Here is a 51,198-nt window from a genome sequence, read left to right on the forward strand (position 1 = left end):
GCCGGAGTAATAAGCAATCACATTGCGACCGGTAAGGTCGGCCAGTGCTTTGAGATACTTCCTGCGAACACGATCCATCGTCGTGTTCGCGAGCATGGCATGCTCTTGCTGCTCTGCATTAAGCTCGTTCAGTAACTCGTGCCAATCTGCCATTCGCCCCACCTTGGTTCAATGTGGGGGCACCTACGCCAGTCGAGTCATAAACCGGCAGCACAACACGAGCAGTCGGAAAGTCATTTGACGACGGCAACGGCATCGGCGTGACCAGACCGGCAGAAATCAGCTCGTTAAGCTTGTCTGCCAACGAAGATGTGTGCGTCGGTTGAGTGGTCATTGGAATCCCCCTGAGTGAGCGGAACCTAGTGAAGCCTGACAATTTGTCAACGACAGGTTAAATCAACGCTTTGTGGCCTCGATAAGTTCGATCGATACGGGCTCTGCGCATCGTCGCACACTTCGACCGAAGTGACATTGATGACCGTCAAAGCCGCCGCGTATCCCAATAGAGGAACGATGGGAGGCTTTTCATGCTCGACCTGTCGAACGTTACAGACGGCGCCGTCAGTAAGCCATTCATAGACAGCGCCCAGGGCGAGTTCGAAGTCAGCAAAGCCTTGGACGCTGCGGCGGGAAAGCCCCCAAAGGGGCGGCGCGGTTGCACCACAGGAAGATACTAGAGACGAACTCTCAAAATCGCGGTAAGAAAGTGAGGAACTCGTCAAAAGTGTAATAGTATTCTGAGAATACCCGATCTTCCTGAAAAGGTGCTGCGGCAATATCTGTCGCTTTTAACGACATCAAGCCACTTCTAAGCATCTCTTGGTAACTTGCTGCCGTCATGCCTGATTTTTCAGCCATTTCTGACGCGATTGTGGAAATCACGGCGAAACCGGGGCGCGAAACGTCGATATCTGCTGCCACAACCATGTGCCCGACCTCATTCTCGTAGACGTGGTCGAAACTGGCCAGCAGGCCCGCGAGTATGTCGCTCCGCCACCTAGCGTAGTTTGTGGTGATGCCATAAACGCCGTCATCAGTGAGCAAGTTTGCAATCTTCGAGAAGAAGTAAGGGGTGCGTACGCCCGTCGCGCCCACCCATGTTGGATAGACCAAATTATCAAGAACAAGATCAAAGCTGTTGATTGGGAGCACAGCCGCGGCGAGCCTCGCATCTCCAGTAACCACTGTAACTCTGTGGTCTGAAACAGTATCCCCAATTCTCTGTGTCACATCCTCGCGAGCCAGCAGTCGCGGCAATTCTTTAGACCAGTCAACGACCACAACGCTTTCGATGGACGGCAAGGAGAGAAGCGCTCTGACATAGGTGCCTGATCCCAGCCCCAAGACCAAAGCCCGCTTAGGCTCAGGATGAGCACTCAATGCAACACCCAGTTGTAGGTAGTGTTTAGGCTCGGTTGGAAGCTGCCCCATCCCTTGGCCGTTCACATAGGCCTCGCCCGTGCCGTTGCTCTCCCATGTGACCGCAGCGATGCCAGAGCTACCCTCCTGGATAAAAGCAGTAGGGGCACGGGCGACGCTAGGCCCATAAAGTAAGTGCTCAAGCGGCAATAGGATGAACGCAAGGAGAACGCCTGCTGCCATTCCGTACCAGACTGGCAGTCGCTGACGATCCGCTGTGGAGGCCAGCCAGGCAGCGGTTGCCAAAGTGACTAGGACCAGCAGGACTAATGAATTCCGCGCGCCGATAGTCTCGCTACCGACGAAATGGAAAAGCGCCGCCCCTAGAAATGCCCCCAAGCTGTTAAGGATATACATCCGACCGGTGTGGCGGGCTATGTTTTCTGTTCTGACCGCGGAACACAGAAGTGGGAAAATGCCGCCCAGAAAGAAGAAGGTTGGGAAGCACAAAACCATATAGTAAGCCCATGTGGCACCCAGTCTCTCCAGGTCCGGCACCAAGATGCGGGAAGAGACCATTGCCTGTGCAAGTATGCAAGAGACAACTAAGAAAGCCGCTGCGGCGCCGAGCATTCCGGCCACCGCAACCGGAGGGTTTCGCAGAACCCAAGCGCGCCCTGGGAGCAGAATGCTTCCCAAGCTAAGGGCGAAAAGGACCGTACCGATTACGAACGCAAAGTTGTACGGAGCGCCTGGCAACAGGTCGAACGCCTGACGAATGAACACCACCTCAACCATCGCGGTGAAGAACCCTGTCAGGAAGGTCAACCAAAGTGAGGCCGGGATTGCCAGATCGCTCGGCGCAATCTCTGCGACCGCATCCTCGATATCCGGTGCCGTCGGCACCCAATAGTCCAGCAAGATGGCAACGATGCCAATCGCTACGTTAAGAGACGCGGCAACAGCAAGTGCGTCTGGGATAGCGAGGTTGTTTAGTAGGAGATAGGGGACCGCGAAGGTCCCCGTAACGGCACCAAGAATGTTCAGGCCGTACACCATCCCCAGCGCCTGCCCACTGAGCCGCTGCCGTGCAAAGAAACCTGCGAACATCAAAGGGAGCGTACCCCCCATCAAAATGCAAGGTGGCAGAAAGAAAAGCGCACAGCCAACGATTGTTAGGATGCGAATTCCCCCGACGTCACCCATCCCAGGGCGAAAAACCTCGACAAGGGTTTGAGATAGGCTCCCAATGACGGAGAAGCTTACTAGGGCAAAAAGGCCAATCCCAATCTCGACCAGTCCGTATACCGTCAGATGCCGACGGCGGACGCGAGAGAAAAAGTAAGCGCCAAGGCCCAGCCCAAGAAGGAACACGGCAATCACGATCGAAGCAGACGTGTTATCGCCGCCAAAATTGTAGCGCGCGAGGCGGTCCCAAACGACCTGATAGACCAAGCTGCAAAAACCGGAAACTGTAACTGCAATAAGAAAAGCGGCGCGAAACACCATATGCACTTTACTCCGAATGTACGGTGTTAATGCCGGGATTGCTCAGGACTGTCTAGGTGTCAGTGACCGGGTCATCGAGAGCCAACGCAGAGCGTTGCATGGCTACATAGCAGTGATGGTCGAAGTGTCATTGTTCCGATTTGAGGCCGACCCAACTAGCTGGGCATAGCGAATTACGGACGCATTGTAGGAATCTATCAGCCAATCCCACTCGGAACCGAAGTCCACAGCCATCACCACCAAGCGGCTAGAATTGTTGGACACTTTGATGGCCGTAACGGGCGACCCAGCTTCTGCGATAATCTGGGCACCCGAGATAAGGCCGGTGCAGTTGTTGAATTCCATCCCAACGGTGTGCGACCCAACGTTGATGACCTCCATGTACCATCCGGTGAAGTACATCCCGCGCATGTTGGAGAACAGCACCTCAGACGAACCCAAGTTCCCCTCCGCCTGGCAGTCGGTAAACTGCCACCCACGGTTGGTAGAAAGGGTGGTAGTCGAGGCATTTATCCCCCCAGCCGCGCTCGTGCCATTCCCGCACCCTTCCACTCTTACGCGAGTGAAATTGACGTGATTCAGATCGGTGACAGCAGGATTCTTGAAAATGCCGGCGGCATTGCTGCGATACTTGGCGCAACTATCGATCTCGACATCGATAATATCGATGTTCCAGTTGTCGGCATCGAATAGAATGCCGTGGTTCGGGCAAAAAGCGACCACCATCTGACTGAGGATGGGGGATGACCTGTGGTTGTTGCCCAAGCGAACTCCAACGAAGTCGCTTGGCGATGTTGTGTTGAGGCCGTCGATGGTAAATCGGCTAAAACCACAGATGGTTCTATCGTAGGGATATGCGCCGTCCGTCCACGCGTCCAAGGCATCGATGCCATATAGCGGCGCCGTCGTGTACCATTTTAGGCGCGTTGCCTGCTTGCCGGCGCCCTCAAGAAACACCAGTCGGCGAGCAATGATGGTGCGCGTCATGTAAATGCTGCCCGCCGGCAGGCGAACAAGCCCGCCACCCGCCTCTTCAGCCACATGCATGGCAACGGCAATCGGCTCTGAATTGTCGCTGCTGTTCCCCACGACCAAGCCGAAGTGTTGGGCCAAATATTCACCCTGCACCGCCTTGCAGCGCAGCCATGCACCGGCAGACCCGTTCTTGGCAGCACCGGATTTGACGATCACCTCACCTTCAAGATCGTCTGGGACGACATTGAATGTCACCGCACTAGCGGCTGTCAGGTTGAATGCCGTTCCCGCCAGAGCATTGGCGCGGGAAGAAGCGACCTTAAAGGTGCTGCTGCTCGCCCTGATGGCGTAGTAGAAGGTGTTGGCCGAAAGACCATCGATCGCAGATGTCGGCACAATAGCATCACCAGTCTTGAGCCGGTGCCCTGCACTAGTGATGACATCGGTGCCGGCATCTACGCTGGTGCTTGCCACAGATCGCCGCGCCACCTGAGCGGAAACATCGCTGGAGTGCCACTGAAACATGCCCTGTCGGCCAATTTCGCCCAGATACGCGAACTGGTAGCGGCTGGTGTCCAATGCCTTTAGCGCCGACCGTGTGGCGACGTTCGGTGCCATCTGGTTCGCCAAGGTGGTGGCGATCTTGGGCTCGGTCACCTCTCCGTCACTGAGACCCGTGCTCTGGTCCTGCCAGATAGTGCCATTCCAGACCCGGAACTTGCCGTCAGTGGTGTTGAAATACATCTGGCCGACGACAGGCGTGCCTGCGGCAGCCGAAGCCGCCGTATCGTCCGGATACGGCCCGAGATAGAGCTCAAGCATCGCCGCCAGGGCGTCGGCAGCATCCGATGCGCTCTGTGCCGCACTTGCCGCGGCCCCGGCATCGAACAGCAATTGATAATCGCCGTCGTCATTGATGAAGAATACGACCGACCCCTTCCACTCGCCGGCTGCGAGGGGATTACCAGCGGCATTCAGGACAGCCCGCGGCGTTTCTCCAGCAATCGACAGCGTCATCGGGCCTGTGTTTTCGGTGCTGACAGCGGCGAAGAACAGCAACACCGTTGCAGGGTTTACGCCAGAGGCAGCATCACCGGTCTGCGCATCGGCGGGGCCGGCCAGCGTGACGGACGCAAAGGTGTCAGGGAAGCCCCTACCCCAAACCCAGATGCCGCCCGAGCGGAAGTAGTCGCCATTCTTCGTCGGGTCAGGATCGTTGAGAACGCGGCCACCATAGTTTTCGCTGGCCGGCGTCACCGCATCGAGAGCAGCCTTGGTCTGCTTCACAACGGCAGGCGCATTGGAAGAGCCCATGATCTGCTCAAGAAGCTGGATGATCTCAGCTTTTGGCGGTTTACGTCCGGGGGCATAAACACTGGCGGGCGTCAGAACGGCCATCGATGGCTCCATGTAAAATCGGCCCGGCGTTGAAAGCCAGGCTCTTCAGTTCTTCGATTTTCGGTTTTCAGGTGACGGTCAGTGCGCCAGTGGCCACTGGGCTTGCTGCAACGCCCGAGCCGTTTATGGCAACGATCCAGCCGTACCGGGTGCCGGCGGAAATGCCGGTGATGATGCGATTGTCGGCAGCGTTGGGAGCGCCGTATTCCGTGGCTGCCAGCGTGGCGCCGGTCATGGTGTTGCTAGTGTTCCAATAGAGGCGCGCCCCGACGTAGTTGACGCTGTTGGGAGCGGTCCAATTGAACGTGATCTGCCCCGCTCCGCCGCTCGCCGAGACGCCAGTAACAACACCTGGGGGCGTCGGATCAGCGACGGCAGTGAGGATCTGATAGTCCGTCCACTCGGAGCGCGCCCCAGCGGACCATGTCCGCGCTCGGAACTTGTACTGCACACCGTCGGCGAGAACGTTTGTCCTGACACTGATCTGCCCCGCGTCTCCAGTGACAGATTGCGCCGTGCCGCCTGCAGTCGGCTCCCATTGAACCTGGTATTGGAACGTTTCGCTCTGCAGGGTGAATGTGGCCTCACCAAATGCGGCAGAGGCACCGCCTCCAACATCTTCCGTCTGGATTGTGACGGCAAAATCCTCAGGCTGCGGAACGCCTTCCGGCTCAACTGGAGTGACATTGGCACCCGGAATGCCCTCTTCGGTCACCGCGTTGAACTCGTAGAGATCGAAGGGCACGACGATCCCCTCGAACTCCATCGTCAAGCCTCGCAGCGACATCTTGGGCTGGCCGATGATCTCGACAATCGCCTCATCCATCTTCGGCGGCACGTGGACCCTGACGAAGCGCCGATAGGGAACCAACTTCGCCGGTTCGTAGTGCGCCTTGACGGTTACCCGTGGGGCGTTAGCGCGGATGTATGCCAATTTCTGGATGCGGGCACAGTGGTTGTGCCGCTGGACCGCCTGGTTTCCTACGGTCTTGGTGCGCTCATCATCGGTAGGATAGGGCACTCCATAGATAGCCGCATCAGCGGTATTGAAGCCCTTTTCAGGGTCAGTGTACCGGCCACGCACAGCGAGAACGGTCGTGCCCTTGCGCTTGTTTGGGTCATAGTTGACGCTGATGATGTCGTTCTCAGTGAGACGAATGTCGGGCAGCACCATCGCGCCAGGATGCACCCCGACTTTGCCCTCTGGGGTCTCGTAGAGCACCAGCTCGGCGGCCTGATCCATGATGCGACCGACAGCGACAGGATCATTGTCGGCGCGGAACCAAAAGCCACCCTGATAGCGTGGTTCGGTACCGCCGCTGCGGTTCGTCACCGTCTCGTCGCAGACATCGGCCGCCACAATCCAATCAGGCAAATGAATGTCGTCGAGGGTGAGTTTGCCGCCAACGGGATGGGTCAAATGCCATAGCCGATGAAGAGCCAGATTGTCGGTATACCCATAGCTATCAGTGCGCGGATCATAAATCCTGTCATTGCCATCGATGATCGCCGTGTGAACCGGCATGCCGTTGGGATAGACCGACTGTAGATCCTCAGCCGCCACGGACCGAACGATCATCGCTACCGTGGCCAGTCCGTCGCCCCGATGATCGTCTGTCCAGATACCAGGGAACGCGGCGACAATGCTGTCGTATGCCGAGGAGTCGTCATCGCCTACTCTAGTGCCGATTGCCACCTGGCTATCGAAATGAGCAGGCGACGTCACATAGCCGCCGACGCCGAGCCCGACAGACTCGTCATGGAGGAAATGGACGACAAAGCCCTGAATGTGGTGCGCCGCCAAAACCGTGACGTGGTAAGCCACGCCGCCGGTCTCCTCAAGAAACACATAGTCCCCGCCCTTCTTCACCCTACCGAGAACATAGGTGAGAGGAGGAACGGACTGTTTGAGATTGTACTTTCCGTCCTCTGGCTTAGGAGCATCCGGCTTCGCCGGCGTGAACACGGATGATGCCAGAAGCGCAACGCCGCCGAGCAATAGGTATGACGCACCAAGGGCCAGTGCCGGGGAGATTGCGGCAATGGTGGCAATCGGAATGCCGATAGCGCCGAGCCCCTGAATAAGGGACGGCAGAAGGAATGCGGCGATAGTCTCCGGCATCCTATACCCTCCACATCGTCAAGCCTTTGGCCATCATCGGTTGCCACTGCACGCCGTCAGCGTTGCCCAGCCACACAGCCCAGCGCGCGCCGTTCCAAATGGCGGCCCATTGCCGCTCTGCGTTTGACTTCGAGCCAACAACCGCCACGCACCCGAACTCGGGCTCATGGATGCGTTTCAAACCCACTGAGATCGCACACGCATCTAGGACTGCGACCAAATCGCCACGTTCGGCCACGAGGGCGCGGCAGGAGGCTTCATCACCGTACTGGCCGCGCCATGAGGCCGCCGGATCGTCATGGCCATTGGCTAGGCACCAGTCGGCCACCATGAGCGAGCAGTCGGTAGCACCCCAGCGGAAGCCGTTAACCTGTCCCTGAATGCTCGTCTGCCGAACGAAGTCTTCGAACGCGGCCATGCGCTCGACGATTCCGGCCTCATGGAAATGCCGGCGAAGAACTTGCACCACATGCCTGGTCGCGACGGGTCTTTCCTCGGCCGCCTTCCAAAGCGTCCGGATTTCTTGCCAGTGATTTGAGCTCGTCATGCGAAGCGCGGCCAGCGGATCGTTTTGTCAGAAAGGCCAGGGATGCGCTCGCAGAACCGATCAAACTGGCCCAGTGCCCACGCTGCGGGATTGAGGAAACGGGACCGCGCACGCTGGTCGACGTCTGAAAGCACGGCGCCACTGGTCAACTTCCGAAGGCTGAATCGATTGGTGATCTCAAGCGTGATGCTGGAAGTGATGCTGGTTTCTGACGCCACGTCGGCCATCGGCATATTGTCGATGGTACCGGTGAACTTGATTTCGGGGACGCCGATCGGCTGATCCCATTGGTCCAGCTCCTGCAAAAGAAACTGCACCTTGCCGTCGATGACATTGTTGTTTTCGAGTTCTTCGAACGCGAGCCCTGAAGCGTCAGTCGACACGCTCGAAATGCCGAGGAGCAAAGTTGCAGCCTCGCCGTTCATGGCGTGCTCTATTTCGTCCAGCCCTTCCGTCAGCATGGCGCCCTGCCAGAAGTCGCCATTTTCATCGACGAAGGGACCGGCGCCATCATGAAGGCGCACGACGCTGTCATCCGGAAAGGTCATCCGGATTAGGATTTTCAGCGATTTTATGGCCATCATGCCCCCTCAAGAGCTAAGTCATTCCACACATCGACAGCCTCAATGAAGCTGACTGAAGGGCGCGGCATGCCGGCAGCGGGAAACTCGATGTTCATTTCGTTGTCTGTCGCGAGGCGGCAAAGGAGGGTCGGCCGGTCGGCTTCAAGCCAAGCATCGGCAGGGATGGCCTGTCGAATGGCCGGGAAGACCGGAACGCGGTACGTGTTTTCGCTCATTTGCTCGATCAGCGAGCCAGTCTCGTACATGGCGTGCTGGTAACTGAAGCGAACGCCCTCAATGACCGTGCCAGCCAAAAGGCGAAGCGTTACCACGGTTGAACTCAACGGGGCATAAGCAGCCATTTCTAGCCTGACGGCGCCTTCGTAATATTCGGTGTCGTCACCGAACGGCGTGTCATCATCATGCGGATAAAGGCCGGGCGTAAAGTCGGTAAAGCCGGTCGCGGCCCACACGCGGGTTGAACAGACTGGAACGGCGATCAATCCGGATTGCCCACCAAGATCGGTGCGAATGCGATTCCACGCTCGGGCCTGCTCGAACTGCTTCCCCCGGCGGAAAGCGATGTTGTTGAGGCTGCCCGTCCAAAACCCCCGATCGGTGCGAGTGAACCTTGCAACGCCGCCAAGCGACCGACCGCCGCTCCGAGTGAAGGGCGTCGGATCAAAGGGTGACGACATTGGTGTCAGGAGCTCGGCGGGCCAGTGGATGATATCGGTCATGATAGCCTGTAATCCCCGCCGCCGCGCTGCTGCTGATATTTCGCCAGCGCCGCGGGCGCCGTCTTGTTGGCCTGGCTCACCGATGCCCCGACGATGCCAGGAGCCGACTGCGCCACAACCTTTCCGGCGGTATCGGTGACATAGGCACCAAACTTCTCGTCATCCGTGACGATGTGAACCTGAAGCGCTTGTGGCTGGGCAGACGGCAGAGACGGCATGCGAATATCGACCGGCACATTGCCGCCGGCAGGCAGCGGAATGACCGCTTCCTGACCATGGACAATGCCCTGCGGCTCACCCCTGCGACCGCCAGTGTTGGCAGTGCCGCTAGCGAAACCACGGCCGCCGAAGAGGCCGCCAAGGAAGCCAAGGGGATTGAAGCCTCCCGATTTCATCCCGCCGCCGATGAGGTCGAGGCCCATCTTGAAGAAGTTGCGGCCGAGATCCTTTACGACTGAATTCAGCAACTCCCCGGCGTCTTTTCCTTCGAGGAAGCCGTCGATGATGGTGTCGAGAGCATCCCTGCCTGCCTTTGCCAATTCCTCGGCAGACTGCTTCGCCATGTTCTGCGCTTCAGCCAGGCGACCAGCGTCGGCCGTCGCAGTTGCATAGGCATCCGCCAGTTGCTCGATCTGGGCACGCTGCTCTGCTCCGATGGTGATGCCAGCGCGGGTTGCCGCGTTCTCCAGCTCCTGGATGGCCTTCAATCGTTCTTTTGCGAAACCATAATCGTTCAGCAGCGGATTGAGCGCGGCCGTCAAAGCCGTCTCCTGCTTCAGCATCTCGATGCGCCGCTGGAACTGCTCGACAGACTCGCCGTATTTCTCGCCGGCCGACTTGCCGCCTCCGCTGCCGCCAGATGAAGGCGGGCGCCTTGGGCCACCCGGAGCACCATCGTTCGACAGGTCGGGGCCCAACTCCTTATTGAATTGACGCCATGTCGGGCTGCTCCCGAGGTCGGTCGTCGTATTCGCCGCAGCATCGCGGGCCGCAATCGCCGCATCTCGCATGGCGAAGAAGGTATCGATGACACTCAGTACGCCCGCCTTCAGCTCGGCGAACTCAGGATTGACCTTAGCGAGTTCGTCGACAGCGGCGTGAGCCGCTTCAACGCTGCCCCTGCCCTTCAGGATCTGCGCGAAGAGATCCTGCACGGCGGCATCGACTTCGCCGAACCGCCCTTTGGTGTTGGTCGCAAGGTTGGCGAGCGCCTGCTCGGCGTCCGTGAGCGCGAGCTCGTATTCTTCGGCCGTCCGAACCGCCCCGCCCATCTCTTGGTTGAGACTGACAAGGGCATCGGCCGGGGAATCCCCCAGCTGCGCCATGAATTCCAGGATCTTGGCGATGTACTCGATTTCGCGCTGACCATCCTTGATGGTGCGGGCCAGTTCGTCGCCGAGAGCGCCAAAGACCTTATCGAACCACGCCTCATCCGGAGCATTCTTGATCGCGTCCGAAACCGAGATAAGCGCTTCAGCCAGTGCAGTACTTGAGCCAACCGCGTTGTCGGCCTCACCGACGAAGACCATGACGGAATCGCTCAGCAGCACGAACGCATCGCTCACCGTCGCTGGCATGGCTTCGGCTTCCAGGCGAAGCTGCTCGAGCTGACTGGTCACACCGAACATCACGTCAGTGGTGATCTTGCCTTCTGAACCCAGTTTGCGGAGCTCAGTGACCGATACACCCATGCTGTCGGCGAGAGCCTTCGACAAGCGTCCGCCCGACTGGATGATGGTGTTGAGATTATCGCCCGACAGCTTCCCTTCGGCCATGGCTTTCGACCAGGCATCCATTACAGACTTCGCGCGATCGCCGCGGACCGCCGAAATCACCAAAGCGTTGTTCAGGCTCTCGACCAGGTCAAGCTGCTGCTCGGTGCTGTACCCAAGCGCGTTGAGCGCTTGAGCATTGCCGAGATACGATTCCGCCGTCTGGTTCAGTCCGGAATAGGTGCGCCGCGCCATTTCAGAAAGCCGCTCGAGCACTGCGGCGCCGCGATCTAGGCCGCCAGCGGCGTTCGTAACGCGGGAATTGAGATCAGTCCAAGCCGACGTCATGGCGACGATCGATGTCGTCGTGAGCGCGATGCCCAGCACGCCAAACGCGCGGCCCACAGTGCCGAGCGAGCCGACAATGCCGCGCTCGACCTTGCTGACGCTGTTGCCCAGGCTGTCGAAACGGGCCTGCATGGCACGAACGCGCTGATCGGTTTGCTGGTTTGCCTTGACCAGCGCGCGCTCATACTTCGCCGTCGACGCCTCCAAAGAGACGATCAGGCGCTCGATATCAGTTGCCATGGTGCCTCAGTGCAGATCGACGCCTAGGGGACGAAGGTTTGGACGCCCTGAGGACGGAATGCCCCGTCCCAAAGGTAGGTCTGCGTGCTAACCTGCTCGGTGACCGCATCCATCTGCTGCATGCGTTCCCAGATGTAGTCTTTTTCGCTCTCGGTGAGCTTGTTGCCGTGCTTGGGGGTGTTGGCTCGGATGTAGCCAAACCAGGAAGCCCAGAACTTCCACATCGACGTCTGGTCCACCTGCTCGGCGGTCCAGCCCATTGCAGACCCGGCGGCGTAGATGCGCGACATCCGAAACTTATTGTTCGGCAGATCGTCTAGTCGCTCGTCTTCCCCGTCGCCGGCTGCTGCTCCCCCGGAGCCTCTTCAGGAGCCCCCATGATCGCGGTTTCGAGGATACCGCGGGCGAACGAGGCGTTCAGCACGAGATCCTGAGGACGGCTCTCGACATAGGTGCGGACCAGCTTCAGGGCCTTCTGTGGCTCAACGCCGCCGCCGATCAGCCCCAGCCGAATGGTTGTGGCGACGTCCTCCAAACGCCACTGACTCGCAGCCAGGCGCGAGAGGATGACGAAAGGGCCGGCGTTGCACGCATCCTGCAGCGCAGACAGTTCGCCCCAGTTCAGGGCGAACTCATAGGTGCCGTCGGCCCAGTCGAGGGGCGGCGTCTTGCCAGAACGCGACATTAGGTCGTAGCCGCAGAGGTGCGGACCATCTCGCCATCGCTCTGCATAGAGATGTTGACGGTGACGCGGCCGGTGTTACTCGGAGCGCCGAACTGCGCACTTTCGAGGTGCATGAAGCCCGTCCACGTCCAGGTCGTGGTCGGGAATTCGAGCTCGATCTTCACCGGTACCGGATCGGCGCTTTCGGCGGCATCAGCCCAAGCTTCGACTGCGGCCTGAGCGAGAACGCCCTCGCCTTCGATCGACATGCTGAGACTGGTCGCATCGCGCCCGAGCCAGTCAATGGCCGTCGGATCGTTGCAGTCGGGAATATTGACCTCTTCCAGGCCCTTGCTGATGGTCAGCGACTTAGAAGTGAGGCCGCAGGGCGCGGTATAGACGATGGGGTCAGCGGTATTGCCGAGCAATACGCGCATCAGGCCACCCTTGGTAGTGACTGGCTTGGCCATGGTGGCCTCCTATGATGTCAGTTGGTTTCGACCACGGCCGTGAACTGCACCACGGCATGGTTGGTGATACCGTCGCTTTCGCGAAGGATGCGGGTAAGCTCATGCCGGATGGACACGAGAGCGTTGACCGAAAGCTCGAGCTCGACGTCGTGCAAAGCCTTGCGGATTTCTCCGGCGATCTGGCTGGCCTGAACAGAGCTGTAGGCAAGGCCTGAGCCCCAAGACCAACCGTCGATCTGGAATGTGATCTCCAAGCCTGAGATGCAGTCCGCGTCGTCGCTGGAGGCCGTCACCGGCCCCAGGCTGATGTACGGGCTGGTGACGTCAGGCACGAGCTGCCCAGCAACCTGCTTCTCGGGGACACGATCATAGATCTTCGTCCCAACGATCGCGGTAAGCGCTGCCACCTGCCGGAGCTTGTTCAGCGCCGCCAGCCGCAGTTCATAGATCGGCTCCATGTCAGCTCCCAGCGGCGATGCGCTTTGCGGCCTTGTTGACGGCGCGCGTCACTCGGCCCTTGGCTCGCTTCCGTGTGGCGCGATAGGCCGGATAGAAGAATGGCGTGGCGACTGTGCCCGGATGGTCTGATCCAGAAAACCGACCCTTGTTCAGATGCGGCGCGGTACCGAACTCGACGAAGCGGGCATAGAAGGCCTCACCGCCGCCGGCGTACACAGTGATGACCAAGTTGCCGCTCTCGTTCTTCTGGACCTTGCCCAGGACCATGGCGCCTTCCGGCGCCTCGCCCCACGTCCAGCCGATGCTGTCGCGGAGTTCGCCGCCATCAACTGGCGCGAGGGACTTGGCCATTTTGACGATTTCGTTAGCGCTCTGCTCCATGGCCGCGCGGATTTCAGCCTCAACCACTTCGGGAAACTTCGCGAGTTTCCGCTTCAGCCGATCGAGCCCCAAGACTTTCGCCATCAGGAGGGGACGCCTTCAGTCGCCAGAAACTCCAGCCACTGGTTTTTCCCATCGGGGTCTGCAGGCGGCGACACTACGGCGAAGACGCGAGCTTCATCCCGCGCATCCACAAGCTGCCAAGCGACGGTGATGCCCCTGGTCTTGCTCGTGTTCCGAACTGTTACGACAAACGGCTGAGTGCCGCCGAGACGGGCTGCATCAACGCCTTCGCCACCGGTGCGGGGCTTCATACCGGCCGCAGCAGTGAAGACGGTCGCGAACGGGCCTACACCGGGCATGCCGGGGCCGCCCATACCGTCGTCGCCATCGCCACGCTGCTGGAAATGGAGGCGCTCGCGCAGAGCCCCTGCCCTGCGGAAGTTTTCAGCCATCAGGACCGCTCCCGAAGAAACTGCTCAAGCTGAGACTGAGGTGACTGCTCGCTGAGCCGGGCAATTCGCCATCCGAAGGGGTACAAGGTGCGAGTGATCTTGCCATTCACCACACCCCAACGCGCAAAGTGATCCTTGGCGACTGTGCGGCCAAAGGGTCGCAACAAAACTCGCAGGGCATACCGAACAGGCGCCAGATTCAAGGCGCCGCGCATCTTAAGAAGATGCCTTGTCGGACTTGGCCTGGGCGCCGACTTTCTCGCCCTTCTTTGCCTTCAGAGCAGCTTCCACCACAGCATTGGTGATCTTGCCCGAAGCAGCTGCACCGGTGACCACTTCGCCTTCGAAACCCTTCTTGAAGGCAATGGTAACCTGAGATGTCGGCTTGTAGTCGAAGTTATCGGTGAACTTGAAACGATCAGCCATGGTTGGCTCCAATAAAAATGGGGCGCCTGTTTGGAGCGCCCTGACTGGACTCTTGCGACTTGGTTTGCTCTTCTTGCCCTTTGGGTCGGGGGGCTCGAAATGGGGTTTCGTTTTCGGCGATCTTTCAAGATCGCACCTGGTGTCAGACTTAACCTAAACTCTAAAAGCACCAGCGTCCGCATTGGGCCGAAGGGGCTCGGCTACACCATCAATTCCAACGGGAGGCGGCGGGTGACCGCATCGATCCCAGGGACTGGCATTTCCTACTCCGAAGTATCGACCGCACGGGGCAACCCCAAGCCACCAGAGGGCGAGAAAAAGAAGGGCGGCGTTTGGCCCGTCTTATGGGTGGTGGTCGCCATTTTTGCAGCCATTGGGCTGTTGAACAACGGCTCAACCAGCAATCGAAACACCGACACAACCGCAAGCCAGGCATCAACACCTGCGCCCGCCGTCACCCCTCCAATTCAGGCGCCGCCCACCGTTTCGCGACCGTCGGTGACCAACCTACCAAGGACGGAACCAACACCGCCTTTAGCACCGTCGGAAGTGCGCTTCGTGACGGCTTCATCCTTGAACATTCGGTCAGCCCCCAACACAGCCGGCGCCGTGATTGGAAAGCTCCAGAACGGGCACCAAGTCTCGGTGCTTGACCGCAGCGGCGGATGGCTCCTGATCGAAACATCCCCAGGTGTGAATGGCTGGATAAGCGAACAGTACACCTCGACCAATCGGGATCCACCTAGCGCATCACAACCCGCTCAGGCGCTTCTCACAACCCCCGCGCCTGCTGTCGATCGCGATGCCATCATTCAGAAAATCATTGAGCGCAGCATTCGAAATTACTCGGGGAACTGCCCTTGCCCCTACAACACAATGCGAAACGGTCGGCGTTGTGGAGGGAACAGCGCCTATTCAAAACCGGGCGGTCGCTCACCGATCTGCTTCCCTAGCGACGTTACGGAGGCCATGATTGCCGCCTTCAGGCAATAACTCCACCTTCTATTGCGGCTCCTATGCCAGGGTCGGATCGCGAAGCCGCCATAGCAGCGCTGCGATTGGGTTCTTCGGGTCTGCGTCGGTACCGGATAGCCCGCTCAGCATGGCCATCTTTTCTTCGGTGTCGTCTAACAGGCAGTCGACACCCATGATGATCGCGGCCGATACGCGGCCCGGCACAGTGGTTTCGTCCCATGCGGGATCCGGAGCGGGTTGAATGAAGTCGAGGATGATGTCTTCGGCCTGGGCAATCTTCAGCGTAAGATCGAGGTCCTGATCGTCGTAGTCGATCCGGAGCGCGGCTTTTACCTGCTCAAGCGTTACCAGGCTCATCGGGTCAGGTCCTTGCCGTTCTGTCCCTTCTTGACGGCCAAGCGCCAGCCGCTATCGGGCGTGTCCGGCTTGCCGGGGTCATCCTTCTGGGCAATCCAGTAGGAGCCGCCCCAGGTCACGCCGTTGCCCTTGCGATATTTGCCGTCTTCCTTGAAGACGCCGCGGTCGACCACAACAGGCAACGGAAAGCTTTTGACCTCATCGCCTTGCGTAAACCGAAGCACGACGCCCTGCTCATCATCGACCAAGTCGAGATCATCAAAGCCAAAGCCATCGCATCCAGGAGCACCATCGTTGCCGGGCGCTCCGTCAGTGCCATCCTTGCCAATGACGATACCAAGTTCTCTGGTCCGACCATCGGTCATCGTCAGTACGAGAGAGCCACTGCGCTCGATTAAGGCATCGGCCAGGCCCACGCCATCCTTGCCATCCACGCCGTTCCGACCGTCGGCACCATCTTTTCCGTCGATGCCAGCGGCGCCGTCCTTGCCATCCAGGCCAGGGGCGCCGTCCTTGCCGTCGACACCGTCCCGCCCATCCTTGCCAGCCGCCGGAGGATTCTCCGCTAGATAGCCAGCGACGGCTTCGGCTATCTGCTCCGTAGTCACCGGCTGCGCATTCTTGCCATCCTGCCCCGGAGCGCCATCGATGCCATCGCGGCCGTCCCTGCCAGCAGCAGGTGGATTGGCCAATAGATATTCCGCCACAGCCTCAGCGATCATCTCAGGCGTGATCGGGGCAGCATCTTTCCCATCTCGCCCCGGCGCGCCGTCCATACCGTCCGCACCGTTTGCGCCATCCTCGCCGTCGACCCCATCCCGCCCATCCTTGGGCGCCGGCAAATCGGAAATCTGCTGCTCGAGCTCGGCGATGCGCTCAACGAAAGGCAACATCGCCTTCTCGATAAACTGGCCAATAACGGGCGCCATGCCCTTCATGAGAAGGGCGATATCCGACTGCTTCATCAGGCTGCCCTTTTCGGCTTTGGCAATGCGAGAAGCGGCGCCATTTCCTTGAATTCAGCTTCAAGGATGGTTTTTGCCGCATCGGCCAGTTCAGCTTCGGCAATTTCGCCTTCGGGCTCTGGATCGTCAGGTTCGGGAGTCGGCTGCTCGATCGGCTGCGCATCGCGGCGAGCCAACCAGGCCAGGCTATGGTCCTGCTCCTGCATGTAGACCGTATCCCCACCTTCGACCGGAGACAGATTGAGCCGCTTGCGCTGTTCGTTCGGGGTGAGCTTCCCCTTGGACTTTTCGAGCACGTCCATTTGCGTGCCGCTGTCCATGCGCAGGAGATTATCCAGATCGAACTCTGTGCCCAGCGTTTCCCCGGTGCCCAGGCCCTCATCAAGGCAAAGCTCGATGCTCTCAATATGGACCTGCAGGCACTGCGAATAGTATTCGGTGTTGAGTGCCTGGACGTTATTGTAGGTCGGCTGGTGGCCAATACCGATCTTATAGGGCGGGACGTGATAGGTAGAACAAACCACCTCGGCAGACCACTTGAGCTGTTCCACCAACTGGCTGTCGGTGGCCTTGCTCGTCATCACCTCATATTTCAGGCCATCGCCAAGGACGGCGATCTTGCCCCGGTTGTCGCCGCTGAACTTGGTTTCCCAACTTTCTTTGAGCCGCGCGGCGGTCTCGTCGCTGATGTGGCCGGGAGCCAAGAGGACGCCGCCAGGCATTGACCCATTCTTGAAGAATAGCGCGGAATTGTTCTGAATGTTGAGGCCCTGCGTGGCCGCAAGCCCGTTGGCGAAAATGGGCGACAGCCCCACCAGGGGGTGGAACATGCAGTTGAATCGGTCGTGGATGATTTCGCGCGCCGGCACCACCACTGACGCCTCGGTCAGCCCCACCAACAGATCGGTATCGAGCTGGTAAAACACATCACCATTGTCCGCGATCAGCGGCTTCACCCGCTTCGGATCGAGGATATGAAGAGCGACCACGACGCCTCGGCCATCTCGCTGCTTTAGCACATAGGTATTGCCGAATTGGAGCTTTGACAGCACCCAGCTTTCGAAGAACTGGATGCGGTTCTGGTAGCCGTTAGGCTTGCGCAGGACCGGCGAATAAGCGGCCTTCTTGACCTCATTCCAGATCCCGTTCGCATCCATCTCCACGAGCTTGATGCGGAGCTTCGCAATATCAGAGGCAATGAGAGTCTGACAGGCGAACACGGCATGGAAAGACAACACGCTTTCCACTTTCACCTCGACATTCTGCTGCCAGGCGCCCGCGAAAGATTCCCGGATGAGCGGCCACCAGCCGCGATTGCTGTCCACCGGCGACATGGCCTTCTGGCGCGTGAATGGGACAGGCAGGCCGAATATTTTCACGCTGCCTCCTTGGTGCGCCCGCACCAAACCACTTCATCAAAGCCAATCGACCGAGCCAGGCGGTTGGCATGTTCATCGTCATTGGCGATAGCCAGGACTTCACCAGGCCAGTGCTTTGCCGCCTCCGGAGAGGCAATGACCGCGGCGAATTCTCCGCTATCGAGTGCCGCATCAAGGTCACGCCAGAGGGTCGGCCCATATCCAAGGATCAGACAGCGGCCAGTGGCGGCAATCTCGTACCTGCACTTGTCGGGGAAGCGAGCAGCAACCCACTGCCGAAACCCAGCAGAGCGAGCGCATTCATCCGATATCGACAGGACATCCCGCCCCTCGATCGGCTCCGCCCATGCTCGCGCCTTGACGTCATCCCGTCGCTCAGCAGGTGCCGTAAACAAGTTGTGATAGAGCGTCCGCAGCAGATACTGATGGCCGGCAAAGCCCTCGACCATCGCCACCAGGCGCTGCGCATTATAGACCGTCGGCGTATGCAGCCCGAACCAGAGCGGGTCGGAGATGCGCTTCGCGCTCAGCAAATCCCGCGTGCTTTCGGCATAGGCGCGATACGATCCGCTGGCGCTGCCGCTCCGCAGATACTCATCAATCGCGCCGCGATGCTCATGGCGGAACTGCCAAGGCCGCAGGGCGAAAATGTCGTCGTGCATGACGATGAAGTCCCCGCGGATATCGGCCGCCTTGATCGCCGCCACGATATTAGCTGTCGAGGACTGATACCGATCGTCAATCCGCCTGACTGGCACATACTGCACAGCCTTGCTGATAATCAGAGGCTTATCGCCAGCCACGATGACGCGGTCATGCGGTATATTGACCAGCGAACGCATTGAATAGCGCAGCTCGAAATCATCCGGCGCGCTCTTATACGGATAGACGATGTCCATCGTCAGGAGGCCAACGCCTCATCAATGCGGCGCTGTAGTTCAGCAACATCCCAGCCGGAGAATGGCCTCTTGCCCAGCACCTCGGCATAGTCGGCGCGCAGCCTGTTCAGCGCGTCTTTGTCACCCTCGGGAGCCCTGGACCCGCCCGCGGCGCCGTCTTTGTCATGGTCCATCGGGTTGGTCTTCTTGACCTTCTGCGCCACCGTTGCTGGCGGGGCATCAACCTGACCGGGGATGCGCTTTTCCTTTGCCTTTTTGATGGCAACTAGTGTGCGAGCATCACGGTTGTTGGCCTGAAATTCATCGCCGGGGAGAAGCCGGCGCGTGGCATACGTCATGGACTTGGTCGCAATCAGGTCACGCATTCATTTCTCCACTATCGGAAGGAAAGGCGGGCCGATGGGCCCGCCTCAGGAGGTCGTTGGAAGCGGTTAGGGCGAGGTCGCCGGGTCGCCCCAAGCAACGTCGTCGATGACCGCAACGCCGCTCGCCCGACGACGCGCCCAGTTGATGGTGCGCTCGGCACGGAAAGCCACGCTGTTGGTCTGGAACATCGACACGAGCTCGGCCGCCACCGGGGTGGAGGCGATCGAGTCTCCGGTCGGGTTGTCCATCATCTCGAGCGAGGCTTCCGTGGACATGTCCACCGCGATGCCGCCGTCGTCGGCCACCCAGATATCCGAGGCGTTCACCAGGACCACGAAGTCCGTGATGTGCTCGGAAACCACCACCGGCAGGCCGAAGAAGGTGCCGCCATTGATGGTGATACCGGGGAATTCCGCCTGGCCCAGCGCATTGACCATCGTGGAGAGGGCCAGGGCACGAGTTGCCGACATCAGCCAGACGCCAGACGAAAGCGCGTTATTGGCCGCAATGAACTGGCCCATCGCAGCGCGTACATCGACGCGAACCGCATCGGCATCATTGCCGCTGGACGCGATCGGCGTGACGCCGTTGGTGATGGAGGCGGGGCTGACGCCGGCAGAGCCCGCGTTGCTGAGCGCGATGAACGAAGTGTCCATGCGCACGATAAGCGCAGCGGCCAGGTCGTCGCGGATCAGGGTTTCGGCCGACGGAGAGCTGTCACGCAGCGCTTCCATGGTCGCCACCGCGATATTGGCCACCTTGAGGGGCGCCAGCTCGGTACGGCCGAAGGCCGGCTTGGTCAGGGGCTTGGCCTTACCTTCACCGACCCAGTAGCCGGTGCCGCCACCAGTCTGGGAAATCAGCGGAACACGGAAGGGCACGCGGCGCAGCGCCGGGATGCCGTTCTGGCCGAAGCGACCGATGATGGTCTGGGGGCGAAGGAACTCGACAAAGTCCGCCCAGCCCCCTTCGTTGCCGATCAGGGATGCATCGGTCGTGGTGTTCACCGCGATGACGGCAGCCTTGATCATGCCGACGACTTCTGGATCACGCTGACCATAAAGGTCTTCGGCAACTTGCATTACGTCACGATGGGTCTTGTGGGCCAGGCCGATCGAGCGCGCGAAGCGAGCGAGGCGAATGCCGGGCTCGGGCTTGGCGGCCTTGATCTGGGCAGGCACGCGCGATTCGGAACCAGTCTTGAGGGTCTGACCGTCAATCGGCTTGGCGGTCGAGGCCGTGGCCTTTTCCATGTCGCGCAGACGCTTCAGGTGATCGTCGATCTCCTTGATGTCGGCGGAGTTCCCGTCAAAGGCTTCCTTCTGCTCCTTATCGAGCGTGGTACCTTCTTCGGCGGCCTTGGCCATGATGGCCTCATTGGCGGCAACAAGAGAAGCGCGCTTCTGCTCAAATGCCGTAATCTGTTCAGCAATCTTGCTCATGCTCAGGTCCTTTTGATCGAGCGGATGACGAATGGTTTCGCCCGGTCGCGGGCTGGAGCATCCAGTTTGACGACGCGCCCTTTGGTGCCTGTCGCGGCGGGCTTGTCGGTGCTGGAACCGGTACCGGCGCCGGTCGCTGCTTTCAGCGCCTCGGCGTCGTATTGCTTGATGGTCTGAATGGAGGCGTCGGCATTCGCGGGAATGGTCACGGCCGACAGTTCAAGCCATTCCCACTTCTCGAAGATCACGCCCCACGAGTTGGGAATGGGCTCGATGTCGATGCCCTTGAAGCCGATCGATAGGCCGCGAACGAGACCCGCCTTGATGTATTTCCAGGCCTTCTCGATGTCCTCGTGAACGTCCTTGGCGATCTCGGCGACGATCTCGATGCCCTTCTTCGTCACCTTCGCGTCGGTGACAAAACCGATCGGCTGCCGGCTATCGTGCTGGTAGAGGAACGGAATGGGCAGCTTGTAGACGGCGCCCTCGGACATCACGATGTCCCCTGCCCGATCAGTCTTGGGAGTGGTCGCGATGCCGGTGATGCGACGTGCATCTTCGTCCATCTCTTTGATTTCAAACAAAGAGTATGCGCGGTTCGTCACGGTCATGACGTACCTCCAATGGTTCAATTGAACTGGGGTCTGTTAACTCTGGCGAACTGCCTTGCGGAGCGAGCCCCAAGAATTGCCAACCATGTCCGGCCTTGAACGGCCGGATTTGCCGGCACTGATAGCCTTGGCGTGTTCGGATGTTAGTTGGCGTCCTTTAAGGGCCGCACTTATTGCCCGTTTATGTTCGTCAGATAGCGGCCCCGTCTTGCGACCTGTCACCGCCAACCTGCGCTTTTCGATAGCCTCTGGCGACTTGGCGCGCCCCTTGTGCGCTTCGGACATCCGAGCCCGCGTTTCATCCGATGCCTTCAAGCCGGTCTTAAGAGCTCGCATTTTCGCGCTAAATTCGGGACCATGTCTCACCCCGAGCGGAGAACCCGCGATCCGGGAGACATTGTACTCTGGCCGCTCGGAGTCGATTGCCACCTGCTCCATCAAAATCAAGTCTTCACGGGAGCATTCCGTCCTGACGCGAAATGCGAATGCATCCGGACCATATTTCTCCCAAGCACGCTGCATAGCTTGGGAATGGTGTGTGCCCTTGTTCAGATCGTGCCGATGGCACCGCCATCTAGCCGCCATATTGACCGCGCTGCCGATATAACGTTTGCCGTTGATGACGTTGACGATTTCGTAGATTCCGCTCACCTTCTGAGCAGCCATTTCGAACCTCATCCGTTCGTTTTGGTCAGGGCTGATGAGGTGTTACCAGCACCAAATCAGCCCGCCTTTTATGCCACAAATTCCGCGCTCGGACCAAGGAGGCTATAGGCTCGGGTCAGGGTCATGGGGGTGTCCCTTCCGGGTCAGATAATGATCATCTGGTATTCAGGGGCACCTTTGGCCTCTGGGTTTCGAACCATCACGGTCACGGCGTTGAACAGGGCCATCATGGGATCAATCTTTGCGTCACCAGCGGTTTGCTTGGTGGCTCTGATCGCTGTGGCTGTTGCCTCGATCTTCAGGTTGGTCACGCACCACGCCATCATCGGCGAGATGGCGTGCTTAAAAGTGCCGTTCGCCAGCCGACGCTCAGTGGTCTTAATGGCATTCATCATCATGATGCCTTGCGGCGCCGCGACGATAAGACCAGCCTCTTGAGTGATACCGATTTCGTCGAGAGCCTCGACCATTTCGCCAAGGCCGGCGGCGTCCGCCGCCACACATGCCAGTAGCCCGCGGTCTTTCACGTCGCGGATGATTTCAACAATCGCCGAAATATCCTCGAGCTCATCGCTGACGATTGTCAGCTCACCAGCCTTTTTGAAGTCCAGGAGCCGTGGCGCGATGCTCTTTCGGCGCTCCAAAACGCCGATGTGCGCCCAAGCATGGGTCCAGGAAATCCACTCTTTGGTGACCTTGTGCCGACCGACCAGCGTCAGTCCGTACAAGTCATCGAGACCACCACCATCGAGGCCGGGAACAACCACCTCGCACATGTCCAAGAAGGCACCAAGATCATCCAAGGTGCAGCCGATTTCGGCAGTGTCGCCCTTCTTCCAGTAGTCAGCACCTGGCCAACGGTTCGCCCGCAGGTTCATGCCGATTTCGACATTCAGATGCTTCGCGAGAAACACGCGCCGAGCATCGGGGTCAGCAGCCTTCTTCAGTTCGTCTTCGAGCCACTCTTGGTCGACCGACCGCCCCATGTTCGGGTTGGTGACGAAAAAGTTTTCCGGCTCCAGGTAGCCCTCGGAGGCCAACATCTTCGGCGGAAACTCGTACAAGAGCCCGAAGCTCTTCTTGTCCTCGATCTTGCCGTCGCGAACGTCGCGATAATAGTCCAGCTTCGCCTTAAACACACCCGCCGGTGGTTCGTCACTCTGCGTCGATAGGTAGATAACGAAACCCTCAGGTCGTGAGACAAGGCCGCCAGTCGCCTCGCGGAGCATCGCATCAGCATGGGGCCGCTTGCCAAACACCCAGAGCTCGTCAACGAGCACCCTGCCCGCCTTCTTGCCTGAAACCGTGTCAGTATCGGCAGCCACCACCTTCAGCGCGGCCTTGTTGACCCTGTGCGTGATCGTCCGCAGGTGATCTTGGACATGAAGCAGCGCTTCGAGATCCGGATCGGCGCGCACCATTGCCGCCGCCGGCTTGAAACTGTTCTGCGCGACTTCGATTGTCGGCGCCAGGATCAGGAGCTCTTCCGAGTTCCGCCAATTCAGCAGCAATGCCGTGACCATGATGCCGGCGGCGATTGTCGATTTCGAATTCTTCTTGCTGATGAGCAGGAAGAACTCACGGATCATCTGCCGGCCCGTGTCGGCGTCGTAAGCACCGAAGATGGCGGCGACGAAATCGAAAACCCACTGCTCGCAGGCATCACCGAATGTCGGACTGCCGGCGGCATCGACGATTCGTAACTCCTTGAATATGCGAACAGCTTCCTCTGCCTCATCGGGAAATAGCGGCTTGAACGGCACCAGGCTGCGACCGGTGACAATGCGTCGTTCCCAGTCGGGCAGCGCCGTGGTCCATTCCTTCATTTCGTGTTGTCAGCGACCAGGCGCGGCGGCGTGCGCGTGGCGAACTTGTTGGCCGCCTGCTCAGCGTTACGCTGCGCTTCTTCCTTTTTACCGCCGGCTGGCGCCGCGGCTTCATTCAGCGTCTTCATGGTGAGCGCGATGTCCTTCATGGTCTTCGCTCTCTCGCCCAGAGATATGGCTTTGAGTAGCGCCTGCCGGCGACGGGGATCTCCCTCCTCCTGGCAGATCATGTCCTCGAGCTCGCCAGCGTGAGTGGTGACCGATTCCAGCTCTTCCATCAGGCGGCCAGCCAGCAGCCGCCCGCGATCGGTCAGCGCCTCAGGCTTGACCGACGGAGGCGGAAGGATTTCGCCTTGCATTGGCGCGGAGCGCTGCGACTTCGCTTCTTCGAAGGGACTTTGCGCCTTCGGCTTCCGCTCCCAGCCCTGCTCTTTCGACTTCTTGTTGATGGCCGTGTGCGAGACACCGTACCACCGTGCGATCTCGCGAACTGTCATGACACCAGCACGATAGTCGCGCTCGATGCCAGCCCAGTCTATGGGCTTGTCTTCTTTGCGCTTTTTCATGTGGTTTCCAGCTTAGTTTCCAGTTGGAAACTTCCAGCAGCAGCAAAATCTCTGCATGAGGGGGACGCGGGTGCAGGTCCGCCGGCGCTCTGAGGACTTTCGACGCCCCCCCTCTTGGCCTGCGGCTGGCTTGAGGCTTAGATAGTCGCAAGAAGGGGGAACGATGACAGACATCAGCCAGAAGACAGATGAAGAAGCTTGGGAGGCCATTAGGCATGAAAGCTTAGATGAACTGGCTCAGGAAATTGGCCGCATGTGCTTGTATTGGAGTGAGTTAGAAATGGAGGTTTCTCTCGCTCTCGACCAACTCTCTGCTGTTCAAGACCGCGTTGTGAGAAATGTCTTTGTTGGCGCCATCGACTTCCGGGCAAAACTTCACGCTCTTCTGCCCATCGCTTTCGACAAGCGCATTAACGATCTGTGGTATGATAACATTGAAGCGCTGGTGAACCACATCGACAACGATCTTCGCCCGGAGCGAAACCGCATTATCCATGACAGTTGGATTGAGATGCCGGGGCGTGACGAGCCGCACCGGATGAGAATATTCGGGAAAGTGGTCAAGCCGCAGTCGAGAACTCGCGAGCTACGCTTGGCCGATTTCCGCCCATTTATGCCGAAGGACGTCGGCCTACTGTATGTTCGCATGATACGAGCAAGGGCCAATTTGAGCCGCATGATGTTTGAGCACCAGGCTGGCTACAATCAGAAATGAGGCCCCTTCTCTTCCCTCTGCGCGTCCCTGTCGTGCCATTCCTTCGACACGGCTTCGAGGTTGTTGATGTCCCAGAATAGCTGCTCGTCGCCCTGGTGCGGCACTTTGTGGTGAACCACAGCGCTGGTCGGTGCAGGCGCCTTGCCGGTGAGGATCACGCCAGTGTGCTGGCAGGTGTAGATGTCACGCTCAAGGACTGCCTGACGAAGCCTTGCCCATCTGGCCGAATGGTACCAGCCACGCACCGTTGCGTCGGGGCTGTATCTGGCGTCCCTAACCTCTCGCATTGTGGATAGCCTCGGCGGCAACTTGCTCAGTTTCGGCTTCAAGGTCGTAAGCTTTGTCAAACCCAGTTGACTCCCAGTCAAACGACTGACACCGTTAGTTGTTGGGGGAATTCATCTATGAGAGTGCTTATATCTGCCACTTTAGCGGGCATGCTCTTTATTGCGTTTGCTGCAAACGCATCAGCTCAGCGCGACATGGACTGCTCTGACTTCCGCACACAAAGAGAAGCGCAGGAATTTTACGAGAGGCAAGGTCCTGGAGACCCTCACAGGCTTGATCGCGACAATGACGGCATTGCTTGCGAAGCCCTACCCTAACCGCGACCGGAGAAACCATGCCAGCGTATTGCCTAAGCTATGACCTTCGTGCTCCGGGGCGAAACTACCAACCGCTTTACGATGCTTTGCGCGCCGTCAATGCTGTTCGCGCCCTTCAGTCTTTATGGTTCTTTGATGATCCTAGGCCCTCAGCGCAGGTGCGGGACGCAGTACGCCAGCTTGTGGATCAGAACGACGGCGTGTTGGTGATGCAAATTGCTAGCACCAATTGGGCATCCTTCGAGCTTCAGCCTGCCGCTGCCGAATGGCTGAAGGCTAGATTCCCGTAGCCTGATCATGCAACCTGTGCCTCGCGCAGGGTGGATGAACAGGCAGAATGCTCAACCTCGCAGCGCTAGTTTTGATACCCGACGAAGCAACCGGTAATAACGAAATCGGTTTCCGTCCTTTCAAGGCGGAAACGATCATGACCGACTACAACGTGACACCAGACGAGCTCAAAACACTGGCCCTGTTCCAATCGGACAATGCGCCGGCCGACGTAAGTACCGAGCACCTCGCCAAGCTATTGTCGCTAGCATTGCTAATTCAGCGGGAAGGCGGCACGGAGCTCAGCGACTCTGGCCGTACCCTCCTCGAAACCAACGGCACTTCGCACACGACACACGTTGAAGGATCGGGCAGGATCTGAGCTTTGTTTCGGCTAGCCCGCCTGGGCTTTCGCCTGGCGGGCCGCCTACGCCAGCCTTAATTAGGCTTGCAGTACATTCGCATCGTTGTGATCAGCCCTTGAAGCTCCCTCCGGACTTCAAGTGCCAGGTCTTGAGACATCAAAGTTCTGATGTCCTCCTTGCCGGATCGCAGCGCCGCTAGATCGGCATCGACCAAATCCAGCGAACATTCCATTTCGATCAATGTTAGAGGGTCGCCTTCGCGAGTTCGGATCGCCTCCTCCACTTCGCGACGATAACGGACCATGTCAGGCTGCCATTCGGCAACAGCGTAGGCAAAAGAGGATCGAGAGCTAAAGTCCTGAGTTCCCATTTGTATTCACCAAAGCACACTTTCTCATATGTGGTTCAGTGTCGAAAAGTATCGACGTGAGAAAGATGGTTTGCCGATGCCAGCCGTCAAGTGCTCGAGAACCAAGATCTGCCATCGCTCGGCGACGACACCGTCCGTGGAAATGTCAGGCTCCAGTCAAGCGAGAATATGAGAATGCTATCGATTACCTACCCCCAAGGCGTTGACCCCAAGAAAGCCTATGCGGAGGTCTCGGCCCACTGCGAGAAATTTAAGTTGGGCGAGCAGATCAGCATCTGCCGTCGTTCGCACGGTGTAGTCGTCTTGGGCTCTCGAAAGGCCCTCACGTCCATCGCAACAGCGCTAGACGGTGACTATGTCGTTACGCCAGTTTAGTCATGGGCCATCAAGAGAGGGGCATCGAGGTAAGCAAACGACGGCATCAATGATGGCCAAGCGGCTTGAGGGTGGTAAGCTTGGGCATTGGCTATCTAAGTCAGGGGAAGACTGTGCGTGGAATTGTAGTTTCGAAAATGATCGCGGTTACAAGGTTCGGCATGACGATGCAGTCAGAACTTGATCCGAAAAACATCCGAAACTGGGCCTTGTACTGGGACAAGATCGACCATCCTATCGGTGGTTTCGACAGGAGCTCAAATGCCGAGGAACAGTTCTTGATCTCGGCGGGCGTTATGCAGCGAACTCTAGCCAACGAGAGCTACCTAACGACCGATAAAGCGGAACCTCACAACGGTGGTATGTTCGATTCGGTATTGGATACTTTTCGTAAGCTGGAGGCTTCACAGCCCGGCATTTGGGCAATTGGGCGAACGGCGTTACCCGCAACTCCGTGGGACCACGTCGATCCACCAAGAGCGCTTGAAAATGAGGAAATGGGCAGAGGACTGCAGATCAGACTACTTTCAGCAATTCCCGTTCCTGATGTCGACGTCCCGCTCGAGGATGTCCTGGCGTTTAAAGACCGTCGTTCCGCAGAGCTACAAGCATTGAGAGCTCATATGGACGACTTGTATTTGTCAGTGCTGGAATCGCCCGACCGACCCTTGGCCGAAAATGCTGCTGTGGCCTCCGTGGCTCAAAGCGCAAATGAAATAATGCGCGCTCAGACCGCATTCTCGTGGAAACTGATGGATCTCAGTGGCAGTTTTAATCTCGTGTCCGCTGCCGCAGGATTTGCAGCAGCTCAACAGATGGGCCTTGGCGTTTTGCCATCGTTGGCTGCTGCTTTAGCGACAGCAAGTGTGGAGATTGGACCCACTTTCGGCCTGAAAGAGCGCGGCGATAGTACCAGCGCATTTGAGTACGTGGCTCGTTTCAACAACGAGCTCTTCGCAGGGCGAACGTAGCATACCTTTGGATCTCCGCCTCCTGTTCAAATCAATCCGGTGCTGGTTCAGTGAACCTGTGCATTTCTTGCACAAGTTGGGTGAACAGGCCGAGCGCCGAAGCGCCCGGCCGATAAAGGGTCAGACCGAGCAGCGGCCCGGATCTTCATGGCGATAGGCCAGCGAGACGGGCAAGAAGGACACCATGCTGCACAGGGCCGGAGCGGCTTCGCCCTGGTCGCCGCCAAGACTGGCCGGATCGAGGCGAACGTCGGCAACAGCAGCCGGGCAGTCTTCGCCATCGGGAATGCCGAGGGCAGCAATGACGTCAACAGCGACGTCGGAGGGATGGGAGAGGTCGAGGACACAGATCTTGTCGGGCGGCACGTCGCTCATGGCCATGGCAACAGGCGCGAAAGCCATCATTGCCATGCCGAGGACAGCAGCACCAATGAACGCACGAATGCGCATGGGCAGTCCTTTCGATTGAGGGATCATTCCAACAAAAAACCCGCCGGATTTCTCGGGCGGGTGTCGGTTCAGACGATAGTCTGAAAATGGAATAATGCCTTTCTGCCGCTATTCGGGAGTTTCGTCAAGAGGCCTTGAACCTGACGGCAGCCGCACCCAGTTTGGCAAGACGTCAGGAACGCCGACACAGCCAGATAGCTTCACTTGATCCGCGATCGGCTGAGGCTCGGACGCAGAGTAGATCAGGCCGATTTCTGCGAGTTTAGCCGCCCAATCTCTAGGCGCCGAATACATATCGACGAACATTATTGGCTCGGATTTTGACATGTCGATCTCTACGCTGCCAGTTGATGCCGCTTCTGCTTTGCCAGAATGCCGAAGTGGTGTGCAAGGGCATTCAACGCCAGCCGGCAATCACCGACCATATGCCAGTGCTGCTCGTCGCGCACCACGATATAGTCCAAAGCCGCCCACATATTGGCGCCACGGTTCTCGTGCAGGCCCTGCTCGTCGCGCACCGCTTCGATCGCGGCATCGTATTTCACCTTTTGGCTCTGGCACCAGGATGAGTGTTCTTCGCTGGTTATGCCGGCCGTGGCACCGCCTGATTGCTTCGAGGCATCTGGCGCCGAAATCGCCCGCATGTATTTGTCCCGAAGCTCGAGATAGGTCTGCGCAGCGTCATATTGCGCATCGCTGATCAGTGCCTTCTTATCCATCAGGTTCATTCGTCCGATAAAGGTTGCGGCCTTCTGGTCGCGCGCGTCTTTCTCGGAAAGGCCGAACATCTTCATGCGCAGAAGAATGGCCTCCATGTTGGCCGGAACGGCGCCTGCACGGGAGGCCCGGCCGGACTGGGTGCGTTTCACATTCACATTGCGCTTGCGGCCCTTAGCCATTCTGCTGCCTCTTGTTGGATGGGATGGATTGGGATTCACGTTGATCGAGAGCGCTTCGACCTGGAGGCGGATCGCCCAACAGGAAGGACGTGAAGCGCTCGCCTCTGGTCTGTGATCGCGCCACTGAAATCACCTGCTTCGGCCGATCCTCGGCTTTTGGCATCAGGCGCCGCATGTTGGAGCACTTGCCGGCTACAGCGTTCGTTGTCCGGTCGATCTCTTTGGCGATTTCGGCGAAGGAGAAGCCGGCATGGCGCATCTCGACAAGCTTCTGGAGGTCTTCGTCAGACCAAGCATGATTGCCGGGCTTCATGACGCCTTCTCCATTTGCCGGATTTCGTGCTCAAAGGCTTGATAGGCGCACAGCGTCATGACGATGGCCTGGGAGACGTCCACTGCTCGCGCCATGGAAGGATTGGCCTTGAGCAGTTCCGCGCCCTTGTCCCTGTGGCGCTCCATGTATTCGATCTGCTCGGAGAGACTGACGCGGATGGTCACGACACGCTCCCTGCCTGCTCGGCCTTCGCCTTGGCGACGACATCGAGGGAGAAAGTCTTCTTCTGCTGGTAGGAAGGGACGGGTTCGCCACTGATGCGCTCACAAGCTGCGAACAGAACCTCGTCGGCCCATCGATCTAGCTGGACGCCATCGGCTTCTTCCCCCTTCGAAAAAGAAGAAAATCCCTTATTGATTGAATCTTGATGTTGAAACGCGCGTGCGTGCTTGAGGGCAGCTTGGCCTACGCCCTTGATTTTCCTCACATCGGAGCGAATTTGAGCGGACTTTTCTCCGCCTTTTCTTCCACTTTCAGCGCGTTCTTCGGCGTCTTTCGCGGCGTTTTCGATCTCTTTTTCGGCCCGTTCATTGACCAGAAAGCCGTCAACGACATGGATCTTGCCCAGCGAAATCAGACGCTCGCGGATCGCATTCCACTTCCGAACGGAGCAGTTGCAGACGCCGGCGATATAGCGCGGCTCGTCTGGCACTGGCCCGCCACGGACATACATCAGGTCCAGGACAAGGCTGTATGCGCCCTTCTCTTCGAGCGTCATGCCGACGGTGCCGGCGATGAAGTTGTCAGGGAAACGACGGTACCAGGGGCGGCTCATTTGCCTGCCTCCATCCGCTCTTGATGCCGAGCAATGCCGTACAAGACGGTGGTATGGTCACGGCCGCCTAGCTTCCGGCCAATGGCCGGCAACGACATAGTCGTCTCATGTCGCATGCGGAACATCGCCTCATGGCGCGCAATGACGACATGACCTGACCGACGGTGCGAAGCCAGCTCCAGCCAGTCGATGCCGTACTTTTCGCAGACCTCGGAGATGATCGCCTTCCACTTCTCGGCGCCGGGAAGCGGCAGAAGCTCTTCAGGCTGGCTGACGGCCTCGACAACCGGCTCAACGCCACCGCGCCGAGCATGGATAACCGTAGGCACCTTTACCTTGCGCCGGATGGCCTCAGGGATGCGGAAAGGCTCTGGCTTGGGCACAGGGGGCAGAAGATAGCGCCGCGCCCGCTCTGGCGGTTCCTGACCCGATGTCAGCCTCCTGCGCACCTCGGCATAGTGTTCGTGCTGGGATTGGAGGACGGAGGTCATGCTGCGTCCGCCTGGTCATCGAGCGTGTCGAAGAGGCTCGGCGTCGAGATCTCCTGCTCCATCGCCTGCAGGTACTTGATGCCGTCGAGGAAATAGCCCGGATTGAGTTCGGACGCCATGCCCTGCCGGCCAAGCTTGAGCGCGCGATAAGGCACGGTGAACAGGCCGCCGAACGGGTCGAAAACCATGTCGCCCGGATTCGAGAACCGTTTGATCAGGCGATCGACGATATCGAACTGGAGTGGGCAGATATGATTTTCGAGCCCCTTGCGCGTCTGCTCACCGTTGAGGGTGCGCATGCGGTTCACATCGTGCCAGGTGAAATCATCATGGGCGCCCGGCGCCAGGCTCATGAACGATGACGGGAGAGCCCCGCGCTTTTCCAGCGCCTCACCGATGCGAATGTGTGTTTCGTAGTCATAGACGTTCTTGAGCGTCCATTCGGTAAAGGTCTTGGCCAGTTTGTCCGGGCCCATGCCGGCGAGCTCGTCCGGCGTCAGCAGACGGTCGCCCGAGGAACGCCAGAAGGCATGAGCGTCGACCTGCCACCGCGCGCGGGTATAGTCATCCTTGGTCTTGGCGACCTTCTCATCGGCATAGGCCTTGGAGCGGTCGGTCGGCAGCTTCCGGAACAGCAGAATGTATTCTGGCGAGCCAACGCCCATCTTGGAGCCGTCCTTGCACTGCTCCGACCAGCCCAGACGATAGGTCTGATTGTTCTCGCGCACGACATCGGTGTTGACCGTGATCATGCCCATGTAGGCAAAGCCGTGCTGCATGGTGTGGAAGGCGGTCTTCATGTGGAAGGGATTGACCGTCGGCATGCCCATGCCAGTCACGTTGCCGAAAAGTATCCGGTCTTTGGTGTGGCAGGCATAGACCCGGCCGGGCTTCAGGATCCTCAGCAGCTCAGGCGTGAGGAAGTCCATCTGCTCGAAGAAATGGGCATCGTTATCGGTATGGCCGAAGTCGTTGTAACTCGGCGTGTATTCGTAGTGGTTGCTGAAGGGGATCGAAGTCACGATCAGGTCGACGCTGTTGTCGGCCATAGACCGCGCCTCATCGACGCAATCGTTATTCGCCACCTGCCAGCCAGCGCCGGACGCCTCGATGCGCTCAACGCCGATGGAGCGGGTCAGAACCTCGGCTGCGGATAGCTTATCGAGACCATGCTCGCGGATGATGTCGCTCATGTTTTCGACCATCTTGTTGTGCTGGTCCCATTTCGCCTGAAGGGTGCGCAGAACTTCGCGCTCGCTCTCGGCGTAGATGATGTGGATTTCGACCGGCTGGGTTTGCAGGAAGCGGCGAATGCGATGCACCGCCTGGATGAAGTCGTTGAACTTGAAGCCGATGCCCAGGAAGATCGCCTTGTGGCAGTGGCGCTGGAAGTTGCACCCGCTGCCGGCGATGACCGGCTTCGCAGCCAAGTGCTGAAACTTGCCGTCGCTGAAGTCGATGATCGACTGCTCGCGCTTGTCGAGATCCTGAGTGCCGTAGACCGACACAACGCCAGGTACTGCCTGCTCAATGGCGCGCCGCTCATCCTCGAGGTCATGCCAGATCAGGAAATGATCATCTGGCGCCGCGGCGAGGATTTCGCCCATCTTGGCAATACGGTTGTCGAGGGTGTCGCGCTTTTCCCGCGAGGCCGAGACCACACCGATAGCCGTGTCCTTGAACATGGCGGCTTGGCCATCGCGATCGACACCGCCGTCAGCGATATCGGCCAGGACCTCATGATAGATCACCTTAAACGCTGGCAGATCATAGCCAGCGTCGGAATGGCCGAGGTCTGACGGCTTCTGCAGGAAGATGGCCCAGCTATTCAGCCATAGCCAGAATTCGCGCTCCTTATGCGGGTAGAGCGTCAGGTTGTTGGCCTGAGTGCTGTCCCTCTGGAAGAAGCGCGTCAAGGCCTGCCCGGTGTCCATGATACCCAGGAAGCCGGCATAGTGGATCAGTTCCTTGTAGCGGTTCGGGCTTGGCGTGGCCGTTGCGACAAAGCGGTACCGGACGCCATCGAACAGGTCGAGGAACGTCTGATAGGTCTTGGAGCCAAAGGAGCGCAGCACGCTTGCTTCATCCAGCGTGACGGCCGTGAACAGGTTCGGATCAAGCTTGCCGTCCCGCACCGTCTCATAGTTGGTCATGTAGATGCCGGTTTCGCCGGCCTCTTCGACGCTTCGGATGAATTTGATATCAACACCAAGCATGGCGCCGTCGCGCTTGAACTCTTGGCGGACGCCGAGAGGCAGAACGATCAGGCCACGGCCGGCCGCCTTCTCACAGACGATGCGCAACACCTCGATCTGCACCACCGACTTGCCCAAGCCGAACGCAGCGAAGATCGCACGCTTGCCACCGCGTACCGCCCATTTGACGATATCGCGCTGATGCGGCTTCAGGATCGGGTTGACCTCGGTGTCATCGATGGCAAAGCCGGACACCGGCGCCATGCGGACCTTGTTCGCCAAGAATTCGCGATAGGGCACAGTCATTCCCCTGCCCTCTTCTTCCCAGTGGATAGGAATGGATGGGTCATGCGACGGCCCTTTCCGCAGCTTCGACTGGCTTTGAGGCTGCATCGGCCATGATGGCGAGAACCTCCGCCTCCATCATTTCGACCGACACTGCATTGCCGATCTGCTTGATCTTTTCGGTCTTGGTCCCGGCGAACTCGTACTGCTGATCCTCGCTGTTGAAGCCCATGGCCGAAGCCAGCTCGTGCGCTTCGAACATGCGGAAGAGGATGTCGAAATCCGGCGCCGGCTCGACCAGGTCGACATGCCCGGTCGCGGCGATGGTTGGCACCGGCTCCGAGAGAGAATGCGTCCGTGGCGTCTGGCCAGGTCGCTCGCCGTGCTGCGCCGTGATAAAGGCCAGCTCGCCCCGGTTGGCCCCGGTGATGGTCGGCAGCGGATCGCGAGCATCGCTCGATCGCTCCAAGCCGCCCTCGTGGGTCACCGGCAAGACCACGGCATACTCGCCGCCCTTTGCCGTCGTGATCGTGGGTAGCGGATCGTCGATGGTCCGGACGCCGTTCCCGCCTTGGGTATGGGTCACCGGCACGACCATACCGAAGCGGCCCTTGCTGGTGATGGTCGGCAACGGGTGGAGCGACGAAGTCAGCGTCTCGCCCGAGCCCGATCCATAGTAGGGCGAGATGAGCGCATGGGCGCCACCGGTCGGCGCCGTGGGGATCGGTTCGCTCACCGGCCGCGCCGCTCCGCCCGAGGCCTGCGACAGCACCAGCGGCTCCACCAGCATGGGCCGGGCGCATCCCGGCCGCGAGGCCGAAGCGGCGCCGCCAGTTGTGATGGTCGGCAACGGCTCGGACGCCGGCCGCGCCGCGCCACTATTGTGCTGTGACAACACCAAGGCCTCTGGCTCGACCACCCGATAGCTCGTCGAGATCACTGGCACCGGCATATCGAGGTCGGTCATGTAGGCACGTAGCGTCTCGGCATAGCCGACGGGCCAGCCATTCTTGACGATCCCGACATAGATGCGGGCCAGCGTCTTGGCAGCGAGCGGCTTCTTCCGCGTGTAGATCGAGCGGCCCTTGATGTTCCAGTCGATGATCTCCGCAGCGGACTTCCACGGCTTCACATCGGTGAATTGGAGCACGTTGCCTTCGCTGCGCTTGGCATGCGTCAGCGGCGCCCAGCCAAGAAGTTTCTTGTCGGACCTGGCCTTGAGGATGAACCGCTTGCGGGTCGTAGCGCCGCCATAGTTCGCGGCATTCAACTGCCGCCACTCAAGCTCGAAGCCAAGGCGCTTGATCGTGTCGATCCACGCCATGAAGTACTCGCCCTTGCGGGATTTAACCGGCTTGCCAGTGCGGATGTCCACCGGCCCCCAGCCGCAGAATTCCCAGACGTTCTCGATGATGGCGCGCTTCACACGCAGCTCGGTCATCCATGTGATGATGTGCCAGGGGTCAGAGCGTTGCTGGTCGGAGGTCGGCTTGCCGCCGCGGGCAATCGAATGGTGGGTGCATGTCGGCGAAGCCATCAGCAGGTCGAGATAACCCTCGGGCACGAGGATGTGCGGGCGCACCGTGGCGATGTCCTGCACAAAGTGCCGCGCCTCGGGATGGTTCAGGGTGTGGGTCGCGATAGCCGTGGGCCAATGGTTGACACAGACGAGATCCATTTCGAGCCCAAGGCGCCTGAGGGCGCGCGCCGCGCCGGTCGACGAACCACCGGCACCGCAGAGCAGATCAGCCACGAGCATCTTCTTCGGCTTGCTCACTGCGCACCACCCTGCAGCCGCCCGGCGAAGTGCTCTGGAACATAGAGGCCAGCAGCCGACATATCGGCCACCAGCTTGTCGGTGATGTCCGGCTTATCGTGCTTGCAGAAGCGGCCACACTCGCAGCGCTGCTGGGGCTTTACGGTAGCCTTGCTGGACAGAAGCCGATCTAGCCAGTTCATGTCAGAACTCCAGTTCGATCGCCGGCGGAGGAGGCTTAGGACGCCCCAATCCCTTCGGCTTGTTTCCGAGATGGAACTGTCCGCAGTGCGGGCAGCGGTATGCTTAGAGGCCATGCATCTTCGGGCGGTGCGCCGTCGCCTCGTGATAGGTGGCGTAGGCTTTCTTGCCTTCGCACTGGGTCAGCTAGGCCCTGAGCGCGGTCTTCATTCCTCCGGTCCCCTTGGCTTCTCACGCGGCTCGTTCGGAAGACGCTCGTGCTTCCGGCTGATGCGGCGAAGCCAGAAAAGCCTCAGCCTGTGCAACAGCAGCACTGCTAGACGGCGTAAGCTTCCGGGCTCGTGTGATTTCGATGTCGTGCTCAAGTGCCCTCTCCTGACGGGCGATTTCGCCTTCGACCGCCTCTTGAAGTTTCACGTAAAGGTCAGCCCAGATCCGCTTGGGCTTGCGATAGCGGAGCGCCCAGAGAAGACGCTCGGGCAGCTTGTGTTTCCGGGCGGCGCGCAGCCTGGCCGCTTCGACCGTGTCGCCGGGGCCGCGATGCTCGCGACGAACCAGCCAGTCAGCCCAGTGGGCGGCCTCATCGACAACCGTGCAGTCAGTCATCGGCATTTGCTCCGGAAGCAAAGAATGTTTGCGCATAGGTCAATCCGTTCTCGTTAGCGTAAGGGCCAACGAGAATGACGGACGACGAAAGGCGACGAAGATGGATCGACCGGTCAGCGATGAATTGAGAAGCTTGCTGAACCGGCAGGAAATGCGCGGAGCGACGGCGCCAACCGTCAAACCGCACGCAATGAAGTGGGCGAATGACCTCCTCGACAGGGAGGAGGAGATCGAAAGAGACCATTCGCCCTCCGACGGGGAGGGTTGCCGTCGGAATAGGAATTCGAATGCCAGGGTGCGCATCGTGAGAGCGCGGCCCTTTCTGGCTGTAGTGAATGGTGGGAAGCGCTGACATCAGGTCAGGCCCCCGACGACGCCGAGCACAAGCGCCACTGCAAGGACGAGCGCGAAGCCGGCAGAACAATTCCGAACAAACTGACGGGTGTGCTGCGATGTCATGCTGCCAGCTCCGCCACTGCTTTGAGGATTTCAGCCCTACGCTTGGGCTCGATGGCGATCAGGCGCTGAGCGACGGTCTGCTTGTCCTTCGGAGACAGCACGCGGCCGGCGACGTTCAAGCGGATACAGTCGAGCAGGGGATCGGTGCCCGCGTACTGCATGACCGGATATTCCGTAGACATGCCGCTTCCGCCGATCATGCCGCGGGCGACGTTGTACCTAGCCCAGCCGTCAAGGATTTCATTCCCGATGCGGACGATCGGCTCCGACTTGGCGCCGGCGATATCATCGTCGATGACGACCAGGTCTTGCCCAAGATCACCGAAGGCGGCGCTATAGGGATGGCGGCGTACTGGCTCGGGCGGAGTGTGTTCCCACACTACGACGCCGGGCTCGGCATATTTGGTGATGGCGGAAGGATTCGAACCCTCAACCAGAGGAGTAGAATTCCCCTGCTCTATCCGTTGAGCTACGCCACCGGCGCCAGAAGCTTCGGAGCTGGCATCCTCACGGGTAGCCACCACCGACCGCTGCGGATCGCTGGAAGAAGGTTCCGGAGCTTCTGGCTTCTCGGCCGAAACCAGATTTCCGGTTTCGGAATTGGGTGCGACCTGACCCTCATGTGGGGCAAGGGAGGTCAGGTCGCTGCCAGCCGGTTGAGACGGCTGGGGTTCGGTCTGAGCATTTTGCACATTCTGCAAATTGCTTTTCGGGGTGATGTCGGCAGGCGCAACGATGGCCATAGCGGGATCGGCGCGAAGCGCAGCCAGAGGATCGGACTTCGGCTTGATCGGCGCAGCGCGCAACTGAGCAGCGATAGAATTCAGACGCTCGCGCTCGCCATCGTAGACGTCCTCAGTGGGCAGTTCGATCATGCCCAGAGCGCCCATGTACAATTCGAGCAGCGCTTCCTGCTCCATTCGCTCGTTGGCGTCTTGCTTGCGGATGGTCACCAGCTTGCGCAAAATCTTCGTGTCGAAGCCGTTTCCCTTGGCTTCCGAGTAGATTTCCTTGATGTCCGAAGCGATCGCGGCCTTCTCGGCTTCCATCCGCTCGATGCGTTCGATGAATGCTCGGATCTGATCTTGAGCTACGCTGTCTTCGACGGCCATTTACGCCACCTCAGAATTTTTGTGAGCAGCGCTTACATCGCGGTTTTTCACGACGACGAGCGAGCGATAGCGGTTCGGCAATTGGCGGAGCGCACCGCGCTTGATCAGGCGCTGCACAATTCCATGCGCGCCGCTCTTGCTGCCGAGGCCCAAGCCTTCCTGGATTTCGGCATAGCTCGGCGAATAGCCCTTCTCCTCAGAGAAGGTTTCGATGAAGGCCAGCGCGTCGGCTTGCTTCTCGCTGAGGCCGAAGCCCCTGCCCTCTGCCACCGCCATGATGACGCGAGCAGTGAATTCCAGATCGTCTTTGATGTGCCGAAGCTCATCCATGAGGATGGCTGCACGATCGGCGATGTCTTCGGGGATATCGGATGGGAGAGACATTTACGCCCTCACCATCTTGCAACCGGCGGCGACGTCGAACTTCGCCCGGCACTTGCGAGCCTGCTCCGGCGTACCAATCCAGGCATGCGCCCGGTGCTTCGTGAGGAACAACCCGGTCATGTGGAGGTACTCAACGCCAGCGCGGAGCATCACCTTCTTGTCGCCACCGCTGGCAGTGACGCCGAAATGACTATCGGCAGGACCGACTTTGGAACGAACGTAATCGGATATCATGCTGCTGCTCCCTCAGGCTTTGCCGCTGCGAGTGCCAGAGCTTCTTCGGTCACGCCCTTGATCTTGCGCGCCTTGGCCTTTGCGACCATCGCCGCCCAATACCCTGGCGGGATGGAGCTCCGACGACGCATTGCCTTTGCGGTCCCGTACTTAACCGAGAGGTCGGATGCGAAATCCGAGAGGGAGGGCCAGAGATTGATGAGGTCTGTGTGCGACATGACGACATGGGTACATATCATACCCCATCATGTCAAGTAGTTCGGTATGATTTGTACCTCAACGTTAGGGTACAATCCGTGCCATGAGTAAAGAGCTTGAAAGAAAAGAGCGGGAAGAGCGGGCAGCTAGGCTTGTCGCTGCTCGGAAAGCCGCCGGTCACACCAGCGCTGTAAAGGCCGCAGAAGCCTTTGGCTGGAACGTGAACAGCTACAAGGCCCATGAGGCTGGCCGGAATGGGTTTGGAATCGCCGACGCTCGCTCCTACGCAGACGCTTTCGGAACCACTCCCGAGTATTTGAACTTTGGGAGCGCCGACGGCAACGATGTTCGCCTCGCTCCTCAAGTCCCCCTGCTTCCTGTAGTGGTCAACGGCAAGGTCGCTGCTGGCGTCTATCGCGAAGCCAATGAATTCGATCAGTCCGCCCCGGAGCGCGTTTGGGAACCGCCCGACGAGAGGTTTCCAAACGCCCGCCGCATGGCATGGGATGTTGAGGGTAACTCGATGGATAGGCTCGAGCCTCGGCCGATCCTACCTGGCGACCGCATCATCGGCGTTGCCTATGAGGATGTAGCTCAGCAGGTGCGGATCAAAGACGGCTTGGTGGTTGTGGTCGAGCGCACGCGAGACGGCGGCCACACTCGCGAATGGTCAGTGAAGCAGATCGAGCTCTACGAAGACCGGATCGAGTTTCACCCTCGGTCGTCTGACAAGAGCCTAAAGCCGATCGTGGTAAAGCGAGATGCCCAAGCTGACGATGGCGTGAGTGTTGAGATTATCGCTCTGGTGAGGTCTGTTAGGAACGACTTGCCGCTATAGGGGGATCGAGTGGGCATCGTTAAGTCGCGGCGCTACTGCTACGAGGAAGACCGCATGGTCCTCGCAGAGAAGGAAACGCCGAACCATGTCCTGCACCTGCTGTTGTCCGTGTTTACGGCAGGTGTTTGGATAATCGTCTGGATCATTCTCTCGATCGGCGCTTCTTTCAATTCCTACAAGTGCCCGCATTGTGGTGACGTCACAGATCGGAAGCCACCGCGTGGGTGGAAGCCACGTGGGCGCCGTGATGACGAAGACTGACGCGCGGCCATCATGGGCTTAGTGAGCTCGATTACCAAAGACCAAACCTTTGTAGAAAACTTGATCCCTATCAATGACCGCGGGACGTCATACGTTAGGGTAACCGTGACCATATCTACCCGGTCCCATAAACGTGAACTTTAAGTTGACAAAGTTTACCCTACATAGTTTGTGAACTCTGCGAGACGCATAGTCGTTGTAGCGGAGGGAGCCCTGATCCAAGGATCAAGGCGCAGCGACAATAGGTGTTAAAATGCCCGGCTTGAATTTGGCGAAAAGCGTAGTGCGCGCTTCGCACTCTTCATGGGCGCAGGAGGACGAGATGAAACCAAGGTACGCACCTTGCATAACCATCGATCCTTCGGAAAGCTTCTCTTCTTGGAGCAAACTGTCCGAGGATACCTTCGCCCTGGAAATCGCATCGTATCCGATTGTGCTTCATCGCGCCTTTTTGAAGGAAGTGAAGAAGCGCGCGGGCGATGACAGACGATAACCTCGAAGAAGAAAAAACGAAGCCAGAAATTATCCCGCCTGGAAAAACCGAACCAAACGGAACTCCAAGCATCTACGCGGAAATTGCCGCGCAGATAAACCAATACACTGACCGGCCGGACCTCCTTTTGGAGGTCATCGAAAAGCATGACCCCGGGTTCATCAAGGAGATGAATGCGGAGGCAAGAGATTTCTCTCGGAAAAGCAGAAACTCGCGTTTCGAGTTCGGCCGGTTTCAGGCCTATGGCAGCACCATCCTAGCGATGTGCGTCGCTGTTGCCATCATAGCCTTGCTCTTCACGCTGGCTATTATGGGGATGTTGGATTTCTGGCAGATACTTGGGCTCGCGATCTTCTATGCGGTTACCCAATCAGGGCCATCTGGCTTCATCAAGGTAGTGAAAAGCATCGTCGACATGGTCAAAGGCCGCTACGGCAAAAGCGATGACGACAAATGATCTACAAGAAAGGCCCGGGATGCCCGGGCCTTTCTTTTTGTGACACCTAACGGCGTAAAGTGACTTTACATGAGACGCCGATCAAAGCGCATCGGGCACCTCCCCGTGCGTTGCCAAGATCACCGGATCGTCGAAGTCGCCAGTATCCGCATCGCCAGTGCGTGAGAATGCGATGACGCCATGTCTTCGGGGCGCTGCGGCCTCCGCCATTCGCAGGCATTGTCGCTCGTCGGTCGCAATCTTCGGTTCATCGGCGACGATCTTCTTTCCCATCTTACGATAGCTCTGCACTACGTAGTGGATGACCTTGCTGTTGTGATCGATACGAGCGGTCTGCATCAGTGACTCCTGGTCTTGTCTGGATCGAATGAGCGCAGAGCCGTCTGGATCTGCGGAATGGCTTCGGGGTTGAGCTGACACATGTGAAGCTCGTCACGGTCTCGATCTTCGCCAGGCACAGGCGGCCGGTTCATGATCGGGATCACTGTGAATTCCTCGTCGTCCGCAAAGGGGCCAAAGGGCTCAATGCGAAACCGATAGCTCGGGAACTGGTCGCCCAAGAATTCCAGCAGCCGGGGCTCCGCCCACTCTACCGCCTTCCCCAGCGTTGCCGGCGCAACGACGATGAACTCGCTGACTTCATGCTGCGACATCATCGCTCTCCATCGTCACACCCACCAATTCCCCGATCAGGCTCTCGCAATGCCCGCAGGTGAACGGCACCGGGTTATGCTCTAGACCCTCTATGAATTCGTCCACCGTCGTCGGCGCCCCTTCCATACGAGGTATCTGGACGCGCCTGGTCGTTGGTCTCTGGCAGTTCGCGCAGAGGCAATGGAGGACGAAAATGCGAGCCGGACGCGTTCCTTCAAACATCTCGTTGTTCCTGTTCTGTTCTCATTCACATTCAAAGCGCAGAACGCTCGGAGAGTCGAGAGCGATTCGAGAGGTCGTTAAGAGTTTTCCTATTGGGGTACGTTTCGTATCTTTTTAGCTTGACGCTTCAGGGTACGATATGTACCTTTCTTTCCATTAGATCACCGAGGCGATGCCTCTAGGGAGATGGGAAATGAACGCTGAAAACATTCTCCGAGTGGCCGACGCGATCGAACAGCACGCAATCAAGGACCTCGGCTTCAACATGGCCGGGTATTGCGACCGCACGACCCCGGATGCGCCAGATCATACCGGCCACCATTGCGGAACAACTGCCTGCATAGCGGGCTGGGCTATCGCAATCGAACACCAGCTGACCGGCGAAAGCCTCCTTGAAGAGATCACGAGGCGCCCGGTCGTGTCCGACGCAGCTGCCAGTTTCCTTGGCATCGACGGTCATCAAGCAAGTGACCTCTTTTTTGCCGGCAGCCACCCGGAGCACTCGGATAATTGGCCCGCGATTTCCGCCGAGGCCGCAGTCCGCACGCTCCGTCACTTAGCCGCTACAGGCGAAGTCGACTGGACCGCCTAATCCCTTCCCCCAGTAGGAGCGGCGGGCCTGTGCTGTGATGGTGCAGGTGCTGATAAGGCAACCGCCGGTTTATTCTATGACCACGACCGACTTGAATTTGGGCGACCTCATCAGCGCCACCGTTGCCAAGCAGCTCGATGCGTCCTCCGTCGAGAAGGAAGTTGAGACGCGAGTGTCGAAGCTCGTGGTCGAGGCCGTCGACCGGGCGCTGCGCGGCTACTCCGAAACGGCAAAGCTTATTGAGAAGGCCGTCGAAGATGCTCTGCGCGTCGAGCGGCTTGACCTTCCCAGTTATGGCGTCACCGTTGCTGCAATGCTCAGAGCCCAGATCGAAGGCAAGGTGTCAGAGCTCATCGCTGGCACCCTCGCCGCTGAGATGGATGAACTTCTCAATCTGGCGCCGAAGACCGTCAAGCTGTCCGAAATCGCGAAGGACATGATTGAGAACAGACATGGCGATGAAGGCTATGGCCAGGTGATCACAGTCATCGTCGAGCATGCCGATCGTGGCTATTCACACATCTATCTCGACGAAGAAGAGGTCATTGAACCGCGCGAAAAGTATCGCTGCCAGCATCGACTTGCTATCGACCCAGAGGGCAAGATTTACGCCGCGACAGTCGCAAACCAAGACCTGAAGAAAACCACTCGGTTTGGCCACTTCTATGGCATCGACCAGAAGCTCCGTGCCTACGTCGCTTGCGGCACCAAGATCGTCATCGAGGAGGATGATGTTGTCACCACAGTGGGAGACTGCTGATGGCCGGCACCCCAGGACTCAGGACCATCAACGGCAACCGCCCCGGTTACACGCTCTATGGCAGCAGGAAGAAGCGGTATGCCCCTCCCCTGACTGCTGAGCAGCAGGCCAAGTTCAACGCCAAGATGGACGCCGCTTGCGCTGCGCTCGAATCCGGCAATGCGGAAGAGTTCTTCGCATCCATCCGTGAGGGCAATGCTGCGCTTGACCGCAATGACGATCGCGAAGCCCGCAAAGCCGTCGAAGGCGATACCGACCTCAACCACGATAATCTGGAGGGAGGGGAATGAGCCCGGTCACCCTAGCCGAATGCCCTCCCGGTCTCTTCTGGTTCAATGGCTCGCTGTGCTTCAAGAGCGAGTATTCGAGCGTCGTCTCCGGGAACCAAAACCAGCCCGACGCCTATGTCGTCGCCAGCGGGGAGTACTTCTGGGGCGGCGCCAAGTCGAGCGCTCTGCGATCTGAGCTGCTCGTCCAGCCCATCCACTATGAGACCGCCGTCGAGGCGATCAAAGGGGATGATCTATGAGCGCCGCCACCAAGCCCCATTCCCTAGTCCATGACGCTCTGGCCGTACTTACTGGTTTGGCTCTGCTGGCGTTCTTCTATGGCCTGCTGGCTTGCGCTTTCTGGCTTCGGTTCGATGAGCCGATGTGGGGCGTCCTATTGGTCCCGGCCAGCTTCGCACCGGGAAGTGCCTTCTGATGGCACACCCCGTCATGAAGCTCATCGACATGCTCGTGAACCGTCCCGGCTGGATCTTCTGCGGCATGTACCAAGACCCGCCCGAACCTCCGTCTGGCTTCACCCTCGAGACCAAGGAAGACGGATTCTTGGGCTTCGTTACCCACTATCGGTTTGTTCCGGAGGTGAAGTCGTGAGCCATCCTGTTTCAGGTCCAATTTCTCCCGAGGAGCTTCAGCGCATCGCCGAGCTTCCTTACGGGAAAGCCTCTGCTGAATTGCGCAAGCATGATCCTGCATGGGGGCTGACGACGGCAGACAATCCGAACATCAAGTGGGACGTCGTGCTGATCGCAAGCGTGCCAGTGACTACAGTCGTTACGGTAGAAGCGCCCGACGAGAAGACCGCGCAGAAGCTCGCTATGGCGACGAAGGTCCACCGCAACGATTGGGAAGTCGACACGTACGCCAGCATCGAGGACATCGAAGTTGAAAGCACGGTGCCAGCATGAAAGCCACCTACCCCATCGGCAATGGCCTCCCCCTCTTCAAACTCCCAGACGGGAAGTTCATGGGCGCCTTCTCTCAGCGTCTTGTCCCTATTCAACCTCCCTCGCCTTCTGCTGGGGCTTCCCAAAAGGTGGCGGCATGAATCTGCGCATCCTCAAGAAGCTGTCGAAGCGGGCCGCGCCGTTGCTGGTGACATTGGGCGATCACCGCGAGCACTTCCGCGCCGCACATGCCCGGACCGGCGACAATTACCATGGCTTGATTGGCTTCCCGCGGAAGAACTGGGAGCGTTCGCCATGCCATCCGACCTACCAGCCGACAGGCACCGGACGGGATCGCATTCGGGTCACCACGCGGCGCGGACGCGCAATGGTCCTGGCAGAGCCATGCCACCCGCTCAAGGGCACCGCCATGGTCGGCGCAGTCTCTGGCTACTACGAGCCCGAGTGGGACGAAGAAACCGCATGGGAAGCACTGACGCGCCTCGTCTACACGCACTTCACAGACTGGTGCGCTTATCCCGACCCATTGCCAACCAGGCGCATCCGTTCGGTCAGCGACGTCTTCGCCGCGGCCGCTGACATCATCAATGAATACGACATCCTGCCTTCTGCTGGGGCTGATCGGAAGGAAGCAGCGTAATGGCTGAAGAAACCGGAATCGAATGGACCGACAGCACGTTCAATCCATGGTGGGGCTGTACGAAGATCAGCCCTGCATGTGATCACTGCTATGCGGCAGATCTCGACAAGCGCACCGGCGGCAATCACTGGGGCAACGTCCCGCGCCGCCGCACGAGCGAGAAGAATTGGAATGAGCCGCGCCGCTGGCAGAAGAGGGCCGCAGAGTTTCAGGCCACCCACGGTCGCCGCCAGCGCGTCTTCTGCGCCTCAATGGCCGATGTCTTCGATAACCAGGTGCCGCCGGAATGGCGGGCCGACCTATGGGCACTTATCCGAGAATGCCCTGATCTCGACTGGCTGCTCCTGACCAAGCGCCCTCAGAACATCGGGAAGATGCTGCCGTCCTTTTGGGAAGATATCTCCGACCATGTCTGGCTTGGGACGACCATCGAGGATGACAAGCGAGCCGAGCAGAACATTCCTCACCTGCTGGGGCACTCCGCGGCCGTACTTTTCCTATCCGTTGAACCGATGCTCGGGCCGATTGACTGGAAACGCTGGCTTCCAACCGGGCGCCCGGCGATCCGTCCGGGCGGCGAACCATTCATCGCACCCAACTATTTCATGACCAAGTGCGAGCACTGTGGATGGAGCGGATCGACGGAATTTGTCGGGTACGACAGTTGGGGCGACGATTCCGACTGCTATTGCCCCTCATGCAATAACTCGTTCCTGTGCGACGAGACCTACGAAATCGACTGGGTGATCGCTGGCGGCGAAAGTGGTCCGCAGGCGCGCCCATCTCACCCAGACTGGTTTCGTGCCCTGCGGGACCAATGCGCCGCCGCAGATGTGCCGTTCTTGTTCAAGCAATGGGGTGAGTGGCGCCCGCGGGGCCCGGCCAGCATGGGCTATCCGCCCATCGACGGCGTTGCCCAACTGCGCATCACAGACAAAGGCGAGAATGGCCAAGACCTCGCGTCCGAGGGCGGCAATCAGGTCTGGCTAAACCGCGCAGGCAAGAAGGCTGCCGGGCGCAAACTCGATGGCGTCACCCATGAGGGATATCCGAGGACAGCCCATGCGTAAGCTCACCGACCAAGAGCGCCAGCTATTGCGCTTCGTCTCGGAAGTGGGCGGCAGCTATTGCCCCGGCTCAGACACCACCGCCCGCATTCCCAGAGACGGCCACAAGTCCCTCAAGCGTATGGCTAAGGATGGCTTCCTCATCATTGAGGATACCGACGATGGCCCTCGCTTCACCCTCACGACTCAAGGACAGGAGGAAGCCAATGGCTGAGCGCAGCAATCGGCGCGAGGTCCGCAATCCTGTTCTGGCATTGCCCTCTATTCGGCGCCTTCAGGAATTGCCGCCAGAAGCTCGTGAGGCAGTCCGAGACATCCTCGCCGACCTGGTCGTGGACGCCCGCGGCCGCGCGCAAGCGTCGTGGCTCAAGAACAAGGGGCCAATGGCGGCCTATTGGAAGGCCGTCGGCGCTTACGCCCATCACATTCGCGGAGCGCTTCGCTGATGCCCCGGCATAACTTCTCCGCCAAGGTGAAGCGGCAAGCGCGCGAACGCTCTGGCGGCCACTGTGAGGCCGTTGGCGAGGTCTATGGCCTTCCGGCCGGCCAGCGCTGCAATGCCGCTCTAGAGGGCAAGCGCGTAGAGATAGACCACTATCCAATTCCGGCAACGGACGAAGGCAGCGACCTGCTCGAAAACGCTGTTGCCTGCTGCACCAAATGCCATGGCCACAAGACGGCTACCTACGACGTGCCGATGCAGGCCAAGGGCAAGCGGGTCGCAACGCGCCATCTCGGCATTTCGCGGCCCGGCACCTTGCCCGGCGCTCGCATCAAGTATTCCCGAGCTCGAGGCGTCTGGGTTGACCGCGCCACCGGCCAAATCGTGGAGGCTCCGACATCATGACCGATCTCAATGAACTACTTGAGAGAGTGAAGAAGGCTCCGGGGCCCGATCGTGAGCTAGACGCGGACCTTGCGCGGGCGCTCGGATGGGCCTTCATCGAAGGCGACGGCGAGGACCGCATTCCTCTCGCACTGCCCTGCTTCACCTTCTCGGCTGATGACGCAATGCGTCTCGCGCAGAACGCTCTACCGGCTCGCTGGGAAATAGCCATGGGCACCTGCGGCGAGGAGGACATGCCGTGGGCCTGTCTCACTGAGCCGGACGAACCTTGCCGCGATTTCTCGGCAAACGCCCCAACAATGGAGCTGGCGATTGTCGAGGCCCTGCTTTCGGCCGTCATCGCCATCGGAGACCAGTCATGAGCAAAGAGAACAGGGTGTCGGACGAACTGGCTGCTTGCCCTTTCTGTGGCGGCGAAGCGGAAATCAGGGTTGATGCCGAAACGGATTCTTTCGATCTCGGCTGTTCCACCGATGGGTGCGCTGCGATCTTGATGTGGGCCGGTGAGGATACGCAATACCTCGACGACGCCGTGTCCGCCTGGAACCTCCGCACCCTCTCCCTTCCAGCACAGGAGCCGGTGAGTTTCGAAGGCCTGCCGAAGCGGAAGCTCGATGATTTGGTCGGTCGAGGCTGGGAAGTGGTTGGATATGCCCTGCAGAATGGCGAGCAGCGCTATGGGTTCATCACCACCGGCGGCTTTGTCGGCTGGTGGCTTCCCGAAGACTATCCGCTGCACACTTCCGGCGAGCCGCCACAGCCAAAGGCGGTCATAACGGAGGAGATGGTGGAGCGGGCGATGAAAGCCTATTGGGCTGGCGATGCTAGTGATGGAACTGGCAAAACCTCCATGCGCTCCGCCCTCACCGCCGCCCTGAAGGAGGCTTGAGGATGGGAGCTGAAAATCCGAAAGCTTGGGTGCTGGCGCCGGTAGAGCCGACGGCGGCAATGGTAGAGGCGCACTATCGGGCCCACGCAGAAGCCGAGACTGTGTTTGCCGATGCGCAAGCCGTTTGGGCCGCCATGATCGCTTGTGCTCCCAACCATATTCCTGACGCCGGGGAGATGGTTGAAAGCCTTCAGCGCGGCGTCCAAGAGCACGTTCCCTATGAGGGGCATTGGAACATCGGTGACGCCGATAAACTGATGCTGCAGGCTGCCGCCCTCATCACTTCCCAGGAGGCGGAGATCGAGCGCCTTGCAAAGGAACGGGACGACGCCAGCGCGGACGCCTATAAGGCCAACAAGGCGGCCGACGCGATCAATGCTGCGCTCAAGGAAACCGGCGAGCGTGCAGCGAAGAACTGGCGGGACTTCCGCGATCTCAGGATCGAAATCACCGGTGATGGCCCGATGTGCCGTGACTGCGCCGATGAAAACGGCCGCTGCCCACACTCCGGCCAGCCATGCGATCCTGACGAAGCAGTTGAGGAACAGATCGCCAAATGGAAGGCAGAAGGATTCCGCGACAAGATTGCTCTTGGCGCCACCGCCGAAGAGATCCTGCGGTTTCGGGATGGATATCCGAACCCGGCCGGGGGATCGAAAATCTTCTATCGATACACCATCGAGCAGGCCCGGTACCGATATGCCGACGCCGTCATAGCTGCCCGATCCACCACCAAGGAGAAGGGCAATGGCTGAAACGCTCTACATCGTGCGCGGATTCAATTTGTCTGAGGGAGCGTGGACGCAATACGTCATCGCAACTTCTCCGGGCAAAGCAGTCGACCTGGCCACCACGCGAAAGCCATGGGACTTGAGCCGGCCTATCGAAGTGGAATTGCCGACTGACTTCATTGACGGCCGCCAAGCTCTTTCCGAAGGAGAGCAGAATGACTGACAAGGAAAACGTCACCCTGCCCCGGATCATCGACGCCCGCCTCTATGGCCCTCAGTGGGGCGGGAAGCCGATGAACCTTATGCGGCTGAGTACAATTAAGACCAACCTGGGGTTGAAGCCATGAAGATGCGCGAGAAAATGGCGCGAGCTCTTTGCAAAGCAAGAGGCATCGATCCCGATAGGCAGGGTCACGACGGCTGGCCTCCATACTGGCCGCATGTCTTGCCAGAGGTGGACGCGATGCTCGATGCCCTCATGGAGCCGACTGAAGGGATGATTGAGGCGAACAAATCCGTCGACCATCTTGAGCCTGACCTGCCCGATGTTCTCGGCGAATGGAAAGCAATGATCACCGCAGCGAAAGAGGGTAAGTAGATGACGCGCCTCATCGGCCTATCCCTCCTCTTCCTCATAGCCCTTGCTTTGATAGGCGGGCATCAGATGGGGTGGTGGTGACATGCCGCTACTCACCCCGAAGGACGTCGCCAAAGAGCTTGGCGTCAGCGAAAGCCAAGTGCGGGCTCTGACCGAAGAAGGCGCCCTGCCCTCAATCAATATCGGCCTATTGGGCCGCCGGCCGACAAGGCGATATGATCCAGCCGACATTGCGGCGTTCATGCAAGTCCGGAGGGAGACGAAGTGTCAGTCTACAAGCGCCCCAGCGCCAGCACGTACTCGTACGACTTCCGCCTCGGAGGCCGTCGATTTAGCGGAGATACGGGCAAGACTCGCGAGCGCGAAGCTCGACAGGAAGAAGACCGCATCCGGCGCGAGCAGAAGGCCCGGCTAGACCAGCTCAACGGCAATTTCGGCGCTGACATCACCGTCGGCGCCGCCTTCACCCGCTACATGCTCGAGGTCGGCCAGTACCATGCCCAGGCGTCCACGACGCTTTCGAACCTCGAATGGCTCCAGCTACATCTTGGCAAAGATCGATCGCTACTCAGTGTGGGCGAGAACGAGGTTTCATTTCTCGTGGCGCGCCGCAGGCAGGATGTTCGACGTGTCGGAAAACTGGAGAACCGCGGCAAGACCGTCAGCAACGCCACCGTCAACCGGTCATGCACTGAGCTGCTGCGCAAGGTGATGCTGCGCGCTGCGCTGAAATGGGGCGTGAACGTTCAGAAGATCGACTGGGCCGACCACATGCTGCCCGAGCCGAAGGAGCGCGTCCGCGAGGCAAAGCCTGACGAAGAGGCCGCCATCATGGACGAGCTCGCCCGCGGCTACGACGTAGCGGTTGAATTCGCCGTGCTCACCGGCTGCCGCCGCATGGAGATTGTTGGCCTCACATGGCAGCGCGTCGACTTCTTCAACCGGCAATTCACGGTGATCGGGAAGTTCGACAAGGAACGCTCGATCCCAATGAGCAATGCGGTTTTCGAGCTGCTATGGGCAGAGAAGAACCACGACCCGGTGCACGTCTTCACCTATGAGGCCAGGCGGACGGACAAGCGCAAAGGCATCCACCGCGGCGTGCGGTACCCGATGACGGACGCCGGCCTGCGCACCGCGATGCGGCGAGCCGTGTCGAATGCTGGAGTGGAGAATTTCCGGTTCCACGACACGCGGCATACGGCCGCCACGCGCATTCTGCGCAATAGCAACCTCAGGGTCGTGCAGAACCTATTGGGCCATTCAGACCCATCGACCACGGCGAAATACGCTCACGCGGTCGCAGAGGATATCCGTGCCGCCATGGAAGCAACCACTCCCACGAGACTTCCCACGGATGAAGTTGAGTACCGCCTCAACACTCTGAAGAAAAAGAAGAAATCAGGATAGGGGCACATTTCCCCCAGACAAATGCGCTACCAGGCTGCGCTACGCCCCGACTGCGCGGAGACATAGACAAACAGGTGTTTTGACGCAACCCTGATTTTTCCGAGAATGGAAACAAAGGGCAATTTGAGTGTGGAAGCGCACAGCTTGGTGAAGCAGGCTCCCTGACATAGCTTCTGTTGCGCGACCTTCGTTGGGAGAAACCCACCTTGCCTACCCGGCTCGTCAAAACACTTGGCCATCATGTCGCGCCGCCGCGCTTCGTGCTGTTTGCCGTCACCATGGTGGTTCTGAGCGGCCTGGCCGCATTGGCCGGGATCGAACTGCAGATTGCCGTTCTGGCCAGTTTTAACGTTGCTACACTGGTTTTTCTGATTTCGGCGCTGCCGCTGCTGAATGACGATCTGGCGAGGATGCGCAAAACGTCTGCCACAAATGACGCCAACCGCGTCGGGCTGCTGGCGATCACCCTGCTCGTCCTGCTCATTGTGCTCGTTGCCGTGGGATCGTTGATCGCGCATCCGGATACGAACTGGTTCGAGGTGCCGCTGATCCTCGTGTCACTGGCATTGGCATGGGTTTTCGCCAACACCGTTTTCGCCTTTCACTACGCCCATCTTTACTATCAGCAGCTAGAGAAGAAGGATCGGGCGGGGCTGCACTTCCCCGGTGGGAGCGCGCCCGATTACTGGGACTTTCTCTATTTCAGTTTTACGCTCGGCATGACGTTCCAGACTTCGGATGTGACGATCGAAGGGGCGCATATGCGCAAGATCGCCCTGGCGCACGGCGTCGTGGCTTTCCTGTTCAACCTTGGCATTCTGGCTTTTGCGATCAATACGATCGGCAGCCTCTACAGCTAGGCTGGCTGAAGCTGGGCTTCCGGGTCCGCCGAGGCGTCACGGGGATCGTGGCCGTGCGGCTTGCCGTAGAGGCCGATATTCTCATCGCCCCAGGCATGCAGGGCCAGGAGGATGGGCTTCATCGTGTTTCCGAGTGGCGAAAGCGAATACTCCACCTTTGGCGGGACCTGGGCATAGACCTTGCGGGTGATGAGGCCGTCTTCCTCCAGCTCTC

General features: G+C 59.3%; 72 protein-coding genes, 1 tRNA gene and 2 pseudogenes (2 of these 75 running past the window's edge). 28 read left to right on the forward strand and 47 right to left on the reverse strand.

Going from position 1 to position 51,198, the window contains the following annotated elements:
- The 15 genes from J7557_RS12575 to J7557_RS12645 all read right to left on the reverse strand — a co-directional run.
- Positions 1 to 153, reverse strand: the 5' end (the start) of a protein-coding gene (locus tag J7557_RS12575) for a hypothetical protein (protein ID WP_291420413.1). It extends 798 nt beyond the left edge of the window; 153 of the gene's 951 nt are visible here — the first part of the coding sequence; its start codon is at positions 151 to 153; the stop codon falls past the left edge of the window.
- A gap of 534 nt (positions 154 to 687) precedes the next feature.
- On the reverse strand, positions 688 to 2,868 hold the full coding sequence (locus J7557_RS12580; protein WP_291420414.1) for a hypothetical protein: 2,181 nt from the start codon (positions 2,866 to 2,868) through the stop codon (positions 688 to 690).
- Positions 2,869 to 2,970: 102 nt separating this feature from the next.
- On the reverse strand, positions 2,971 to 5,241 hold the full coding sequence (locus J7557_RS12585; protein WP_291420415.1) for a hypothetical protein: 2,271 nt from the start codon (positions 5,239 to 5,241) through the stop codon (positions 2,971 to 2,973).
- Between the two features lie 67 nt (positions 5,242 to 5,308).
- Complete coding sequence (locus J7557_RS12590) at positions 5,309 to 7,363, reverse strand: hypothetical protein (protein WP_291420416.1); 2,055 nt, start codon at positions 7,361 to 7,363, stop codon at positions 5,309 to 5,311.
- Position 7,364: 1 nt separating this feature from the next.
- Positions 7,365 to 7,910 (reverse strand): hypothetical protein, encoded by a 546-nt coding sequence (locus tag J7557_RS12595; RefSeq protein ID WP_291420417.1) that lies wholly within the window; start codon positions 7,908 to 7,910, stop codon positions 7,365 to 7,367.
- A complete protein-coding gene (locus J7557_RS12600; protein WP_291420418.1) occupies positions 7,907 to 8,494 on the reverse strand; it encodes a hypothetical protein in 588 nt (195 codons plus the stop codon). The genes J7557_RS12595 and J7557_RS12600 overlap by 4 nt, the downstream gene beginning before the upstream one ends.
- Positions 8,491 to 9,213, reverse strand: a complete 723-nt coding sequence (locus tag J7557_RS12605) for a hypothetical protein (protein WP_291420419.1) — start codon at positions 9,211 to 9,213, stop codon at positions 8,491 to 8,493. The genes J7557_RS12600 and J7557_RS12605 overlap by 4 nt, the downstream gene beginning before the upstream one ends.
- Complete coding sequence (locus tag J7557_RS12610; protein ID WP_291420420.1) at positions 9,210 to 11,513, reverse strand: tape measure protein; 2,304 nt, start codon at positions 11,511 to 11,513, stop codon at positions 9,210 to 9,212. Before J7557_RS12610 ends, J7557_RS12605 begins: the two co-directional genes overlap by 4 nt.
- Before the next feature lie 23 nt (positions 11,514 to 11,536).
- Entirely contained in the window at positions 11,537 to 11,803 is a 267-nt protein-coding gene (locus J7557_RS12615; protein ID WP_291420421.1) for a hypothetical protein, read from the reverse strand.
- Positions 11,804 to 11,829: 26 nt separating this feature from the next.
- Positions 11,830 to 12,198, reverse strand: coding sequence for a gene transfer agent family protein (locus J7557_RS12620; RefSeq protein WP_291420422.1), 369 nt, complete (start codon positions 12,196 to 12,198; stop codon positions 11,830 to 11,832).
- On the reverse strand, positions 12,198 to 12,647 hold the full coding sequence (locus J7557_RS12625; protein WP_291420423.1) for a phage tail tube protein: 450 nt from the start codon (positions 12,645 to 12,647) through the stop codon (positions 12,198 to 12,200). Before J7557_RS12625 ends, J7557_RS12620 begins: the two co-directional genes overlap by 1 nt.
- Positions 12,648 to 12,664: 17 nt before the next feature.
- Positions 12,665 to 13,105 (reverse strand): DUF3168 domain-containing protein, encoded by a 441-nt coding sequence (locus J7557_RS12630; protein WP_291420424.1) that lies wholly within the window; start codon positions 13,103 to 13,105, stop codon positions 12,665 to 12,667.
- Between the two features lies 1 nt (position 13,106).
- Positions 13,107 to 13,571 (reverse strand): HK97-gp10 family putative phage morphogenesis protein, encoded by a 465-nt coding sequence (locus J7557_RS12635; protein WP_291420425.1) that lies wholly within the window; start codon positions 13,569 to 13,571, stop codon positions 13,107 to 13,109.
- Positions 13,571 to 13,942 carry a head-tail adaptor protein gene (locus J7557_RS12640; protein ID WP_291420426.1) on the reverse strand — a complete coding sequence of 124 codons (372 nt, stop codon included), beginning with the start codon at positions 13,940 to 13,942 and terminating at the stop codon, positions 13,571 to 13,573. Before J7557_RS12640 ends, J7557_RS12635 begins: the two co-directional genes overlap by 1 nt.
- Positions 13,943 to 14,158: 216 nt before the next feature.
- Positions 14,159 to 14,368: a hypothetical protein gene (locus tag J7557_RS12645; protein WP_291420427.1), complete on the reverse strand. Its 210-nt coding sequence runs from the start codon at positions 14,366 to 14,368 to the stop codon at positions 14,159 to 14,161.
- A 99-nt stretch (positions 14,369 to 14,467) separates the two neighbouring features.
- Here J7557_RS12645 and J7557_RS12650 point away from each other — a divergent pair, with 99 nt between their 5' ends.
- Positions 14,468 to 15,361 carry a DUF4236 domain-containing protein gene (locus J7557_RS12650; RefSeq protein WP_291420428.1) on the forward strand — a complete coding sequence of 298 codons (894 nt, stop codon included), beginning with the start codon at positions 14,468 to 14,470 and terminating at the stop codon, positions 15,359 to 15,361.
- A gap of 21 nt (positions 15,362 to 15,382) precedes the next feature.
- Here J7557_RS12650 and J7557_RS12655 read toward each other — a convergent pair whose 3' ends face one another.
- The 10 genes from J7557_RS12655 to J7557_RS12700 all read right to left on the reverse strand — a co-directional run bounded on the left by J7557_RS12655 (position 15,383) and on the right by J7557_RS12700 (position 24,420).
- Positions 15,383 to 15,700 (reverse strand): head-tail connector protein, encoded by a 318-nt coding sequence (locus J7557_RS12655; RefSeq protein ID WP_291420429.1) that lies wholly within the window; start codon positions 15,698 to 15,700, stop codon positions 15,383 to 15,385.
- Positions 15,697 to 16,665: a hypothetical protein gene (locus tag J7557_RS12660; RefSeq protein ID WP_291420430.1), complete on the reverse strand. Its 969-nt coding sequence runs from the start codon at positions 16,663 to 16,665 to the stop codon at positions 15,697 to 15,699. Before J7557_RS12660 ends, J7557_RS12655 begins: the two co-directional genes overlap by 4 nt.
- Positions 16,665 to 17,999 (reverse strand): phage portal protein, encoded by a 1,335-nt coding sequence (locus tag J7557_RS12665; RefSeq protein ID WP_367272893.1) that lies wholly within the window; start codon positions 17,997 to 17,999, stop codon positions 16,665 to 16,667. The genes J7557_RS12660 and J7557_RS12665 overlap by 1 nt, the downstream gene beginning before the upstream one ends.
- 41 nt (positions 18,000 to 18,040) lie before the next feature.
- On the reverse strand, positions 18,041 to 18,943 hold the full coding sequence (locus J7557_RS12670) for a hypothetical protein (RefSeq protein ID WP_291420431.1): 903 nt from the start codon (positions 18,941 to 18,943) through the stop codon (positions 18,041 to 18,043).
- Between the two features lie 2 nt (positions 18,944 to 18,945).
- On the reverse strand, positions 18,946 to 19,308 hold the full coding sequence (locus J7557_RS12675; protein ID WP_291420432.1) for a hypothetical protein: 363 nt from the start codon (positions 19,306 to 19,308) through the stop codon (positions 18,946 to 18,948).
- Positions 19,309 to 19,374: 66 nt separating this feature from the next.
- Positions 19,375 to 20,751: a phage major capsid protein gene (locus J7557_RS12680; protein WP_291420433.1), complete on the reverse strand. Its 1,377-nt coding sequence runs from the start codon at positions 20,749 to 20,751 to the stop codon at positions 19,375 to 19,377.
- 2 nt (positions 20,752 to 20,753) lie between these two features.
- Positions 20,754 to 21,362, reverse strand: a complete 609-nt coding sequence (locus J7557_RS12685) for an HK97 family phage prohead protease (protein WP_291420434.1) — start codon at positions 21,360 to 21,362, stop codon at positions 20,754 to 20,756.
- A gap of 36 nt (positions 21,363 to 21,398) precedes the next feature.
- Positions 21,399 to 22,028 carry a GIY-YIG nuclease family protein gene (locus J7557_RS12690; RefSeq protein WP_291420435.1) on the reverse strand — a complete coding sequence of 210 codons (630 nt, stop codon included), beginning with the start codon at positions 22,026 to 22,028 and terminating at the stop codon, positions 21,399 to 21,401.
- Positions 22,029 to 22,171: 143 nt separating this feature from the next.
- On the reverse strand, positions 22,172 to 23,854 hold the full coding sequence (locus J7557_RS12695) for a terminase large subunit (protein ID WP_291420436.1): 1,683 nt from the start codon (positions 23,852 to 23,854) through the stop codon (positions 22,172 to 22,174).
- On the reverse strand, positions 23,851 to 24,420 hold the full coding sequence (locus tag J7557_RS12700) for a hypothetical protein (protein ID WP_291420437.1): 570 nt from the start codon (positions 24,418 to 24,420) through the stop codon (positions 23,851 to 23,853). The genes J7557_RS12695 and J7557_RS12700 overlap by 4 nt, the downstream gene beginning before the upstream one ends.
- A 163-nt stretch (positions 24,421 to 24,583) precedes the next feature.
- Between J7557_RS12700 and J7557_RS12705 the strand changes: the two genes are divergently transcribed.
- Complete coding sequence (locus J7557_RS12705; RefSeq protein ID WP_291420438.1) at positions 24,584 to 25,135, forward strand: hypothetical protein; 552 nt, start codon at positions 24,584 to 24,586, stop codon at positions 25,133 to 25,135.
- On the opposite strand, the gene J7557_RS12710 is transcribed toward J7557_RS12705, so the two are convergent.
- Entirely contained in the window at positions 25,126 to 25,422 is a 297-nt protein-coding gene (locus tag J7557_RS12710; RefSeq protein WP_291420439.1) for an HNH endonuclease, read from the reverse strand. The genes J7557_RS12705 and J7557_RS12710 overlap by 10 nt on opposite strands.
- 195 nt (positions 25,423 to 25,617) lie before the next feature.
- Here J7557_RS12710 and J7557_RS21460 point away from each other — a divergent pair, with 195 nt between their 5' ends.
- Together J7557_RS21460 and J7557_RS12715 are read left to right on the forward strand one after the other, a co-directional pair.
- A complete protein-coding gene (locus J7557_RS21460; RefSeq protein ID WP_367272899.1) occupies positions 25,618 to 25,740 on the forward strand; it encodes an excalibur calcium-binding domain-containing protein in 123 nt (40 codons plus the stop codon).
- A 337-nt stretch (positions 25,741 to 26,077) separates the two neighbouring features.
- Positions 26,078 to 26,392, forward strand: a complete 315-nt coding sequence (locus J7557_RS12715) for a hypothetical protein (RefSeq protein ID WP_291420440.1) — start codon at positions 26,078 to 26,080, stop codon at positions 26,390 to 26,392.
- A 56-nt stretch (positions 26,393 to 26,448) separates the two neighbouring features.
- Here the strand turns inward: J7557_RS12715 and J7557_RS12720 are convergent, their stop codons facing one another.
- The gene (locus J7557_RS12720; protein WP_291420441.1) at positions 26,449 to 26,745 is read right to left on the reverse strand and encodes a hypothetical protein; all 297 of its coding nucleotides are present in this window, start codon (positions 26,743 to 26,745) and stop codon (positions 26,449 to 26,451) included.
- A 512-nt stretch (positions 26,746 to 27,257) separates the two neighbouring features.
- Here J7557_RS12720 and J7557_RS12725 point away from each other — a divergent pair.
- Positions 27,258 to 28,091 (forward strand): DUF6236 family protein, encoded by an 834-nt coding sequence (locus J7557_RS12725; protein WP_291420442.1) that lies wholly within the window; start codon positions 27,258 to 27,260, stop codon positions 28,089 to 28,091.
- Between the two features lie 120 nt (positions 28,092 to 28,211).
- On the opposite strand, the gene J7557_RS12730 is transcribed toward J7557_RS12725, so the two are convergent.
- The 17 genes and pseudogenes from J7557_RS12730 to J7557_RS21475 all read right to left on the reverse strand — a co-directional run bounded on the left by J7557_RS12730 (position 28,212) and on the right by J7557_RS21475 (position 38,403).
- Positions 28,212 to 28,541, reverse strand: a complete 330-nt coding sequence (locus J7557_RS12730) for a hypothetical protein (RefSeq protein ID WP_291420443.1) — start codon at positions 28,539 to 28,541, stop codon at positions 28,212 to 28,214.
- A gap of 335 nt (positions 28,542 to 28,876) precedes the next feature.
- On the reverse strand, positions 28,877 to 29,440 hold the full coding sequence (locus tag J7557_RS12735; protein WP_291420444.1) for a hypothetical protein: 564 nt from the start codon (positions 29,438 to 29,440) through the stop codon (positions 28,877 to 28,879).
- On the reverse strand, positions 29,433 to 29,753 hold the full coding sequence (locus J7557_RS12740; RefSeq protein ID WP_291420445.1) for a GcrA family cell cycle regulator: 321 nt from the start codon (positions 29,751 to 29,753) through the stop codon (positions 29,433 to 29,435). Before J7557_RS12740 ends, J7557_RS12735 begins: the two co-directional genes overlap by 8 nt.
- Complete coding sequence (locus tag J7557_RS12745; protein WP_291420446.1) at positions 29,750 to 29,938, reverse strand: hypothetical protein; 189 nt, start codon at positions 29,936 to 29,938, stop codon at positions 29,750 to 29,752. Before J7557_RS12745 ends, J7557_RS12740 begins: the two co-directional genes overlap by 4 nt.
- A complete protein-coding gene (locus tag J7557_RS12750; protein ID WP_291420447.1) occupies positions 29,935 to 30,549 on the reverse strand; it encodes a YdaU family protein in 615 nt (204 codons plus the stop codon). Before J7557_RS12750 ends, J7557_RS12745 begins: the two co-directional genes overlap by 4 nt.
- Positions 30,546 to 31,040, reverse strand: a complete 495-nt coding sequence (locus tag J7557_RS12755) for a helix-turn-helix domain-containing protein (protein ID WP_291420448.1) — start codon at positions 31,038 to 31,040, stop codon at positions 30,546 to 30,548. Before J7557_RS12755 ends, J7557_RS12750 begins: the two co-directional genes overlap by 4 nt.
- Positions 31,037 to 33,541 carry a DNA methyltransferase gene (locus J7557_RS12760; protein WP_291420449.1) on the reverse strand — a complete coding sequence of 835 codons (2,505 nt, stop codon included), beginning with the start codon at positions 33,539 to 33,541 and terminating at the stop codon, positions 31,037 to 31,039. Before J7557_RS12760 ends, J7557_RS12755 begins: the two co-directional genes overlap by 4 nt.
- 40 nt (positions 33,542 to 33,581) lie before the next feature.
- Positions 33,582 to 35,279, reverse strand: coding sequence for a DNA cytosine methyltransferase (locus J7557_RS12765; protein WP_291420616.1), 1,698 nt, complete (start codon positions 35,277 to 35,279; stop codon positions 33,582 to 33,584).
- Between the two features lie 14 nt (positions 35,280 to 35,293).
- Positions 35,294 to 35,479: a hypothetical protein gene (locus tag J7557_RS12770; RefSeq protein WP_291420450.1), complete on the reverse strand. Its 186-nt coding sequence runs from the start codon at positions 35,477 to 35,479 to the stop codon at positions 35,294 to 35,296.
- A 229-nt stretch (positions 35,480 to 35,708) separates the two neighbouring features.
- A complete protein-coding gene (locus J7557_RS12775) occupies positions 35,709 to 36,083 on the reverse strand; it encodes a hypothetical protein (RefSeq protein WP_291420451.1) in 375 nt (124 codons plus the stop codon).
- The gene (locus J7557_RS12780; protein ID WP_291420452.1) at positions 36,076 to 36,327 is read right to left on the reverse strand and encodes a hypothetical protein; all 252 of its coding nucleotides are present in this window, start codon (positions 36,325 to 36,327) and stop codon (positions 36,076 to 36,078) included. The genes J7557_RS12775 and J7557_RS12780 overlap by 8 nt, the downstream gene beginning before the upstream one ends.
- Positions 36,328 to 36,538: 211 nt before the next feature.
- Positions 36,539 to 36,922: a hypothetical protein gene (locus J7557_RS12785; protein WP_291420453.1), complete on the reverse strand. Its 384-nt coding sequence runs from the start codon at positions 36,920 to 36,922 to the stop codon at positions 36,539 to 36,541.
- Positions 36,923 to 36,945: 23 nt separating this feature from the next.
- A tRNA-Arg gene (locus J7557_RS12790) sits at positions 36,946 to 37,021 on the reverse strand.
- A gap of 375 nt (positions 37,022 to 37,396) precedes the next feature.
- Positions 37,397 to 37,654: pseudogene (locus J7557_RS12795) on the reverse strand (DUF2312 domain-containing protein); the annotation flags it as partial.
- Positions 37,655 to 38,038: a LexA family protein gene (locus J7557_RS21465; protein WP_367272894.1), complete on the reverse strand. Its 384-nt coding sequence runs from the start codon at positions 38,036 to 38,038 to the stop codon at positions 37,655 to 37,657.
- Positions 38,039 to 38,272, reverse strand: coding sequence for a hypothetical protein (locus J7557_RS21470; RefSeq protein WP_367272895.1), 234 nt, complete (start codon positions 38,270 to 38,272; stop codon positions 38,039 to 38,041). It lies immediately after the preceding gene.
- Entirely contained in the window at positions 38,269 to 38,403 is a 135-nt protein-coding gene (locus J7557_RS21475; protein ID WP_367272896.1) for a hypothetical protein, read from the reverse strand. Before J7557_RS21475 ends, J7557_RS21470 begins: the two co-directional genes overlap by 4 nt.
- A gap of 170 nt (positions 38,404 to 38,573) precedes the next feature.
- On the opposite strand from J7557_RS21475, the gene J7557_RS12800 reads away from it, so the two are divergent.
- The 3 genes from J7557_RS12800 (at position 38,574) to J7557_RS12810 (ending at position 40,519) form a co-directional block, all read left to right on the forward strand.
- On the forward strand, positions 38,574 to 39,308 hold the full coding sequence (locus J7557_RS12800; RefSeq protein WP_291420454.1) for a helix-turn-helix transcriptional regulator: 735 nt from the start codon (positions 38,574 to 38,576) through the stop codon (positions 39,306 to 39,308).
- Between the two features lie 514 nt (positions 39,309 to 39,822).
- Positions 39,823 to 40,062 (forward strand): hypothetical protein, encoded by a 240-nt coding sequence (locus J7557_RS12805; protein ID WP_291420455.1) that lies wholly within the window; start codon positions 39,823 to 39,825, stop codon positions 40,060 to 40,062.
- On the forward strand, positions 40,049 to 40,519 hold the full coding sequence (locus J7557_RS12810; protein ID WP_291420456.1) for an MFS transporter: 471 nt from the start codon (positions 40,049 to 40,051) through the stop codon (positions 40,517 to 40,519). The genes J7557_RS12805 and J7557_RS12810 overlap by 14 nt, the downstream gene beginning before the upstream one ends.
- An 81-nt stretch (positions 40,520 to 40,600) precedes the next feature.
- Here J7557_RS12810 and J7557_RS12815 read toward each other — a convergent pair whose 3' ends face one another.
- Together J7557_RS12815 and J7557_RS12820 are read right to left on the reverse strand one after the other, a co-directional pair.
- Positions 40,601 to 40,858, reverse strand: coding sequence for a hypothetical protein (locus J7557_RS12815; RefSeq protein WP_291420457.1), 258 nt, complete (start codon positions 40,856 to 40,858; stop codon positions 40,601 to 40,603).
- Complete coding sequence (locus J7557_RS12820) at positions 40,858 to 41,172, reverse strand: hypothetical protein (protein WP_291420458.1); 315 nt, start codon at positions 41,170 to 41,172, stop codon at positions 40,858 to 40,860. Before J7557_RS12820 ends, J7557_RS12815 begins: the two co-directional genes overlap by 1 nt.
- Before the next feature lie 416 nt (positions 41,173 to 41,588).
- On the opposite strand from J7557_RS12820, the gene J7557_RS12825 reads away from it, so the two are divergent.
- From J7557_RS12825 to J7557_RS12915, 20 genes and pseudogenes are all read left to right on the forward strand, one after another.
- Positions 41,589 to 41,987: a hypothetical protein gene (locus J7557_RS12825; protein WP_291420459.1), complete on the forward strand. Its 399-nt coding sequence runs from the start codon at positions 41,589 to 41,591 to the stop codon at positions 41,985 to 41,987.
- Positions 41,988 to 42,063: 76 nt separating this feature from the next.
- On the forward strand, positions 42,064 to 42,747 hold the full coding sequence (locus tag J7557_RS12830) for a hypothetical protein (protein ID WP_291420460.1): 684 nt from the start codon (positions 42,064 to 42,066) through the stop codon (positions 42,745 to 42,747).
- Positions 42,747 to 43,037: a hypothetical protein gene (locus J7557_RS12835; protein WP_291420461.1), complete on the forward strand. Its 291-nt coding sequence runs from the start codon at positions 42,747 to 42,749 to the stop codon at positions 43,035 to 43,037. Before J7557_RS12830 ends, J7557_RS12835 begins: the two co-directional genes overlap by 1 nt.
- Positions 43,034 to 43,276, forward strand: a complete 243-nt coding sequence (locus tag J7557_RS12840) for a hypothetical protein (RefSeq protein ID WP_291420462.1) — start codon at positions 43,034 to 43,036, stop codon at positions 43,274 to 43,276. Before J7557_RS12835 ends, J7557_RS12840 begins: the two co-directional genes overlap by 4 nt.
- Positions 43,277 to 43,451: 175 nt before the next feature.
- A complete protein-coding gene (locus J7557_RS12845) occupies positions 43,452 to 43,628 on the forward strand; it encodes a hypothetical protein (RefSeq protein ID WP_291420463.1) in 177 nt (58 codons plus the stop codon).
- Complete coding sequence (locus J7557_RS12850; RefSeq protein ID WP_291420464.1) at positions 43,625 to 43,942, forward strand: hypothetical protein; 318 nt, start codon at positions 43,625 to 43,627, stop codon at positions 43,940 to 43,942. The genes J7557_RS12845 and J7557_RS12850 overlap by 4 nt, the downstream gene beginning before the upstream one ends.
- 136 nt (positions 43,943 to 44,078) lie before the next feature.
- Positions 44,079 to 44,582 carry a hypothetical protein gene (locus J7557_RS12855; protein WP_291420465.1) on the forward strand — a complete coding sequence of 168 codons (504 nt, stop codon included), beginning with the start codon at positions 44,079 to 44,081 and terminating at the stop codon, positions 44,580 to 44,582.
- Positions 44,582 to 45,652 (forward strand): DUF5131 family protein, encoded by a 1,071-nt coding sequence (locus J7557_RS12860; protein ID WP_291420466.1) that lies wholly within the window; start codon positions 44,582 to 44,584, stop codon positions 45,650 to 45,652. The genes J7557_RS12855 and J7557_RS12860 overlap by 1 nt, the downstream gene beginning before the upstream one ends.
- Positions 45,645 to 45,863 (forward strand): hypothetical protein, encoded by a 219-nt coding sequence (locus J7557_RS12865; RefSeq protein WP_291420467.1) that lies wholly within the window; start codon positions 45,645 to 45,647, stop codon positions 45,861 to 45,863. Before J7557_RS12860 ends, J7557_RS12865 begins: the two co-directional genes overlap by 8 nt.
- Positions 45,856 to 46,095, forward strand: a complete 240-nt coding sequence (locus J7557_RS12870) for a hypothetical protein (protein WP_291420468.1) — start codon at positions 45,856 to 45,858, stop codon at positions 46,093 to 46,095. The genes J7557_RS12865 and J7557_RS12870 overlap by 8 nt, the downstream gene beginning before the upstream one ends.
- Positions 46,095 to 46,496: an HNH endonuclease gene (locus tag J7557_RS12875; RefSeq protein ID WP_291420469.1), complete on the forward strand. Its 402-nt coding sequence runs from the start codon at positions 46,095 to 46,097 to the stop codon at positions 46,494 to 46,496. Before J7557_RS12870 ends, J7557_RS12875 begins: the two co-directional genes overlap by 1 nt.
- A complete protein-coding gene (locus J7557_RS12880; protein ID WP_291420470.1) occupies positions 46,493 to 46,858 on the forward strand; it encodes a hypothetical protein in 366 nt (121 codons plus the stop codon). Before J7557_RS12875 ends, J7557_RS12880 begins: the two co-directional genes overlap by 4 nt.
- Entirely contained in the window at positions 46,855 to 47,385 is a 531-nt protein-coding gene (locus tag J7557_RS12885) for a Lar family restriction alleviation protein (RefSeq protein WP_291420471.1), read from the forward strand. Before J7557_RS12880 ends, J7557_RS12885 begins: the two co-directional genes overlap by 4 nt.
- Before the next feature lie 2 nt (positions 47,386 to 47,387).
- Complete coding sequence (locus tag J7557_RS12890; RefSeq protein ID WP_291420472.1) at positions 47,388 to 48,140, forward strand: hypothetical protein; 753 nt, start codon at positions 47,388 to 47,390, stop codon at positions 48,138 to 48,140.
- Entirely contained in the window at positions 48,133 to 48,339 is a 207-nt protein-coding gene (locus J7557_RS12895; protein WP_291420473.1) for a hypothetical protein, read from the forward strand. Before J7557_RS12890 ends, J7557_RS12895 begins: the two co-directional genes overlap by 8 nt.
- Positions 48,332 to 48,463: a hypothetical protein gene (locus J7557_RS12900; RefSeq protein WP_291420474.1), complete on the forward strand. Its 132-nt coding sequence runs from the start codon at positions 48,332 to 48,334 to the stop codon at positions 48,461 to 48,463. The genes J7557_RS12895 and J7557_RS12900 overlap by 8 nt, the downstream gene beginning before the upstream one ends.
- Positions 48,460 to 48,714: a hypothetical protein gene (locus tag J7557_RS12905; RefSeq protein WP_291420475.1), complete on the forward strand. Its 255-nt coding sequence runs from the start codon at positions 48,460 to 48,462 to the stop codon at positions 48,712 to 48,714. Before J7557_RS12900 ends, J7557_RS12905 begins: the two co-directional genes overlap by 4 nt.
- 82 nt (positions 48,715 to 48,796) lie before the next feature.
- Positions 48,797 to 48,958: pseudogene (locus tag J7557_RS21480) on the forward strand (helix-turn-helix domain-containing protein); the annotation flags it as partial.
- 20 nt (positions 48,959 to 48,978) lie between these two features.
- A complete protein-coding gene (locus J7557_RS12910; RefSeq protein WP_291420476.1) occupies positions 48,979 to 50,124 on the forward strand; it encodes a tyrosine-type recombinase/integrase in 1,146 nt (381 codons plus the stop codon).
- 206 nt (positions 50,125 to 50,330) lie between these two features.
- Positions 50,331 to 50,984 (forward strand): DUF1345 domain-containing protein, encoded by a 654-nt coding sequence (locus J7557_RS12915; protein WP_291420477.1) that lies wholly within the window; start codon positions 50,331 to 50,333, stop codon positions 50,982 to 50,984.
- Here J7557_RS12915 and J7557_RS12920 read toward each other — a convergent pair.
- On the reverse strand, positions 50,981 to 51,198 hold the 3' portion of the coding sequence (locus J7557_RS12920; RefSeq protein WP_291420478.1) for a helix-turn-helix domain-containing protein. The gene runs 190 nt beyond the window's last position; the window shows 218 of its 408 coding nt (coding positions 191–408); its start codon lies off the right edge, out of view; the stop codon is at positions 50,981 to 50,983. The genes J7557_RS12915 and J7557_RS12920 overlap by 4 nt on opposite strands.

Source organism: Devosia sp. (assembly GCF_017744655.1).
Taxonomy (GTDB): Bacteria; Pseudomonadota; Alphaproteobacteria; order Rhizobiales; family Devosiaceae; genus Devosia.

What these genes read in the sequence shown, in the direction of transcription:
- J7557_RS12580 (WP_291420414.1), bottom strand. Translation starts at nt 2,868, where the DNA reads ATGGTGTTTCGCGCCGCTTTTCTTATTGCAGTTACAGTTTCCGGTTTT.
- J7557_RS12585 (WP_291420415.1), bottom strand. Translation starts at nt 5,241, where the DNA reads ATGGCCGTTCTGACGCCCGCCAGTGTTTATGCCCCCGGACGTAAACCG.
- J7557_RS12590 (WP_291420416.1), bottom strand. Translation starts at nt 7,363, where the DNA reads ATGCCGGAGACTATCGCCGCATTCCTTCTGCCGTCCCTTATTCAGGGG.
- J7557_RS12595 (WP_291420417.1), bottom strand. Translation starts at nt 7,910, where the DNA reads ATGACGAGCTCAAATCACTGGCAAGAAATCCGGACGCTTTGGAAGGCG.
- J7557_RS12600 (WP_291420418.1), bottom strand. Translation starts at nt 8,494, where the DNA reads ATGATGGCCATAAAATCGCTGAAAATCCTAATCCGGATGACCTTTCCG.
- J7557_RS12605 (WP_291420419.1), bottom strand. Translation starts at nt 9,213, where the DNA reads ATGACCGATATCATCCACTGGCCCGCCGAGCTCCTGACACCAATGTCG.
- J7557_RS12610 (WP_291420420.1), bottom strand. Translation starts at nt 11,513, where the DNA reads ATGGCAACTGATATCGAGCGCCTGATCGTCTCTTTGGAGGCGTCGACG.
- J7557_RS12615 (WP_291420421.1), bottom strand. Translation starts at nt 11,803, where the DNA reads ATGTCGCGCATCTACGCCGCCGGGTCTGCAATGGGCTGGACCGCCGAG.
- J7557_RS12620 (WP_291420422.1), bottom strand. Translation starts at nt 12,198, where the DNA reads ATGTCGCGTTCTGGCAAGACGCCGCCCCTCGACTGGGCCGACGGCACC.
- J7557_RS12625 (WP_291420423.1), bottom strand. Translation starts at nt 12,647, where the DNA reads ATGGCCAAGCCAGTCACTACCAAGGGTGGCCTGATGCGCGTATTGCTC.
- J7557_RS12630 (WP_291420424.1), bottom strand. Translation starts at nt 13,105, where the DNA reads ATGGAGCCGATCTATGAACTGCGGCTGGCGGCGCTGAACAAGCTCCGG.
- J7557_RS12635 (WP_291420425.1), bottom strand. Translation starts at nt 13,571, where the DNA reads ATGGCGAAAGTCTTGGGGCTCGATCGGCTGAAGCGGAAACTCGCGAAG.
- J7557_RS12640 (WP_291420426.1), bottom strand. Translation starts at nt 13,942, where the DNA reads ATGGCTGAAAACTTCCGCAGGGCAGGGGCTCTGCGCGAGCGCCTCCAT.
- J7557_RS12645 (WP_291420427.1), bottom strand. Translation starts at nt 14,368, where the DNA reads ATGGCTGATCGTTTCAAGTTCACCGATAACTTCGACTACAAGCCGACA.
- J7557_RS12650 (WP_291420428.1), top strand. Translation starts at nt 14,468, where the DNA reads ATGGGGTTTCGTTTTCGGCGATCTTTCAAGATCGCACCTGGTGTCAGA.
- J7557_RS12655 (WP_291420429.1), bottom strand. Translation starts at nt 15,700, where the DNA reads ATGAGCCTGGTAACGCTTGAGCAGGTAAAAGCCGCGCTCCGGATCGAC.
- J7557_RS12660 (WP_291420430.1), bottom strand. Translation starts at nt 16,665, where the DNA reads ATGAAGCAGTCGGATATCGCCCTTCTCATGAAGGGCATGGCGCCCGTT.
- J7557_RS12665 (WP_367272893.1), bottom strand. Translation starts at nt 17,999, where the DNA reads ATGTCGCCGGTGGACAGCAATCGCGGCTGGTGGCCGCTCATCCGGGAA.
- J7557_RS12670 (WP_291420431.1), bottom strand. Translation starts at nt 18,943, where the DNA reads ATGGACATCGTCTATCCGTATAAGAGCGCGCCGGATGATTTCGAGCTG.
- J7557_RS12675 (WP_291420432.1), bottom strand. Translation starts at nt 19,308, where the DNA reads ATGCGTGACCTGATTGCGACCAAGTCCATGACGTATGCCACGCGCCGG.
- J7557_RS12680 (WP_291420433.1), bottom strand. Translation starts at nt 20,751, where the DNA reads ATGAGCAAGATTGCTGAACAGATTACGGCATTTGAGCAGAAGCGCGCT.
- J7557_RS12685 (WP_291420434.1), bottom strand. Translation starts at nt 21,362, where the DNA reads ATGACCGTGACGAACCGCGCATACTCTTTGTTTGAAATCAAAGAGATG.
- J7557_RS12690 (WP_291420435.1), bottom strand. Translation starts at nt 22,028, where the DNA reads ATGGCTGCTCAGAAGGTGAGCGGAATCTACGAAATCGTCAACGTCATC.
- J7557_RS12695 (WP_291420436.1), bottom strand. Translation starts at nt 23,854, where the DNA reads ATGAAGGAATGGACCACGGCGCTGCCCGACTGGGAACGACGCATTGTC.
- J7557_RS12700 (WP_291420437.1), bottom strand. Translation starts at nt 24,420, where the DNA reads ATGAAAAAGCGCAAAGAAGACAAGCCCATAGACTGGGCTGGCATCGAG.
- J7557_RS12705 (WP_291420438.1), top strand. Translation starts at nt 24,584, where the DNA reads ATGACAGACATCAGCCAGAAGACAGATGAAGAAGCTTGGGAGGCCATT.
- J7557_RS12710 (WP_291420439.1), bottom strand. Translation starts at nt 25,422, where the DNA reads ATGCGAGAGGTTAGGGACGCCAGATACAGCCCCGACGCAACGGTGCGT.
- J7557_RS21460 (WP_367272899.1), top strand. Translation starts at nt 25,618, where the DNA reads ATGGACTGCTCTGACTTCCGCACACAAAGAGAAGCGCAGGAATTTTAC.
- J7557_RS12715 (WP_291420440.1), top strand. Translation starts at nt 26,078, where the DNA reads ATGCTCAACCTCGCAGCGCTAGTTTTGATACCCGACGAAGCAACCGGT.
- J7557_RS12720 (WP_291420441.1), bottom strand. Translation starts at nt 26,745, where the DNA reads ATGGGAACTCAGGACTTTAGCTCTCGATCCTCTTTTGCCTACGCTGTT.
- J7557_RS12725 (WP_291420442.1), top strand. Translation starts at nt 27,258, where the DNA reads ATGATCGCGGTTACAAGGTTCGGCATGACGATGCAGTCAGAACTTGAT.
- J7557_RS12730 (WP_291420443.1), bottom strand. Translation starts at nt 28,541, where the DNA reads ATGCGCATTCGTGCGTTCATTGGTGCTGCTGTCCTCGGCATGGCAATG.
- J7557_RS12735 (WP_291420444.1), bottom strand. Translation starts at nt 29,440, where the DNA reads ATGGCTAAGGGCCGCAAGCGCAATGTGAATGTGAAACGCACCCAGTCC.
- J7557_RS12740 (WP_291420445.1), bottom strand. Translation starts at nt 29,753, where the DNA reads ATGAAGCCCGGCAATCATGCTTGGTCTGACGAAGACCTCCAGAAGCTT.
- J7557_RS12750 (WP_291420447.1), bottom strand. Translation starts at nt 30,549, where the DNA reads ATGAGCCGCCCCTGGTACCGTCGTTTCCCTGACAACTTCATCGCCGGC.
- J7557_RS12755 (WP_291420448.1), bottom strand. Translation starts at nt 31,040, where the DNA reads ATGACCTCCGTCCTCCAATCCCAGCACGAACACTATGCCGAGGTGCGC.
- J7557_RS12760 (WP_291420449.1), bottom strand. Translation starts at nt 33,541, where the DNA reads ATGACTGTGCCCTATCGCGAATTCTTGGCGAACAAGGTCCGCATGGCG.
- J7557_RS12765 (WP_291420616.1), bottom strand. Translation starts at nt 35,279, where the DNA reads ATGCTCGTGGCTGATCTGCTCTGCGGTGCCGGTGGTTCGTCGACCGGC.
- J7557_RS12770 (WP_291420450.1), bottom strand. Translation starts at nt 35,479, where the DNA reads ATGAACTGGCTAGATCGGCTTCTGTCCAGCAAGGCTACCGTAAAGCCC.
- J7557_RS12775 (WP_291420451.1), bottom strand. Translation starts at nt 36,083, where the DNA reads ATGACTGACTGCACGGTTGTCGATGAGGCCGCCCACTGGGCTGACTGG.
- J7557_RS12780 (WP_291420452.1), bottom strand. Translation starts at nt 36,327, where the DNA reads ATGGTCTCTTTCGATCTCCTCCTCCCTGTCGAGGAGGTCATTCGCCCA.
- J7557_RS21465 (WP_367272894.1), bottom strand. Translation starts at nt 38,038, where the DNA reads ATGTCTCTCCCATCCGATATCCCCGAAGACATCGCCGATCGTGCAGCC.
- J7557_RS21470 (WP_367272895.1), bottom strand. Translation starts at nt 38,272, where the DNA reads ATGATATCCGATTACGTTCGTTCCAAAGTCGGTCCTGCCGATAGTCAT.
- J7557_RS21475 (WP_367272896.1), bottom strand. Translation starts at nt 38,403, where the DNA reads ATGCGTCGTCGGAGCTCCATCCCGCCAGGGTATTGGGCGGCGATGGTC.
- J7557_RS12800 (WP_291420454.1), top strand. Translation starts at nt 38,574, where the DNA reads ATGAGTAAAGAGCTTGAAAGAAAAGAGCGGGAAGAGCGGGCAGCTAGG.
- J7557_RS12805 (WP_291420455.1), top strand. Translation starts at nt 39,823, where the DNA reads ATGCCCGGCTTGAATTTGGCGAAAAGCGTAGTGCGCGCTTCGCACTCT.
- J7557_RS12810 (WP_291420456.1), top strand. Translation starts at nt 40,049, where the DNA reads ATGACAGACGATAACCTCGAAGAAGAAAAAACGAAGCCAGAAATTATC.
- J7557_RS12815 (WP_291420457.1), bottom strand. Translation starts at nt 40,858, where the DNA reads ATGCAGACCGCTCGTATCGATCACAACAGCAAGGTCATCCACTACGTA.
- J7557_RS12820 (WP_291420458.1), bottom strand. Translation starts at nt 41,172, where the DNA reads ATGTCGCAGCATGAAGTCAGCGAGTTCATCGTCGTTGCGCCGGCAACG.
- J7557_RS12825 (WP_291420459.1), top strand. Translation starts at nt 41,589, where the DNA reads ATGAACGCTGAAAACATTCTCCGAGTGGCCGACGCGATCGAACAGCAC.
- J7557_RS12830 (WP_291420460.1), top strand. Translation starts at nt 42,064, where the DNA reads ATGACCACGACCGACTTGAATTTGGGCGACCTCATCAGCGCCACCGTT.
- J7557_RS12835 (WP_291420461.1), top strand. Translation starts at nt 42,747, where the DNA reads ATGGCCGGCACCCCAGGACTCAGGACCATCAACGGCAACCGCCCCGGT.
- J7557_RS12840 (WP_291420462.1), top strand. Translation starts at nt 43,034, where the DNA reads ATGAGCCCGGTCACCCTAGCCGAATGCCCTCCCGGTCTCTTCTGGTTC.
- J7557_RS12845 (WP_291420463.1), top strand. Translation starts at nt 43,452, where the DNA reads ATGGCACACCCCGTCATGAAGCTCATCGACATGCTCGTGAACCGTCCC.
- J7557_RS12855 (WP_291420465.1), top strand. Translation starts at nt 44,079, where the DNA reads ATGAATCTGCGCATCCTCAAGAAGCTGTCGAAGCGGGCCGCGCCGTTG.
- J7557_RS12860 (WP_291420466.1), top strand. Translation starts at nt 44,582, where the DNA reads ATGGCTGAAGAAACCGGAATCGAATGGACCGACAGCACGTTCAATCCA.
- J7557_RS12865 (WP_291420467.1), top strand. Translation starts at nt 45,645, where the DNA reads ATGCGTAAGCTCACCGACCAAGAGCGCCAGCTATTGCGCTTCGTCTCG.
- J7557_RS12870 (WP_291420468.1), top strand. Translation starts at nt 45,856, where the DNA reads ATGGCTGAGCGCAGCAATCGGCGCGAGGTCCGCAATCCTGTTCTGGCA.
- J7557_RS12875 (WP_291420469.1), top strand. Translation starts at nt 46,095, where the DNA reads ATGCCCCGGCATAACTTCTCCGCCAAGGTGAAGCGGCAAGCGCGCGAA.
- J7557_RS12880 (WP_291420470.1), top strand. Translation starts at nt 46,493, where the DNA reads ATGACCGATCTCAATGAACTACTTGAGAGAGTGAAGAAGGCTCCGGGG.
- J7557_RS12885 (WP_291420471.1), top strand. Translation starts at nt 46,855, where the DNA reads ATGAGCAAAGAGAACAGGGTGTCGGACGAACTGGCTGCTTGCCCTTTC.
- J7557_RS12890 (WP_291420472.1), top strand. Translation starts at nt 47,388, where the DNA reads ATGGGAGCTGAAAATCCGAAAGCTTGGGTGCTGGCGCCGGTAGAGCCG.
- J7557_RS12895 (WP_291420473.1), top strand. Translation starts at nt 48,133, where the DNA reads ATGGCTGAAACGCTCTACATCGTGCGCGGATTCAATTTGTCTGAGGGA.
- J7557_RS12900 (WP_291420474.1), top strand. Translation starts at nt 48,332, where the DNA reads ATGACTGACAAGGAAAACGTCACCCTGCCCCGGATCATCGACGCCCGC.
- J7557_RS12905 (WP_291420475.1), top strand. Translation starts at nt 48,460, where the DNA reads ATGAAGATGCGCGAGAAAATGGCGCGAGCTCTTTGCAAAGCAAGAGGC.